The organism is Actinosynnema sp. NPDC049800, from assembly GCF_040656635.1.
GTDB lineage: Bacteria > Actinomycetota > Actinomycetes > Mycobacteriales > Pseudonocardiaceae > Actinosynnema.
Map to the genome: position 1 here is coordinate 1 of NZ_JBFAMT010000052.1, position 56,964 is coordinate 56,964.

General features: G+C 72.3%; 54 protein-coding genes (1 of these 54 only partly in view). 30 read left to right on the forward strand and 24 right to left on the reverse strand.

From position 1 onward, the window contains the following. Positions 1-151: 151 nt before the first annotated feature. The gene (locus tag AB0I91_RS36000) at positions 152-553 is read right to left on the reverse strand and encodes a hypothetical protein (RefSeq protein WP_499640907.1); all 402 of its coding nucleotides are present in this window, start codon (positions 551-553) and stop codon (positions 152-154) included. Between the two features lie 185 nt (positions 554-738). Here AB0I91_RS36000 and AB0I91_RS36005 point away from each other — a divergent pair, with 185 nt between their 5' ends. Beyond that, on the forward strand, positions 739-1,347 hold the full coding sequence (locus AB0I91_RS36005; protein WP_499640909.1) for a Maf family protein: 609 nt from the start codon (positions 739-741) through the stop codon (positions 1,345-1,347). A gap of 178 nt (positions 1,348-1,525) precedes the next feature. Then, a complete protein-coding gene (locus tag AB0I91_RS36010; RefSeq protein ID WP_499640911.1) occupies positions 1,526-2,851 on the forward strand; it encodes a dicarboxylate/amino acid:cation symporter in 1,326 nt (441 codons plus the stop codon). A gap of 108 nt (positions 2,852-2,959) precedes the next feature. Here the strand turns inward: AB0I91_RS36010 and AB0I91_RS36015 are convergent, their stop codons facing one another. Beyond that, positions 2,960-3,586: a hypothetical protein gene (locus AB0I91_RS36015; protein WP_499613221.1), complete on the reverse strand. Its 627-nt coding sequence runs from the start codon at positions 3,584-3,586 to the stop codon at positions 2,960-2,962. A gap of 163 nt (positions 3,587-3,749) precedes the next feature. Between AB0I91_RS36015 and AB0I91_RS36020 the strand changes: the two genes are divergently transcribed. The 8 genes from AB0I91_RS36020 (at position 3,750) to AB0I91_RS36055 (ending at position 10,586) form a co-directional block, all read left to right on the forward strand. After that, positions 3,750-5,528 carry an acetyl/propionyl/methylcrotonyl-CoA carboxylase subunit alpha gene (locus tag AB0I91_RS36020; protein WP_498780493.1) on the forward strand — a complete coding sequence of 593 codons (1,779 nt, stop codon included), beginning with the start codon at positions 3,750-3,752 and terminating at the stop codon, positions 5,526-5,528. Positions 5,529-5,538: 10 nt separating this feature from the next. Continuing rightward, complete coding sequence (locus AB0I91_RS36025; protein ID WP_498780495.1) at positions 5,539-5,928, forward strand: DUF1707 SHOCT-like domain-containing protein; 390 nt, start codon at positions 5,539-5,541, stop codon at positions 5,926-5,928. Continuing rightward, positions 5,925-6,797 (forward strand): HAD family hydrolase, encoded by an 873-nt coding sequence (locus AB0I91_RS36030; RefSeq protein WP_499640913.1) that lies wholly within the window; start codon positions 5,925-5,927, stop codon positions 6,795-6,797. Before AB0I91_RS36025 ends, AB0I91_RS36030 begins: the two co-directional genes overlap by 4 nt. A gap of 135 nt (positions 6,798-6,932) precedes the next feature. Further along, complete coding sequence (locus AB0I91_RS36035; protein WP_498780498.1) at positions 6,933-7,373, forward strand: GNAT family N-acetyltransferase; 441 nt, start codon at positions 6,933-6,935, stop codon at positions 7,371-7,373. Positions 7,374-7,379: 6 nt separating this feature from the next. Next, a complete protein-coding gene (locus AB0I91_RS36040; RefSeq protein ID WP_498780500.1) occupies positions 7,380-7,967 on the forward strand; it encodes a DUF3558 domain-containing protein in 588 nt (195 codons plus the stop codon). A gap of 114 nt (positions 7,968-8,081) precedes the next feature. Next, positions 8,082-8,459, forward strand: a complete 378-nt coding sequence (locus AB0I91_RS36045; RefSeq protein ID WP_230570428.1) for a transcriptional regulator — start codon at positions 8,082-8,084, stop codon at positions 8,457-8,459. Between the two features lie 28 nt (positions 8,460-8,487). Then, positions 8,488-9,792, forward strand: a complete 1,305-nt coding sequence (locus AB0I91_RS36050) for a PPE domain-containing protein (RefSeq protein ID WP_498780501.1) — start codon at positions 8,488-8,490, stop codon at positions 9,790-9,792. Beyond that, on the forward strand, positions 9,792-10,586 hold the full coding sequence (locus tag AB0I91_RS36055) for an ESX secretion-associated protein EspG (protein WP_498780503.1): 795 nt from the start codon (positions 9,792-9,794) through the stop codon (positions 10,584-10,586). The genes AB0I91_RS36050 and AB0I91_RS36055 overlap by 1 nt, the downstream gene beginning before the upstream one ends. A 197-nt stretch (positions 10,587-10,783) precedes the next feature. Here AB0I91_RS36055 and AB0I91_RS36060 read toward each other — a convergent pair whose 3' ends face one another. After that, a complete protein-coding gene (locus tag AB0I91_RS36060; protein ID WP_123745455.1) occupies positions 10,784-11,233 on the reverse strand; it encodes a gamma-glutamylcyclotransferase family protein in 450 nt (149 codons plus the stop codon). Between the two features lie 136 nt (positions 11,234-11,369). Here AB0I91_RS36060 and AB0I91_RS36065 point away from each other — a divergent pair, with 136 nt between their 5' ends. Next, positions 11,370-12,773, forward strand: coding sequence for an NAD(P)H-quinone dehydrogenase (locus tag AB0I91_RS36065; RefSeq protein WP_498780504.1), 1,404 nt, complete (start codon positions 11,370-11,372; stop codon positions 12,771-12,773). A gap of 49 nt (positions 12,774-12,822) precedes the next feature. On the opposite strand, the gene glpK is transcribed toward AB0I91_RS36065, so the two are convergent. Continuing rightward, a complete protein-coding gene (glpK, locus tag AB0I91_RS36070; protein ID WP_498780505.1) occupies positions 12,823-14,328 on the reverse strand; it encodes a glycerol kinase GlpK in 1,506 nt (501 codons plus the stop codon). Between the two features lie 14 nt (positions 14,329-14,342). Beyond that, entirely contained in the window at positions 14,343-15,083 is a 741-nt protein-coding gene (locus AB0I91_RS36075) for an MIP/aquaporin family protein (protein ID WP_498780506.1), read from the reverse strand. A 182-nt stretch (positions 15,084-15,265) separates the two neighbouring features. Here AB0I91_RS36075 and AB0I91_RS36080 point away from each other — a divergent pair, with 182 nt between their 5' ends. Continuing rightward, on the forward strand, positions 15,266-16,996 hold the full coding sequence (locus AB0I91_RS36080) for a glycerol-3-phosphate dehydrogenase/oxidase (protein ID WP_498780581.1): 1,731 nt from the start codon (positions 15,266-15,268) through the stop codon (positions 16,994-16,996). A 127-nt stretch (positions 16,997-17,123) separates the two neighbouring features. On the opposite strand, the gene AB0I91_RS36085 is transcribed toward AB0I91_RS36080, so the two are convergent. The 7 genes from AB0I91_RS36085 to AB0I91_RS36115 all read right to left on the reverse strand — a co-directional run bounded on the left by AB0I91_RS36085 (position 17,124) and on the right by AB0I91_RS36115 (position 26,679). After that, entirely contained in the window at positions 17,124-18,299 is a 1,176-nt protein-coding gene (locus AB0I91_RS36085; protein ID WP_499640915.1) for a hypothetical protein, read from the reverse strand. A 164-nt stretch (positions 18,300-18,463) separates the two neighbouring features. Beyond that, positions 18,464-19,726, reverse strand: coding sequence for an amidohydrolase (locus AB0I91_RS36090; RefSeq protein WP_499616662.1), 1,263 nt, complete (start codon positions 19,724-19,726; stop codon positions 18,464-18,466). Beyond that, positions 19,723-20,889: a M20 family metallopeptidase gene (locus AB0I91_RS36095; protein WP_498780511.1), complete on the reverse strand. Its 1,167-nt coding sequence runs from the start codon at positions 20,887-20,889 to the stop codon at positions 19,723-19,725. Before AB0I91_RS36095 ends, AB0I91_RS36090 begins: the two co-directional genes overlap by 4 nt. A gap of 193 nt (positions 20,890-21,082) precedes the next feature. Next, positions 21,083-21,409, reverse strand: a complete 327-nt coding sequence (locus AB0I91_RS36100) for a hypothetical protein (protein WP_498780513.1) — start codon at positions 21,407-21,409, stop codon at positions 21,083-21,085. A 104-nt stretch (positions 21,410-21,513) separates the two neighbouring features. After that, positions 21,514-22,515, reverse strand: coding sequence for a methylmalonyl Co-A mutase-associated GTPase MeaB (gene meaB, locus AB0I91_RS36105; RefSeq protein ID WP_499616666.1), 1,002 nt, complete (start codon positions 22,513-22,515; stop codon positions 21,514-21,516). Continuing rightward, entirely contained in the window at positions 22,508-24,718 is a 2,211-nt protein-coding gene (scpA, locus tag AB0I91_RS36110) for a methylmalonyl-CoA mutase (RefSeq protein WP_498780516.1), read from the reverse strand. Before scpA ends, meaB begins: the two co-directional genes overlap by 8 nt. Next, a complete protein-coding gene (locus AB0I91_RS36115; protein WP_499640946.1) occupies positions 24,715-26,679 on the reverse strand; it encodes a methylmalonyl-CoA mutase family protein in 1,965 nt (654 codons plus the stop codon). The genes scpA and AB0I91_RS36115 overlap by 4 nt, the downstream gene beginning before the upstream one ends. A 102-nt stretch (positions 26,680-26,781) precedes the next feature. On the opposite strand from AB0I91_RS36115, the gene AB0I91_RS36120 reads away from it, so the two are divergent. Then, positions 26,782-28,452: a serine/threonine-protein kinase gene (locus AB0I91_RS36120; RefSeq protein WP_499640917.1), complete on the forward strand. Its 1,671-nt coding sequence runs from the start codon at positions 26,782-26,784 to the stop codon at positions 28,450-28,452. Between the two features lie 41 nt (positions 28,453-28,493). On the opposite strand, the gene AB0I91_RS36125 is transcribed toward AB0I91_RS36120, so the two are convergent. Continuing rightward, positions 28,494-29,639: an MFS transporter gene (locus AB0I91_RS36125; RefSeq protein ID WP_499616673.1), complete on the reverse strand. Its 1,146-nt coding sequence runs from the start codon at positions 29,637-29,639 to the stop codon at positions 28,494-28,496. A gap of 333 nt (positions 29,640-29,972) precedes the next feature. On the opposite strand from AB0I91_RS36125, the gene AB0I91_RS36130 reads away from it, so the two are divergent. Both AB0I91_RS36130 and AB0I91_RS36135 read left to right on the forward strand, forming a co-directional pair. Next, a complete protein-coding gene (locus AB0I91_RS36130; protein WP_498780519.1) occupies positions 29,973-30,785 on the forward strand; it encodes a purine-nucleoside phosphorylase in 813 nt (270 codons plus the stop codon). After that, positions 30,782-32,398: a phospho-sugar mutase gene (locus tag AB0I91_RS36135; RefSeq protein WP_499640919.1), complete on the forward strand. Its 1,617-nt coding sequence runs from the start codon at positions 30,782-30,784 to the stop codon at positions 32,396-32,398. The genes AB0I91_RS36130 and AB0I91_RS36135 overlap by 4 nt, the downstream gene beginning before the upstream one ends. Before the next feature lie 4 nt (positions 32,399-32,402). On the opposite strand, the gene AB0I91_RS36140 is transcribed toward AB0I91_RS36135, so the two are convergent. Beyond that, positions 32,403-32,735 carry a hypothetical protein gene (locus AB0I91_RS36140; RefSeq protein ID WP_499640921.1) on the reverse strand — a complete coding sequence of 111 codons (333 nt, stop codon included), beginning with the start codon at positions 32,733-32,735 and terminating at the stop codon, positions 32,403-32,405. A 205-nt stretch (positions 32,736-32,940) separates the two neighbouring features. On the opposite strand from AB0I91_RS36140, the gene AB0I91_RS36145 reads away from it, so the two are divergent. Then, a complete protein-coding gene (locus AB0I91_RS36145) occupies positions 32,941-33,390 on the forward strand; it encodes a flavodoxin family protein (protein ID WP_498780585.1) in 450 nt (149 codons plus the stop codon). 90 nt (positions 33,391-33,480) lie between these two features. Next, positions 33,481-33,906, forward strand: coding sequence for a TM2 domain-containing protein (locus AB0I91_RS36150; protein ID WP_498780522.1), 426 nt, complete (start codon positions 33,481-33,483; stop codon positions 33,904-33,906). A 3-nt stretch (positions 33,907-33,909) separates the two neighbouring features. Here the strand turns inward: AB0I91_RS36150 and AB0I91_RS36155 are convergent, their stop codons facing one another. The 5 genes from AB0I91_RS36155 to AB0I91_RS36175 all read right to left on the reverse strand — a co-directional run bounded on the left by AB0I91_RS36155 (position 33,910) and on the right by AB0I91_RS36175 (position 37,329). Beyond that, a complete protein-coding gene (locus AB0I91_RS36155) occupies positions 33,910-34,839 on the reverse strand; it encodes an aldo/keto reductase (RefSeq protein WP_498780587.1) in 930 nt (309 codons plus the stop codon). Positions 34,840-34,908: 69 nt separating this feature from the next. Further along, positions 34,909-35,817, reverse strand: coding sequence for an aldo/keto reductase (locus tag AB0I91_RS36160; RefSeq protein WP_499640948.1), 909 nt, complete (start codon positions 35,815-35,817; stop codon positions 34,909-34,911). A gap of 44 nt (positions 35,818-35,861) precedes the next feature. Continuing rightward, positions 35,862-36,245: a MerR family transcriptional regulator gene (locus tag AB0I91_RS36165; protein WP_498780523.1), complete on the reverse strand. Its 384-nt coding sequence runs from the start codon at positions 36,243-36,245 to the stop codon at positions 35,862-35,864. 85 nt (positions 36,246-36,330) lie between these two features. Then, a complete protein-coding gene (locus AB0I91_RS36170; protein ID WP_053718933.1) occupies positions 36,331-36,714 on the reverse strand; it encodes a type II toxin-antitoxin system death-on-curing family toxin in 384 nt (127 codons plus the stop codon). Between the two features lie 408 nt (positions 36,715-37,122). Beyond that, complete coding sequence (locus AB0I91_RS36175) at positions 37,123-37,329, reverse strand: type II toxin-antitoxin system VapB family antitoxin (RefSeq protein WP_015105038.1); 207 nt, start codon at positions 37,327-37,329, stop codon at positions 37,123-37,125. A gap of 75 nt (positions 37,330-37,404) precedes the next feature. Here AB0I91_RS36175 and AB0I91_RS36180 point away from each other — a divergent pair, with 75 nt between their 5' ends. Continuing rightward, the gene (locus tag AB0I91_RS36180) at positions 37,405-38,001 is read left to right on the forward strand and encodes a TetR/AcrR family transcriptional regulator (protein WP_498780524.1); all 597 of its coding nucleotides are present in this window, start codon (positions 37,405-37,407) and stop codon (positions 37,999-38,001) included. A gap of 66 nt (positions 38,002-38,067) precedes the next feature. On the opposite strand, the gene AB0I91_RS36185 is transcribed toward AB0I91_RS36180, so the two are convergent. Next, positions 38,068-39,375 (reverse strand): glycoside hydrolase family 18 protein, encoded by a 1,308-nt coding sequence (locus tag AB0I91_RS36185; RefSeq protein WP_498780525.1) that lies wholly within the window; start codon positions 39,373-39,375, stop codon positions 38,068-38,070. Between the two features lie 163 nt (positions 39,376-39,538). Here AB0I91_RS36185 and AB0I91_RS36190 point away from each other — a divergent pair, with 163 nt between their 5' ends. After that, positions 39,539-40,414, forward strand: coding sequence for an NAD(P)H-binding protein (locus tag AB0I91_RS36190; RefSeq protein ID WP_499640923.1), 876 nt, complete (start codon positions 39,539-39,541; stop codon positions 40,412-40,414). Between the two features lie 64 nt (positions 40,415-40,478). On the opposite strand, the gene upp is transcribed toward AB0I91_RS36190, so the two are convergent. After that, positions 40,479-41,105 carry a uracil phosphoribosyltransferase gene (gene upp, locus AB0I91_RS36195; protein WP_498780528.1) on the reverse strand — a complete coding sequence of 209 codons (627 nt, stop codon included), beginning with the start codon at positions 41,103-41,105 and terminating at the stop codon, positions 40,479-40,481. A 29-nt stretch (positions 41,106-41,134) separates the two neighbouring features. Here upp and AB0I91_RS36200 point away from each other — a divergent pair, with 29 nt between their 5' ends. After that, positions 41,135-46,255, forward strand: coding sequence for a pentapeptide repeat-containing protein (locus AB0I91_RS36200; protein ID WP_499640925.1), 5,121 nt, complete (start codon positions 41,135-41,137; stop codon positions 46,253-46,255). 1 nt (position 46,256) lies between these two features. Further along, positions 46,257-47,240: a Gfo/Idh/MocA family protein gene (locus AB0I91_RS36205; protein WP_499640928.1), complete on the forward strand. Its 984-nt coding sequence runs from the start codon at positions 46,257-46,259 to the stop codon at positions 47,238-47,240. On the opposite strand, the gene AB0I91_RS36210 is transcribed toward AB0I91_RS36205, so the two are convergent. Further along, positions 47,228-47,416, reverse strand: coding sequence for a hypothetical protein (locus tag AB0I91_RS36210; protein WP_499640930.1), 189 nt, complete (start codon positions 47,414-47,416; stop codon positions 47,228-47,230). The genes AB0I91_RS36205 and AB0I91_RS36210 overlap by 13 nt on opposite strands. Positions 47,417-47,511: 95 nt before the next feature. On the opposite strand from AB0I91_RS36210, the gene AB0I91_RS36215 reads away from it, so the two are divergent. From AB0I91_RS36215 to AB0I91_RS36255, 9 genes are all read left to right on the forward strand, one after another. Beyond that, a complete protein-coding gene (locus AB0I91_RS36215) occupies positions 47,512-48,348 on the forward strand; it encodes a helix-turn-helix domain-containing protein (protein ID WP_498780535.1) in 837 nt (278 codons plus the stop codon). A 17-nt stretch (positions 48,349-48,365) separates the two neighbouring features. Next, positions 48,366-48,533 carry a DUF397 domain-containing protein gene (locus AB0I91_RS36220; RefSeq protein WP_498780537.1) on the forward strand — a complete coding sequence of 56 codons (168 nt, stop codon included), beginning with the start codon at positions 48,366-48,368 and terminating at the stop codon, positions 48,531-48,533. Positions 48,534-48,541: 8 nt separating this feature from the next. Continuing rightward, on the forward strand, positions 48,542-48,976 hold the full coding sequence (locus AB0I91_RS36225; RefSeq protein ID WP_499640932.1) for a hypothetical protein: 435 nt from the start codon (positions 48,542-48,544) through the stop codon (positions 48,974-48,976). Positions 48,977-49,010: 34 nt separating this feature from the next. Then, the gene (locus AB0I91_RS36230) at positions 49,011-49,667 is read left to right on the forward strand and encodes a DUF1707 SHOCT-like domain-containing protein (protein WP_499616699.1); all 657 of its coding nucleotides are present in this window, start codon (positions 49,011-49,013) and stop codon (positions 49,665-49,667) included. 66 nt (positions 49,668-49,733) lie between these two features. Then, entirely contained in the window at positions 49,734-50,105 is a 372-nt protein-coding gene (locus tag AB0I91_RS36235; RefSeq protein WP_498780541.1) for a hypothetical protein, read from the forward strand. Next, positions 50,105-52,303: a bifunctional polysaccharide deacetylase/glycosyltransferase family 2 protein gene (locus AB0I91_RS36240; RefSeq protein ID WP_499640934.1), complete on the forward strand. Its 2,199-nt coding sequence runs from the start codon at positions 50,105-50,107 to the stop codon at positions 52,301-52,303. The genes AB0I91_RS36235 and AB0I91_RS36240 overlap by 1 nt, the downstream gene beginning before the upstream one ends. 185 nt (positions 52,304-52,488) lie before the next feature. Further along, a complete protein-coding gene (gene deoC, locus AB0I91_RS36245) occupies positions 52,489-53,454 on the forward strand; it encodes a deoxyribose-phosphate aldolase (protein WP_498780543.1) in 966 nt (321 codons plus the stop codon). Between the two features lies 1 nt (position 53,455). Continuing rightward, the gene (locus AB0I91_RS36250; RefSeq protein WP_498780544.1) at positions 53,456-54,883 is read left to right on the forward strand and encodes an aldehyde dehydrogenase family protein; all 1,428 of its coding nucleotides are present in this window, start codon (positions 53,456-53,458) and stop codon (positions 54,881-54,883) included. Then, positions 54,876-55,769, forward strand: a complete 894-nt coding sequence (locus AB0I91_RS36255; RefSeq protein WP_498780545.1) for an aldehyde dehydrogenase family protein — start codon at positions 54,876-54,878, stop codon at positions 55,767-55,769. The genes AB0I91_RS36250 and AB0I91_RS36255 overlap by 8 nt, the downstream gene beginning before the upstream one ends. Before the next feature lie 5 nt (positions 55,770-55,774). Here the strand turns inward: AB0I91_RS36255 and AB0I91_RS36260 are convergent, their stop codons facing one another. Both AB0I91_RS36260 and AB0I91_RS36265 read right to left on the reverse strand, forming a co-directional pair. Then, positions 55,775-56,344 (reverse strand): hypothetical protein, encoded by a 570-nt coding sequence (locus AB0I91_RS36260; protein ID WP_498780547.1) that lies wholly within the window; start codon positions 56,342-56,344, stop codon positions 55,775-55,777. Continuing rightward, positions 56,341-56,964, reverse strand: the end of a protein-coding gene (locus tag AB0I91_RS36265; protein WP_499640936.1) for a hypothetical protein. Its footprint extends 720 nt past the window's final position; 624 of the gene's 1,344 nt are visible here — the last part of the coding sequence; its start codon lies beyond the right edge, outside the window; the stop codon is at positions 56,341-56,343. The genes AB0I91_RS36260 and AB0I91_RS36265 overlap by 4 nt, the downstream gene beginning before the upstream one ends.

A 56,964-nucleotide genomic window follows, 5' to 3' on the forward strand; every position in this document is an offset into this window, starting at 1 on the left:
CGCGCCCTGATTCCCCGACGATCGAAGAGCGTGATCGCCGGGGAATGAGGACGCGAACGACCGACGCGTCCTCGCGTGGTGGTCAACGGGGCCGGCGACGCCGGTGGGCTCGCCCGCGGTCTGCGGAGCAGCGGCAATCCGACACCGCGGTTCAACAACTCACGCGGCGGGAGTTGACCTGGGCGCCGTCGCCGAGCACCGAGACCTCGCGGCAGCGGGTGCCGTCCGGCACGTGCAGGCGCACCCGCATCCACATGGTGCCGACGCCGACCCGCGCCTCCAGCACCTCGACGCCCTTCGCGGCCACCGCCGAGGGCACCTCGTCGAGCCGCCGCAACGCCCGCGCGATGGACGTCACCTGGTCCATCACCTCGGACTCGACGCGGTCGCTGCCGTTCGCGAACGGCCAGAACGGCACGCCGTACCCGACCGGGTCCGTCGACACGACCCGGCCGGTCAGGACGAGGACCAGGACGGCCGGCGCCGCCCAGAGCCACCGGTACCGGCCTCGACCCCGGTCGTTCCGGCGGACCACCAGAGCCAAGCGCTGCACAACCCCGAGGCTGCCGAACCCCGTGACGGCGCGCATCGGTAGTTCTACGCACCGCGTGCACCACGGCCTCCCGAAGTCACCTGATCAGGGGTTTCCGGTTCGGGATCGCGCACGAGTCCCGCGGCGCCCACCACCCGGCCGCCTTCCGTTCGGGCGTCCGCGGGCCGCGCCCTAGGCTGGACGTCGTGCGCTTCGTCCTCGCCTCCCAGTCCCCCGCCCGCCTGGCCGTGCTGCGTGCCGCCGGCGTCGAGCCGGTCGTCCGCGTGTCCGGCGTCGACGAGGACGCGCTGGCCGCCTCCCTCGCCGACCCGACCCCGGAAGAGCTGGTCACGGCCCTGGCGACGGCGAAGGCCGAGGCGATCGCCCGGGACGAGGACGACGACGCGGTGATCGTCGGCTGCGACTCGATGCTGCGCACCGCCGACGGCGAGGTGCACGGCAAGCCCGGCACGGTCGAGGTCGCGCGCGAGCGCTGGAAGAAGATGGCGGGCACCACCGGCGCCCTGCTGACCGGGCACGCCGTGCTGCGGATGAGCGGCGGGCGGGTCGTGGCCCGCGCGGTCGGGCACGAGACGACGCTGGTCCGGTTCGGCCGCCCCACCGACGACGAGCTCGAGGCGTACCTCGCGACCGGGGAGCCGCTGGGGGTCGCGGGCGCGTTCACGCTCGACGGCCTGGGCGGCTGGTTCGTGGACGCCATCGACGGCGACCCGTCCAGCGTCATCGGCATCAGCCTGCCGCTCACACGCGGGCTGCTGCGTCAAGTGGACGTCTCGGTGTCCGACATCTGGTAGCCGTTGTCACATTTTCCCTGATCCGGGAAGCTCGACGAAGGGCTTTCGCGTTGGGGGAGCTGTGGGTGAACTGCTGACGCGCCGCCGTCACATCGACTTCGGGCGCAGGACGAACACGGGTTGTCGCGGCTGACGCCGCCCCCGTCGTCCACCCCTGCGCAGCCAACCCGGAGCAGTCGTGTCGTTCGTCCGCAGTTACAAGAAGCCGAAGGTGTTCGGCTTCACCGTCCTCGCCGCGCTCGTCCTCGGCGCCCTGGCGGGGTACGTCGCCAAGAGCACCGGCCAGGAGTGGCTCACCACCACCCTCGGTTCGATCGGCGACGTCTTCACCAGCCTCCTGCAGTTCACCGTCATCCCCCTGGTGTTCACCGCGATCGTGGTGGGCATCACGAGCCTGCGCAGGCTCGGCAGCTCGCGCGCCGCGCGGCTGGGCGGGAAGACGCTGCTGTGGTTCGCCATCACGTCCCTCATCTCCGTGCTCATCGGCCTGGCCATCGCGTTGATCTTCAAGCCGGGCGCGGGCGTGCAGGTCGAGCCGTCCGCGGCGGCGGTGGAGAAGCTCGCCGCCCGTGACCCGGGCTCGTGGGGCACGCTGCTGGAGACCTTGATCCCGTCCAACCTGTTCAGCGCCTTCACCGAGGGCGAGGTGCTCCAGGTCGTGTTCGTCTCGGTGCTGGTCGGCTTCGCCGCGTACGCGCTGGGCGAGAGGGCCACGCCGTTCGTCGCGCTGACCCGCTCGGCGTTCGACCTGATCCAGAAGATCGTCGGCTGGATCGTGCTGCTCGCGCCGATCGGCGTGTTCGGCCTGATCGGCACGGCCTTCGCGACGTACGGCAACTCGTTCGTCCAGCCGCTGTTCTCGCTGATCGCCTCGGTGTACGGCGGGGCGCTGCTGGTGCTGTTCGTGGTGTACCCGCTGCTGCTGCGGTTCGTCGGCCGGGTGTCGCCGGTCACGTTCTTCGCCAAGGCGTGGACCGCGATCCAGTTCGCGTTCGTGTCCCGCTCGTCGGGCGCGACGCTGCCGTTGAGCAGGCAGACCGCCGCCAACCTCGGCGTGGACGACGACTACGCGTCGTTCGCCGTGCCGCTGGGCACGACCACGAAGATGGACGGTTGCGCCGCCGTGTACCCGGCCATCGCCACGGTGTTCATCGCGAACCTGTTCGGCGTGCAGCTGGGCGTGTGGCAGTACGTGGCGATCGTCGCGGTCGCCGTGTTCGGCGCGCTGGCCACGGCGGGCACCACCGGCTGGTTCACCATGCTGACGCTGACCCTGGGCGCGGTGAACATGCCGCCGGAGGTCATCGCCACCGGTGTCGCGGTCGTCTACGCGATCGACCCGATCCTGGACATGGTCCGCACGGCCACCAACGTGACCGGCCAGATCACCGTCCCGGTCCTGGTCGCCCGCTCCGAGGGCCTGCTGGACGACGAGGTCCTCAACACCCCGAGCGACCCGCCCCTGCTGACCACCACCCCCACCCGCGAGCCCGTCCCCGCCTGACCGCTCGACCCACCCGACCTGGACGTAGGACACGCTCGTTCGCGAGTCCTACGTCCAGGTCGCGCGTGTCCTACGTCCGGAACACCCGGGTTCGACGTCCGGGACCCCTCACGCGCCGCAGTGGCGCAGGTCGGACGGGTCCGGCGTGACGGTGGGCCAGCCCGGCAACGACTCCGCCTCGCGCACGACCGGCGTGCACCCCAGCTCGCCGCCGTTGCCGGCGATCGAGAACACCTGCGCGAACCACCGCGAGCAGTCCACGCCCGCCTGGCACGCCCGCTGCACGGCCACGACGTCCGCGACCGCGTCGTGGTCCACGTCGTGCAGCGCCAAGTACGCCCCGCTGGCCACGTACGGCACCTGCGCCCGCGACCACGCGCCCGACCTGCGCACCAGCACCTCCCCGAGCACCTCGCCGCCGACCTCGCCCCGCACCAGGCACACCGCGACCTCGGCGTCGACGCACTGCAACGACGATTCGTCGATCCGGGCGCCCGAAGTGGCGATGGTCAACTCGAAGATGTTCGGCCCGGACGCCCCGCTGGTCCTGATCCGGCCCACGCCCTCGCCGACGACCAATTCCACTGAATCGACACCGACCTCCTGTTTCACCACCGAACGGCACGCCGTCGCGCCGCACCGCAATTCGTCCTGCGGCGTCACGGCGTCGGGGTCGGTGGCCGCGGTCGGGCGCAGTGACCAGGCCATGACCAGTCCCGCGACGGTGATGAGCACAGCTGCGCAAGCTGTCAGAAGCGCGGCGGCGGGCGGGCGTGTCACGATTTCCGATTGTTCCACCCAAGCGTGAGCTGTCTCTCGGTCTCCGGGTACTGACGGGTCACTAAACTCCGAACCCATTGCCGCTCAAAGTCCCAGCGTTGCCAGGAGGTAGGACGTCGTGTCGCTGCGCAAGGTCCTCGTCGCCAACCGCGGTGAGATCGCCGTCCGGGTCATCCGTGCCTGCCGGGACGCCGGCCTGACCAGCGTCGCCGTGTACGCCGACCCGGACCGGGACGCCCCGTTCGTCCGGCTGGCGGACGAGGCGTTCGCCCTGGGCGGCAGCACGCCCGGGGACAGCTACCTGTCCATCGACAAGCTCCTCGACGTGGCCAAGCGCGCGGGCGCGGACTCGGTGCACCCCGGCTACGGCTTCCTGTCCGAGAACGCGGACTTCGCGCAGGCGGTGCTGGACGCGGACCTGATCTGGATCGGGCCGACCCCGCAGGCCATCCGCGACCTCGGCGACAAGGTCACCGCGCGGCACATCGCGATGCGCGCGGGCGCGCCGCTGGTCCCCGGCACCAAGGACCCGGTCTCCGGCCCGGACGAGATCATCGCGTTCGCGCGGGAGCACGGTCTGCCGGTCGCGATCAAGGCGGCGTTCGGCGGCGGCGGTCGCGGCCTCAAGGTGGCGCGCACGCTGGAGGAGATCCCCGAGCTGTTCGACAGCGCGGTGCGCGAGGCCGTCACGGCGTTCGGCCGCGGCGAGTGCTTCGTCGAGCGGTACCTGGACAAGCCGCGGCACGTCGAGGCGCAGGTCCTGGCCGACCAGCACGGCAACGTCGTCGTCGTCGGCACGCGCGACTGCTCGTTGCAGCGCCGCCACCAGAAGCTGGTCGAGGAGGCGCCCGCGCCGTTCCTGACCGACGAGCAGCGGGCCGAGATCCACCGGTCGGCGCGCGCGATCTGCAAGGAGGCCGGCTACCACGGCGCCGGCACGGTCGAGTACCTGGTCGCGGTGGACGGCACGATCTCGTTCCTCGAGGTCAACACCCGCCTCCAGGTCGAGCACCCGGTCAGCGAGGAGACCGCGGGCGTCGACCTGGTGCGCGAGCAGTTCCGCATCGCCGCCGGCGAGGTGCTGCGGTTCACCGAGGACCCCACCCCGCGCGGCCACTCGATCGAGTTCCGCATCAACGGCGAGGACGCGGGCCGCAACTTCCTGCCCGCGCCCGGCACGGTCACCACGTTCACCTCGCCGTCCGGTCCCGGTGTCCGGGTGGACGCGGGCGTGGAGAGCGGCACGGTCATCGGCGGCCAGTTCGACTCCCTGCTCGCCAAGCTGATCGTCACCGGCGAGGACCGGACGCAGGCCTTGGAGCGGGCACGGCGCGCGCTGGACGAGATGGTGGTCGAGGGCATGGCGACCGTGCTGCCGTTCCACCGCGCGATCGTGCGGGACCCGGCGTTCGTCGGCTCCGAGGACGGCTTCACCGTGCACACGCGGTGGATCGAGACCGAGTTCGACAACACCATCGCGCCGTTCGCCGACGGCGCGGAGGCCGAGGAGGACGAGCCGCGGCAGACCCTGGTGGTCGAGGTCGGCGGACGTCGGCTGGAGGTCTCGCTGCCCGGTGACCTGGCGTTCGCCGGCGGTGGTGGCGCCGGTGGCGCGGCCAGGGCGGGTGTGAAGGCCAAGCCGCGCAAGCGGGGCGGCGGCAAGGGCGGCGCGGCGGTCTCCGGCGACGCGGTGGCCGCGCCCATGCAGGGCACGATCGTCAAGGTCGCGGTCGAGGACGGCCAGCAGGTCGAGGCGGGCGAGCTGATCGTCGTGCTGGAGGCCATGAAGATGGAGAACCCGGTCACCGCGCACAAGTCCGGCGTGGTCACGGGGCTGTCCGCCGAGCCGGGCGCGGCGGTCACCCAGGGCACGGTCCTCTGCGAGATCAAGGAATAGGCTCACCTGTGTGAGCGAGCGGGACATCCGGATCGGCGACGCGGAGCGTGAGCACGCGCTCGAACTGCTCGGCACGCACCTCGGCGAGGGGCGGCTGAGCGTGGACGAGTACGGCGACCGCTCCGCCCGCGTCGCCACCGCGAAGACCCGGGGCGACCTGTACGCGTTGTTCGGCGACCTGCCCGCGCCACGGCCGCGGTTCCCGCAGGTCGAGCCGCCGGAGACCCGGTCGCCGGTGTCCGCCCGGCGCACCGCCCCGCTCGAGTTCCGGGTCGGCAGCGCGGCGGTCACGGCGGTCGCGATCGTCAGCGTGGCGTTGTTCTTCCTGGCCAAGACACCGCTGGTGTTCCTGCTGATCCCCGCGGCGATGCTGCTGATCGGCCGGATGGGCAGGCGGTGAGCGCGCCGTCGCTGCTGCTGCTCGACCTGGACGGCGTGCTGCGGCGGTTCCCGCCGGACGGGCCGATCGAGGACGGTTTCGGCCTGCCGCGCGGCACGTTGGCGCGGGTGTCGTTCGCCCTGGCCGGTCCCGCGACCGCCGGCCGTGCCACGGACGAGGAGTGGCGCGCGGCCGTGCGGGAGCAGCTGGTCGTCGAAGGGCTCTCGCCGGCGCGCGCGGCGGGCGCGGTGGCGGCGTGGACCCGGACCGGCGAGGTGATCGGCGAGGCGCTGGACCTGGTGCGGCGGGTCCGCGAGCGGTGCCGGGTGGCGTTGCTCTCCAACGCGACCGACCGGCTGCCGCGCGACCTGGCGGAGCTGGGGCTGGACCGCGAGGTCGACGCGGTCGTGTCGTCCGCGCGGCTGGGGGTGGCCAAGCCCGCGCCCGAGGCGTTCCGGCGCGCGTTGCGGGTGCTGCAGCACTCGCCGTCGGGGACGTTGTTCTGCGATGACAACGCGGTGAACGCGGAGGCGGCGCGGACGATCGGCATCGACGCCGTGCACACGCCGGACTTCCCCGCGTTGCACGAGGCGCTGTCGTCGCGCGGCTTGTTGGACGACGGCGTCGGCACGGGTCCGCCCGGGACCGCGGGTCCGTTGTTGCTGGTCCTGCACGACCGCGACGACGCGGAGGAAGCCGCGCGGGAGCTGGCGGCGGCCGGGTGGTCGCCGTGCGCGGTGCACAAGGACGTGCTGGCCGGAGAGGACGACCTGGAAGACGCCGACTGGGTCGTGGAGTTGACCACCGGTCCCGACGACCGGCCCGCGTCCGCCCACCGCGGCCTGCTCGAAGAGCTGGCCGGGCGGTACGACGGGTTCATCACGGACTGATCCCCCGGCGCTTGCGACGTCGCGTCGGCAGGTCGAGCCTGATTTCGCGGCGATCACGCTTTACTATCGTCGCGAAACCAGCCTGCCGACTTCCGGGCGACCTCGCCCGTCCGAGCGGAGCGAGGACGATTCGGCATGGAGGCCGTCGAGATCAACGCGGGGGAGTTCTACCTGCGCCGACTCCGCGTGGACGACCGCATCGACGACCGGCCGGCGTTGGTGGGCGGTGGCCTCTGCCCCGACCTCGACGCGGCCGGCGCGCACATCGCCGAACGCGCGGACCAGTGGCACACCGACGAGTCCTGCTCCTGGGCCGTGTGCGACCAGCTCACCGGCACGGCCGTCGGCGAGATCTCCCTGTCCAGCACCGGTGAGCTGCACTGCTGGATCACGCCCGACCTGCGCGGCAAGGGCATCGCGACGCACGCGACCGGCGCCGTGCTGCGGTTCGGCTTCGGGTTCCTCGACCTACCGCTGATCACCGCCAGACCCCCGGACGACGCGGCCCGTCGCGTGGCCGAGAAGTGCGGCTTCACAGCCGAGGGTCCACTTGGCGTGTGGACCCGGCTACGGTAGGTGTCCATGAGGGCTGCTCGGGTGCTCACCGCCACGCTCTGCGCGTTGGCGATGGCCTCCTGCACGCCCGTTCCGGACAAGAAGGCCGATGGCCGGGTCGACGAACCGCTGCCCGTCGCGACGACCACCGTGCCGTCGTTGCCACCGCGGCCGCGGGAGGTGCGGTTGGACGACGTCGACCCGTGCGCCGTGCTCTCACCCGAACAGCGCATCGCGCTGAGCCTGGACAACCCGCCGAGCGCATATGTGGAAGCGAGCTTCGGCAACGCGAAGGCGTGCACCATGCGCAGCAACATCAGCGGGAACGTCGTCCGGCTGGCGCTCGTCACAGTCGAGGGCGTCGGCGTGTGGCTCAGCGAGAACGCGCAGGTGCACGCCGAGCAGACCACGGTGGCCGGTTTCCCCGGCCTGACCGTGCGGACGCCCGGCATGGACAACGTGTGCAACGTCGAGGTGGACGTCGCGGAGGGGCAGTTCCTCGACGTGATGTTCCGCGACGGCGGTAACGAAACGGCGGCCAAGCAGGACACTCTGTGCCAAGGGGCGCAACGGGCGGCAGAAGCGGCGGTAGCCGGTTTGCTGCAACGGCGCTGATCCACGCGGGGGATGTGCGCTCCACCCACTCCCCGCTGTCGGACCGGGTGGCTAGAGTGACCTTGCGCGAGAACGGAATGGCGCGACGGGAACGAGGAAGGCGGGAGGTTGTCCATGCCGTCGGAAGACCACGGCCACGGCGCTGACACGGGCTCACCACCGCCCCTGTCGCACACCTTGAACGTCGAGCCCAGCGCGATCCCGAGCCTGCGCAACGCGTTCGCGGGCGCGTTGTCGAAGCTGGACGAGCAGATCGAGCAGGCGATCACCGAGGTCAGGGTCCGCCCGTGGGCGGGCGACCCGGTGAGCCAGGACGCCGCGGAGCGGTTCAACGAGCGGTCGCTCGAATCGGGCGACTCGGCGCTGATCGCGTTGGAGAACTACCAGCGGCAGCTCAAGTCGGCCATGGACGCGCTCACCCTGGTCGAGCAGCAGTACCAGTCCATCGAAGAAGACAACACCGGGTTGATGGGACAGCAGGGCAGCCGCTGAGCGCCCGGCGCAGGCAAGGGGAGCGTTCATGCCCGATGGACACCGCTGGAGCGGGTACAGCCACGAAGAGCTGTACGAGCAGATCAACTCGGGGCCGGGGCCCAAGGCCTCGCACGCCTCGATGGAGCGGTGGCAGGGCGTCTCCGCCGCGTTGACCGAGATCAACGCCGAGCTGCACAGCGGCGTGCTGAAGTCCGGCGCGTCCTGGGAGGGTTCGGCCGCGGACAAGGCGCGGATGGGCATCAACCCGCTGGCCGCGTGGGCGGACGACGCCCGTGCCGGCGCGGAGGTCATGCGCATCTCGGCCGAGCTGCAGGCGGACTACATCGCCAAGGCGCGCGCGGACATGCCGCCGCCGGTGAAGGTGACCGCGGAGGAGCCGAACCTGCTCGTCAGCGCGTTGACCAACCTGGTCGGCGGGCAGACGGACTTCGAGCAGCAGGAGAAGGCGCGCAACGCCGCCGAGCAGCGGGCGCGCGAGGTGATGACGACCTACGCCTCCAGCACCGTGTCGAACACCAGCACGTTGGGGCAGTTCCACCAGCCGCCGCAGTTGGTGATCAACGCGCCCGAGGTGGTGCGCAACGACTCGGCGGGCGTGTCCGGTCCCGGTTGGGGTTACGGCGGTCCGCGCGGTGGGCGTGGCGGCGGTCGGGGCGGGTGGCGCGGCGGTCGCGGCGGGTGGCGCGGCGGCTACTCGCCTCAGCGTCCGGCGCCGCAGCCCTCGTTCGGCGGTTCGACGGGCACGGCGTCCGTCGGGACGTCCGGTTCCACCAGGACTTCGTCGGCGGCGTTACCGGCGTCCGGGTCGGGTTCGGGGGTGTTCGGGCCCGGTGGTGTGGTCGGCGGTGGCGGTGCGGGTGGTCAGCAGGACAAGGACCGGCGCAAGGCCTCGTCGTCTTCGTCTTCTTCGTCGTCGTCCTCCGACACGACGAACGGTCAGCACGCCGCCGGCGCCAACCAGCAGTTGCTCCCGGGTGCGCCCGGTGGGCCGTTGCTGCCCAGCGGCACGACGTCGGTGAGCTCGGTGGAGATCGGGGCGTTCGCGGCGAGCACGCAGCACGCGGCGACGGCGGGGCCGGGCGGGTCGACGGGCTCGATGCTCGGCGCCGGCGGCCAGGTCGGCGGCCAGGACACCGTGCACAAGCGCAGCGTCCCGGCGCCGGCGCAGCCCGCGTTCGACCCGTTCGGCGGCCTGGGTGCGGCTCGTGGCGCGGAAGAGGAAGAAGATGCCACGCACGACGCAGCCGACTACCTTCGGCAGACGGACGACATCTACGGCATTGGCGGGATCATCTCGCCTCCGGTGATCGGGGAGAGCACCACCCACTGATGACGACGTTCGGCTTGGACTTGGGCAGCAACGACCTGCGCGAACCGGTGACGATCTCGGCGCTGGAGTTCGACGTGCTCTGGGAGCACCTGCGGCTGGAGACCATGCCGCTGGTGCTCAAGGTGCCGTCACCGGGCAAGACGCACGCGGAGCGGGCCGAGCTGGAGCGGCAGGCGTGGGGCGGGCTCGACCGTCGCGGGTTGGGCCGGCCGGTGTCGCTGGACCCGATGCTGGAGGACCTGCTGCACCTGCTGAACCGGCCGCAGCAGGAGGTGGACGGGCGGTTGTGGCTCGGCCACAGCGTCCGCGTGCTGGCGGCGGCCAAGGGCCAGTCCGGCGTGCTGGCGGTCCTGTCCCACGACCAGCTGACCCTGCGCCCGGCGTCCGCCGAGGGCCTCCCGCGCGAGGCCCTCTCCGTGCTCCCGCCGCTGGCCGCGGGCCCGGGCCACTCCGTGACCCTGCCGAGCGCGGACCTGGACGCCGCCGCGGCCCAGGCCAACACCGCGGACGACCTTCAGCAGGCCCTCTTGGCGCGCGGCATCCGGCAGGAGGACGCCCGCACCCTCGCCGACATGTTCCGCGACGCGGGCAACCGCGGCCAGTTCGGCGCCGCGAGCCGTGACAAGTGGGGCAAGCGCGTCCGCCAGGAGCACGTCGTGTCGTTCTTCGACAACCCCCACGGCCGCTACATCCAACTCCGCCGGGCGACCCCGGGCCAACAACCGTGGAGCACCGTCTCCCCCGTCGACGCCCGCCGCCTGATCCAACACCTGGAATCCCTGACCAGCGCCTGAGCGGCGGGTCGAACCCCAGGACGGGCGAGTTCAACGCTCCCGGACCGCCACGGGGCACACCCGCGCACCCGCCTGAGCTCGGCGGTCCCGGACACGGGCTCGCGCGTTCCGAACGTGGCACGCCCGGGGCCCGCGCGCTCGACGCTCGGGCCCTGGGCGTTCGACACGCCGGGCCCGAGTGTTCGACGCGCGTGGGGTCAGGGGCCGATGCCTTGGCAGGGGCGCGTGCGGAGGTCGGAGACGTAGTCGTCCGGGGCACCCGCGGCTTCGGCGGCATCGGCGACGACGCCGATGTAGCGGGCCGAGGGCAGACCGCCCTCGTAGGCGTCCAGGACGTAGAGCCAGGCGGTCACCGAACCTTCCAGGGTCTGGACGCGCAGGCGGATCTTCTTGTAGAGCCCGAGGGCGCCTTCCCAGCGGTCGAGGCGGGACTCGTCACGCGGGCTCACGTCGTAGAGCACGCAGAACACCTGGGAGTCGGGGTCCTCGACGATGGTGGCGAGCGCGCCCTCCCAGCCCAGGTCCTCGCCACCGAACGTCAGACGCCATCCGGCGAGCCACCCGGTCCCCGCCATCGGGGAGTAGGGGGCTCGCTCCATCATCTGGTTCGGGTCCATGTTGGACCCGTACGCGGCATAGAGCGGCACGACGACAGCCTAGCGACCTCGCGATCACCGCGAGGTACCAGAAGACCGGACGACACACCCCGACACCCGACCGCGTACGGTTACCAGCGGCTGCAACCGGCGCAAACAGCGCCGAAGACCACGAGGAGGACGTGTCGTGACCCGCATCGTCATCATGGGCGGTGGCCCCGCAGGTTACGAGGCGGCACTGGTCGCGGCCCAGCACGGGGCCGACGTGACCATCGTGGAACGCGAGGGCCTCGGTGGCGCCTGCGTGCTCTACGACTGCGTGCCGTCGAAGACGTTCATCGCCTCCGCGGGCGGCCGCAGCGCCTTCCGCAACGCCGGTGAGCTGGGCATTCGCACCAACAACGCGGAAGCGGCGGTCGAACTGCCGGTCGTGCACGGACGGGTGAAGGGCCTGGCGCTCGCCCAGTCCGCCGACGTCCGGGCCCGCCTCCAGCGCGAGGGCGTGCGGATCGTCAACGGCATCGGCAAGTTCTGCGACAACGCCCGCGGGCTCGCCCAGCACGAGGTCGTGACCATCGCCGAGGACGGCACGAAGGAAGTCCTCCCGGCCGACGTGGTGCTCATCGCGACGGGTGCGACCCCGCGCGTGTTGCCCGGCGCCGAGCCCGACGGCAAGCGGATCCTGACCTGGCGGCAGATCTACGACCTCCCCGAGTTGCCGGAGCACCTGGCCGTCATCGGGTCGGGTGTCACCGGTGTGGAGTTCGCCTCCGCGTACACGGAACTCGGCGTGAAGGTGACCATGGTCTCCAGCCGCGATCGGGTGCTCCCCCACGAGGACGCCGACGCGGCCGTGGTGCTGGAGGACGTGTTCGCCGAACGCGGCACGGCGGTGGTCAAGCACGCCCGCGCGGACCGGGTCGAGAACGTCGGCGACGGCGTCCTGATTCACCTGGAAGACGGTCGCACGATCGAGGCGAGCCACGCCCTGATGACGGTCGGCTCCGTCCCGAACACCGCCGACCTCGGCCTGGACAAGATCGGCATCGAGCTCGGCCGCGGCGGGTACATCCCGGTCGACCGGGTGTCGCGGACGAACATCGCCGGCGTCTACGCGGCGGGCGACTGCACGGGCCTGCTGCTGCTCGCGTCCGTCGCCGCCATGCAGGGCCGCATCGCCATGTGGCACGCGCTGGGCCAGGGCGTGAGCCCGATCAGGCTCAAGACGGTCGCGGCGAACGTGTTCACCAACCCCGAGATCGCCTCCGTCGGCATCAGCCAGCAGGCGATCGACTCCGGCGAGGTGCCCGCCCGCACGATCATGCTGCCGCTGGCCACCAACCCGCGGGCCAAGATGGAAGGCCTGCGGCGCGGTTTCGTGAAGCTGTTCTGCCGCCCGGCGACGGGTGTGGTCATCGGCGGCGTCGTGGTCGCGCCGAACGCCAGCGAGCTGATCCTGCCTATCACGCTCGCCGTGCAGAACCAGCTCACGGTGGACGACCTGGCGACCACGTTCTCGGTCTACCCGTCGCTGACCGGCTCGATCACCGAGGCCGGCCGCCAGCTCATGCGCCACGACGACCTCGACTGACACGCACCGGGAGAACGGGGCGCCGCCCGGTGGCGACGCCCCGTCGGGGTCACTCCACCCAGTCGAAGGTCCTGGTCACGGCCTTCTTCCACTGCGCGTAGGTCTTGGCCCGGGTGTCGTCGTCCATCGCCGGGTCCCACTGCTTGTCCTGCGCCCAGTTCTGCCGGATGTCGTCCTCGGACTCCCAGAACCCGACCGCCAGGCCCGCCGCGTAGGCGGCGCCGAGCGCGGTCGTCTCGTTGACCACCGGCCTGATCACCGGCACGCCCAGGATGTCCGCCTGGAACTGCATCAGCAGCTCGTTCACGACCATGCCGCCGTCGACCTTCAACGACTTCAGCGGCACGCCCGAGTCGGCGTTCATCGCGTCGATCACCTCACGGGTCTGGAACGCCGTCGCCTCCAGCACCGCGCGGGCCAGGTGGCCCTTGTTCACGAACCGGGTCAGGCCGACGATCGCGCCGCGCGCGTCCGAGCGCCAGTACGGCGCGAACAGGCCGGAGAACGCGGGCACGAAGTACGCGCCGCCGTTGTCCTCCACCGTCCGGGCGTGCTCCTCGATCTCGGCGGCCGTCGTGATCATCCCGAGGTTGTCGCGCAGCCACTGCACCAACGAGCCCGTCACCGCGATCGAACCCTCCAGCGCGTACACCGGCGCCTGGGAACCGATCTTGTAGCAGACCGTGGTGAGCAGGCCGTTCTCGCTCATCACCTTGTCCGTGCCGGTGTTGAGCAGCACGAAGTTGCCGGTGCCGTAGGTGTTCTTGGCCTCGCCGGGCGACAGGCACGCCTGCCCGAACGTGGCCGCCTGCTGGTCGCCGAGGATGCCCGCGATCGGCACGCCGGCCAGCGCGCCGCGCTCCCGGACCTTGCCGTACTCCTCCGACGAGGACCGGATCTCCGGCAGCATCGACAGCGGCACGCCCATGTCGGCCGCGATGCCCTCGTCCCAGCTCAGCGTGTCGAGGTCCATCAGCAGCGTGCGGGAGGCGTTGGTGGGGTCGGTGACGTGCACGCCGCCGTCCACACCGCCGGTCATGTTCCACAGCACCCAGGTGTCCATGTTGCCGAACAGCAGGTCACCGGCCTCGGCGCGCTCCCGGGCGCCCTCCACGTTGTCCAGGATCCAGCGGATCTTGGGACCGGAGAAGTACGTCGCCAGCGGCAGGCCGGTCTTGTCCCGGTACCGCTCCTGCCCGCCGCCCAGAGCCGCCAGGTCCTGGCAGATCTTGTCGGTCCGGGTGTCCTGCCAGACGATCGCGTTGTACACCGGCTGCCCGGTGGTCCTGTCCCAGACGAGCGCGGTCTCGCGCTGGTTGGTGATTCCGACGGCGGCGATGTCGGCGGTGGTGAGGTCGGCCTTGGCCAACGCGCCCGCGGCCACCTGCCTGGTGTTGGTCCAGATCTCGTTCGCGTCGTGCTCGACCCACCCGGCCCGGGGGAAGATCTGCTCGTGCTCCTTCTGGTCGACGGAGACCACGCGACCCGAGTGGTCGAAGATCATGCACCGGGTGGACGTCGTGCCCTGGTCGATCGCGGCCACGTGCTTCGTCATGCGCTGGAGTCCTTTCAGACCGGGAGAACCAGGTACAGGAGACCGGCGAGCAGGCCGCCGAGCAGCGGACCGACCACCGGCACCCAGGCGTAGCCCCACTCGGCGCTGCCCTTGTCGCGGATGGGCAGGACCGCGTAGGCGATGCGCGGGCCGAGGTCGCGCGCCGGGTTGATGGCGTAGCCGGTCGGCCCACCGAGCGAGGCGCCGATGCCGATGACGACGAACGCGACGCCGGCGTAGCCGAGGGCGGCGTTGCCCAGCTGCGGCACGCCGTCCGCCGCACCCTTCGCGGCCGGGCTCAGCAGGACCCACGCGACCAGCACGAACGTGCCGATCACCTCGGTCACGACGTTCCAGCCGGCCTTGGGGATGGTCGGGCCGGTGCAGAAGATGCCACGGGTGCCCGCCGGGTCGTCGTGCGCGTCGAACTGCGCCTTGTAGGCCAGCCACGCGAGCACGGCGCCGATGAACGCGCCGACCAGCTGACCGGCGAAGTAGATGGGCACGTCGTCCCACGGTGTCTTGTCCGCGACGGCCAGGCCGAGGGTCACCGCGGGGTTGAGGTGCGCGCCGCTCGGCGCGGCGATGCTGGCGCCCGCGAAGACCGCGAAACCCCAGCCGATGTTGATCAGGAGCCATCCGCCGGTGTTGCCCAGCGTGTCCTTCAGGACCACGTTGGCGACGACACCCGCACCCAACAGGATCAGGATCGCGGTGCCCAGCATCTCCCACACGAAGATCGAGCCACTGCTCACTCGCCGACCTCCTCGCCTTGACAGGAGGCAGCACGGTCCGGGTCCGGCGGCGCTGCCCACCCCACAATGGGGCATGACGCTAGTTCCGACCTGATCAGTTGTCCACGGGTGGCGTACCGACGGGTAACGTGGTCGAGTCAGTCCTGGTCCGCCCGGTCGGTTCGAGCATCAGGGAGGCGTCAGTGGTCACGCGCGAGCAGTACCCCGCCACCGCGGGCCGGCTGGGGCCGCTCGAACGCTCCCAGTCCTGGGACCGGCTCGGCGCGGAGACGTTCGACCTGGTGATCATCGGTGGCGGCGTGGTCGGCGTCGGCTCCGCGCTGGACGCCGCGACGCGCGGCCTGCGGGTGGCGCTGGTCGAGGCGCGCGACCTGGCCTCGGGCACGTCGAGCCGGTCGTCGAAGCTGTTCCACGGCGGGCTGCGGTACCTGGAGCAGCTGGAGTTCGGGCTGGTGCGCGAGGCGCTGCGGGAACGCGAACTCATGCTGACCCGCCTGGCACCGCACCTGGTCAAGCCGGTGCCGTTCCTGTACCCGCTGACGCACCGCGGGTGGGAGCGGCCGTACACCGCGGCCGGGCTGCTCATGTACGACACGATGGGCGGCGCGCGGTCCGTGCCCGGGCAGAAGCACCTGACCAGGGCCGGTGCGCTGCGGCTCGTGCCCGCGTTGCGGCCGTCCGCCCTGATCGGCGGGATCCGGTACTACGACGCGCAGGCGGACGACGCGCGGCACACCATGATGGTCGGCCGCACGGCGGCGCACTACGGGGCGGTCGTGCGGACGTCCACGCAGGTCGTGGGCTTCCTGCGGGAGGCGGACCGGGTGTCCGGCGTGCGGGTGCGCGACGTGGAGGACGGGCGGGAGACGTCCGTGCGGGCGCACGCGGTGATCAACGCGACCGGGGTGTGGACCGACGAGCTGCAGCGGCTGTCCGGCAGTCGCGGCCGGTTCCGGGTGCGCGCGTCGAAGGGCGTGCACATCGTCGTGCCGCGGGACCGGATCGTGTCCGAGTCTGGGTTGATCCTGCGCACGGAGAAGTCGGTGCTGTTCGTGATCCCGTGGCGGAATCACTGGATCGTGGGAACGACCGACACCGATTGGAACCTGGACCTGGCGCACCCGGCGGCGACCCGGTCGGACATCGACTACATCCTGGAGCACGTCAACTCGGTGCTGGCGACGCCGTTGACGCACGACGACATCGAGGGCGTGTACGCCGGGCTGCGGCCGTTGCTGGCGGGTGAGAGCGAGTCGACGTCGAAGCTGTCGCGCGAGCACGCGGTGGCCCGGGTGGCGCCCGGGTTGGTCGCGATCGCCGGCGGGAAGTACACGACGTACCGGGTGATGGGCGCCGACGCGGTGGACGCGGCCTCGGTCGACCTGCCGGGGCGGATCCAGCCGTCGATCACGGACAAGGTGCCGCTGATCGGGGCGGACGGTTACCACGCGCTGGTGAACCAGGCGGACCAGTTGGCGACCCGGTACGGCCTGCACCCGTACCGGGTGAGGCACCTGCTGGACCGCTACGGGTCGTTGGTGCACGAGGTGCTGGGGTCGGCGGACGCGGAGCTGCTCAAGCCCGTGCCCGGCGCGCCGGACTACCTCCAGGTGGAGGTGGTCTACGCCGCGTCGCACGAGGGTGCGCTGCACCTGGAGGACGTGCTGACCCGGCGGACCAGGATCTCGATCGAGTACCCGCACCGGGGCGTGGAGTGCGCGTTGCCGGTGGCGCGCCTGATGGCCGGCGTGCACGGCTGGGACGACGCCATGGTGGCGCACGAGGTGTCGGTCTACACGGCCCGGGTCGACGCCGAGCGCGCGTCGCAGGCGGAACCCGACGACCAGGCCGCCGACGCCGTCCGCTCGGCCGCCCCCGAGGCCCGGCCGGAGATCGTGGAACCGGTGAGCTGACGGTGGTCGGGGTCCCGGTCGGGCGCGGAGCAGCCGCCCGCGCCGGGACCCCGCCACCGGCGGGGACCCCCGCAGAACGCGCAGGGGTCCGGCGCCACCGGCGACCGCCTCCCTCGGTGCCGGGCGATTATCCGTAGTAGTCCGCCTCGACGGCCGCGATCACGCGCTTGTCCTTGTACTCGGTGACGTTCAGCAGCACGCCGGTGCCGTTGCCGCGGTTCCAGTACGAGATGCTCTCCGCACCGGTGGTCCACGGCTTCGACGTGACCGCGTTGGGCCTCTTGTCCTTGACGTTCCAGGTGCGGAGCTGCCCCGGGTCCTTCTTCCCGGCACTGCTGGAGAACCACACCGTGTCGCCGCGACTCACCGCCCCCTGCATGGAGAAGAAGTGGGTCCGGTACGCGTCGTGGGTGCGCAACCCCGTTCCGGACAGCTGACCAGAGGCCGGGAACTCGAACCGGAACAAGCGGCACTCGTCCGGCGGGCACGCGCCGGGCGAATTCGGCTTCGACCACTGGGACACCACCAGCAGGTTCGGCTGAACGGAGCGGTCGAGGCCCAGCGAGGAGAACTGGCCAACCGCCTTGCCGGTGATCCGACCCGTCTGGATCATCACCAAGGACGCCGTGGCGAGCGGGTCCTTCTTGTCGGTCTTGTAGACCTTCTCCCAGTCGAACACCCGGATCTCCCTGGTGCACGCCACCAGCAGGTACCGCCCGTACCACACGGAGCCGCCCGCGTGGCAGGTCACGCGCGCCCAGTCGGAGCCCTTCGGCTCCACCAGTGAGATGTGCTTGTACCCCTCGTTCGCGAAGTTGGGCAGGAACGTCACCCGGGCGTGGTCGGTCCCTTTCCGATAAGAGGTCACGGCGAGGGCCTGGCGACCGTCGTAGTGGTTCGTCGGGTCGGCGTCCGAGGTGCTGGTGACGCCCTGGGGCATCCACGCGTTGTTGGAGTCGGACGACTTCTGCCCCTTGTCGGGGTGGTCCCAACACCGCAATGTCACGACCGATCGGAGTTTCTCGGCCGCCTTCTTCTCGCTGTCGTCGCAAGGCTCGGTGGCGCGCCCGCGGCCCGCGACCAGGTCCTTCACCGGGACCCGTCCGCCGGCGAGCCGCTTCTCCACCTTGGCGACCCGCCCGCTCATGCTCGTCAGGTCCACCTTGAGGTCGAACTGCGCGGTGCCGAGAATCGGCGTCGGCGTCGGCGATGCCGCCTGGGCCGCGGCCACACCCGGCGTCAATCCCGGGCCGAGCGCCCCGACCAGCCCGAAGATGAGCGTGAGCGCCACTGCTCTTCGCATGCGATCCCCCTGGATCGTCGCACGGGTCCGGCGGTGGTCGAGCACCGCGGGACCTCATCGTGGTCGGACGACCTGGGGAGAATCTGGGGCGGAAGTGCGGCCCTCACGCGCTCGCCGACCACGCGACTTCGACCGCCGCGTGGTCGGCGAGCGCCGGGACCGGGTCAGGCCAGGGCGGCCAGGGCCGCGTGCACCATCACGCGCACGCCGACCAGCAGGGCGCGTTCGTCCAGGTCGAAGCCCGGCTGGTGGAGGTCCTTCTGCTTGCCGACGCCGTCCCAGACGCCCAGGCGCGCGAACGAGCCCGGCACGTGCTCCAGGTACCAGCCGAAGTCCTCGCCGCCCGACGACTGCTCCGTGCCGGCCAGCGCGTCCTCGCCCAACGCCGCCTCGACGCCCGCGCGCAGCAGCACCGTGCTCTCCCGGTCGTTCACGACCGGGGGGACGCCGCGCCGGTGGTGCAGGTCGAAGCCGACGCCGGTCGGGGCCAGCAGCGCGCCCACCAGCTCCTTGATCAACGGCTCCAGCTCGGCCCAGATGTCGCGGTCGCCGGTGCGCAGCGTGCCGCGCAGCACGCCGTCCTGCGGCACGGCGTTCGGGGCCTCCCCCGCGTGCACCGCGCCCCACACGAGGACGGTGCCCGAACGGGGGTCGACGCGGCGGGACAGCAGGCCCGGCAGGCCCGTGATCACGGTGCCCAGCGCGTGCACCAGGTCCGCGGTCAGGTGCGGCCGGGACGTGTGGCCGCCGGGGGAGGTCAGGCGCAGCTCCAGCATGTCGCTGGCCGACGTGATCGCGCCGATCCGGGTGCCGATGCGGCCGACCTCCAGCCGCGGGTCGCAGTGCAGGCCGAAGATGCGCTCCACGCCGTCGAGACCGCCCGCCGCCAGCACGTCCAGCGCACCGCCCGGCATGACCTCCTCGGCGGGCTGGAACACCAGGCGGACCCGTCCGGGCAGCTCGGTGGCCGACGCCAGCGCCAGCGCCGCGCCCAGCAGCACGGTGGTGTGCGCGTCGTGCCCGCACGCGTGCGCCACGCCGTCCACAGTGGACGAGTACGGGGCGCCGGTGTTCTCCGGCAGCGGCAGGGCGTCGATGTCCGCGCGCAGCGCCACGCAGCGCGGCCCGGAGCCGACGTCGCAGACCAGGCCGGTGCCGCCGGGCAGGATGCGCGGCTTGAGGCCGGCCGAGCGCAGCACGTCGGCGATCAGCTCGGTGGTGGCGAACTCGTGCCGGGACAGCTCCGGGTGCGCGTGGAGGTGCCGGCGCCAGGCGACGACCTCGGAGGCGTTCGCCGCCAGCCAGTCGTCGAGCCACGAGGGTCCGCGCCCCTCACCGGGATCATCCACAGGGGCAATGCTGACCCCGCGATCGGTCAACAGCACCTCGGCACCCTCCTCCGGCCGACGCGAGTCCACGACCGTCATGCCACACCCGCCAGCAGTCGAGAGCGCTGCGCACCGTCGGTGGCAGCGGAAATTGTGGTCCAGGCGAGTGCGAGCGCCCCGTCGAGCACAGCTCGGTCGGCCGAGGCCGACGCACAGGCGGTCGCGAACTCGATTTGGTGGTTCACCGCGTCTCCGCAGTCGATGGCGATGGTCGGGTGGATGGCCGGCAGCGCACGGGTGATGTTGCCCATGTCGGTGCTGCCGATCTTCTCCTTGAGCTCCTCCTCGGGGCTCAACGGATGCCTGCCCAGCTCGATCGCGGCGTGCCGGTAGGCGTCCGCGAGCCAGGGGTCTGGGGTCAGCTCGGCGTACACCGGCGAGACCTTCACGACCTCGTGGGTGCAGCCGGTGGCGACCGCGCCCGCCTCGAAGCAGCGGTTCATCCGCTCCTCCAGCCGGCGCAGCGATTCGAGGTCGTCGGCGCGCAGGTCGAACATCGCCGACGTGCGCGCGGGCACGATGTTGGGCACGGCGCCGCCGCGCGTGACGATGCCGCTGACCATCTGTCCCGGCTCCAGGTGCTGGCGGGCGAGCCCGATGGCGACCTGGGCGACCGTGATCGCGTCGGCCGCGTTCACGCCCAGGTGGGGCGCGGCGGCGGCGTGGGACGGCTTGCCGGTGTAGTGGACCTCGACGTCGGTGATGGCGAGCGATCGCGCGGCCACGGCCTCGTACGGGGCCGGGTGCACCATCATCGAGAACGCCACGTCGTCGAATACCCCGCGTTCGAGCATCAGCACCTTGCCGCCGCCGACCTCCTCCGCCGGGGTGCCGATCACCCGGACGGTGAGGCCGAGCTCGTCGGCCAGGTCACGCAGGGCGAGGGCCGCTCCGGCCGAGGCGGCGGCGATGACGTTGTGCCCGCACGCGTGGCCGACCTCGGGCAGCGCGTCGTACTCCGCGCACAGCCCCAGCACCAGCTCGCCGGAGCCGAACGACGCGGTGAACGCCGTCTCCAGGTCCGCGACACCGCGCTCGACCTCGAAGCCCTCGGCGGCCAGCAGGTCGGCGACCTTGGCCGCGCTGCGGTGCTCGGCGAACGCCTGCTCGGGCTCCGCGTGGATGCTGCGGGAGAGGTCCACCAGCGCAGTCGAGTACCGCTCGACGGCCGAGCGTGTGCTCATCTTGAAGTCGGTACTCATTTGCGTCCATCCTGCATCACGGTCCGGCGAGCGCGTCGCACCCCTGGTTGATCAACCGGCAACCGGTCGCGGGGCTGCGCCGAGCGGTGCGCGATGTTCGGTCAGACCGATCACGTGCGCGCGACCGTGCGCGTTCGCGCAGGCCATGCTAGATGGCGACCACATGCCGCCACCGGGTTCCCACCAGGTGGAATCACCCGGACTTGCGCCCGGCCTTCCACTTCGACCAGCGCTTCTTGTTGCGCCAGTAGACGAGGGCGAACAGCAGCAGCGCGATACCGCCGATCCACAGCTTGCGGCGGGTCTCGCCGCTGGACGCGGGCTGCTGCTCCTCCTGGGGCGCGTTGATCTCCGGACCGGGCGGCACGGTGCCGTCGGGCTGGATGGTGCCGCCGGGCGCCAGGGTCTCCGTGGGCTGGACCGCGAGGTGCGGCGCGGGCGTCACGGCGGCGCCTGTGCCCGACGCGGTGAACACACCGGCCAGCACGAACAGGCACACCGCGAGCACAGATCGCCACATGGTCGCCAAGCCTAGCCACCGCGTTTCGTGGTTACCACTGTCGGTGGTCATCCAAACCGGCTTTTGTTCACGTGCTGTGAGCGAACGAGCCCGCCACGTGCCCGCTACCAGCCTCGACCCGGGTCGGCGCGGAACGCGGCCAGGATGCGTTCGGCGGCCAGCGTGGCGGTGAGCTCGCCGGCGCGCACCTGCCGTTCCACCTCGGGCACGACCGAGCGCACGCCCGGCGCCGCGCGCAGGCTCGTGAGCAGCTGGTCGTTCACCATGGCCCAGGTCCAGTCGACCTGCTGGCGACGCCGCCGCTCGGCCAGCCCGCCGCCCGCCTCCAGGGTCTCCCGGTGCTGGACGACCTGCCGCCACACGGTGTCGAGCCCGGAGCCGTCCAGCCCGCTGCACGTCAGCACGGGCGGGTGCCACGGGGCGTCCGGCGGGCGCAGCAGCCGCAGCGCGCCGGCCAGCTCGCGGGCGGCCTTGCGGGCGTCCTGCTCGTGCGGGCCGTCGGCCTTGTTGACCGCGATCACGTCGGCCAGCTCCAGCACGCCCTTCTTGATGCCCTGGAGCTGGTCGCCGGTGCGGGCGAGGGTGAGCAGCAGCGAGCAGTCGGTCATGTCGGCCACCGCGACCTCGGACTGGCCGACGCCGACCGTCTCGACCAGCACCACGTCGTAGCCCGCGGCCTCGACCAGCACGATCGTCTCGCGGGTCGCCCTGGCCACGCCGCCGAGCGTGCCGGAGGTCGGCGACGGCCGGATGAACGCCGCCTCGTCCACCGCGAGCCGGGCCATCCGGGTCTTGTCGCCCAGGATCGAGCCGCCGGTGCGGGTGGACGACGGGTCGACCGCCAGCACCGCCACCCGGTGGCCCCGCGCGGTCAGCATCGAGCCGAACGCGTCGATGAACGTCGACTTGCCCACGCCGGGCACACCGGTGATGCCGACGCGGTGCGCGTTGCCCGAGTGCGGCAGCAGCTCGACCAGCAGCTCCTGCGCCGACGCGCGGTGGTCCGGGCGCGTCGACTCGACCAGCGTGATAGCCCGGGCCAGCGTGCCCCGGTTGCCGGCGAGCACGCCCTTGGCGTACTCGCCGACGTCGACCGGCCTAGCCATCTCGTCCCGGCAGGTCGTCGTGGCCGAGCTGCCCGGCGAGCTCGCGCAGCAGGTCGCCCGCCGCGTCGGCGATGACCGTGCCGGGCGGGAAGATCGCCGCCGCGCCCGCCTCGCGCAGCGCGTCGAAGTCCTGGGGCGGGATCACGCCGCCGACCACGATCATGATGTCCTCGCGGCCCATCCCCGCCAGCGCCGAGCGCAGCGCGGGCACCAGCGTGAGGTGGCCCGCGGCCAGCGACGACACGCCGACGATGTGCACGTCGGCCTCGACGGCCTGGCGCGCGACCTCCTCCGGCGTCTGGAACAGCGGGCCGACGTCCACGTCGAAGCCGAGGTCGGCGAACGCGGTCGCGATCACCTTCTGGCCGCGGTCGTGCCCGTCCTGGCCCATCTTGGCGACCAGGATGCGCGGTCGACGCCCTTCGGCCTCGGCGAACGCCGCGGCCGCCTCGAGGGTAGCCACCACTGGCGTCCTCTCTCCCGGGGAAACGGACCCGGCCTCCTCCCGGTACACGCCGGTGATGGTGCGGATCTGCGCGGAGTGCCTGCCCCACACCTTGCCCAGCGCCTCGGAGATCTCCCCGACGGTGGCCTTGGCGCGGGCCGCGGAGATCGCCAGCTCCAGCAGGTTGCCGTCGGAGCCCGCGGCCTCGGTCAGCGCGGTCAGCGCGGAGTCGACGGCGGACTGGTCGCGCTCTTCGCGCAACCGGGCCAGCTTCGCCAGCTGCTGCGCGCGCACACCGGCGTTGTCGACCTTGAGCACGTCGATCTTCTCGTCGAACTCGACCTGGTACTTGTTCACGCCGATCACCGGCTGCCGGCCGGAGTCGATGCGCGCCTGGGTGCGCGCGGCGGCCTCCTCGATGCGCAGCTTCGGGATGCCCGCCTCGATGGCCTGCGCCATCCCGCCCGCGGCCTCGACTTCGGTGATGTGCGACCAGGCGCGGTGCGCCAGGTCGTGCGTGAGGCGCTCCACGAACGCGCTGCCGCCCCACGGGTCGATCACCCGCGTGGTGCCGGATTCCTGCTGGAGCAGCAGCTGGGTGTTGCGGGCGATGCGCGCGGAGAAGTCCGTCGGCAGCGCCAGGGCCTCGTCCAGCGCGTTGGTGTGCAGCGACTGCGTGTGCCCCTGCGTGGCGGCCATCGCCTCGACGCACGTGCGCGCGACGTTGTTGAACACGTCCTGCGCGGTCAGCGACCAGCCGGACGTCTGGCAGTGCGTGCGCAGGGACAGCGACTTCGGCGACTTCGGGTCGAAGCCCTTGACCAGCTTCGCCCACAGCAGCCGGGCGGCGCGCAGCTTGGCGACTTCCATGAAGAAGTTCATGCCGACCGCCCAGAAGAACGACAGCCGAGGCGCGAACGCGTCGATGTCCAGTCCCGCGCCGCGGCCCGCCCGCAGGTACTCCACGCCGTCCGCGAGCGTGTAGGCCAGCTCCAGGTCGGCCGTCGCGCCGGCTTCCTGCATGTGGTAGCCGGAGATGGAGATGGAGTTGAACTTCGGCATCCGCCGCGAGGTGAACGCGAAGATGTCGGAGATGATCCGCATCGACGGCTTCGGCGGGTAGATGTAGGTGTTGCGGACCATGAACTCCTTGAGGATGTCGTTCTGGATGGTCCCGGCCAGCTGCTCGGGCGCCACCCCCTGCTCCTCGGCCGCGACGACGTACAGCGCCAGGATCGGCAGGACGGCGCCGTTCATGGTCATCGACACGCTCATCTTGTCCAGCGGGATGCCGTCGAACAGCCGGCGCATGTCGTAGATCGAGTCGATGGCCACGCCCGCCATGCCGACGTCACCGGCCACGCGGGGGTGGTCGGAGTCGTAGCCGCGGTGGGTGGCCAGGTCGAACGCGACGGACAGGCCCTTCTGGCCGGCCGCGAGGTTGCGGCGGTAGAAGGCGTTGGACTCCTCGGCGGTGGAGAACCCGGCGTACTGCCGGATCGTCCACGGCTGGTTGACGTACATCGTCGGGTACGGGCCGCGCAGGAACGGCGCGATGCCCGGGTAGGTCGCGAGGAAGTCGAGGCCCTCGGTGTCGGCGGCCGTGTAGACGGGTTTGACGCCGATGCCCTCGGGCGTCTCCCACGTCAGCGCGTCCGCGCCCTTGCCGGTCGCCTCCTGGAGCGCGGCGTGCCACTGCGCGGCGTCGGCGGCGGCGGTGGGTTCGCCCAGGTCGATGTCGGCGAAGTTCGGGATCATCGCTGGACTCCAAGGGATTCGAACGTGTGCTCCAGCACGTCCAGGGCGGGACAGCCGGTGAACACGTACTCGTCGATCTCCGCGTCGGACTTCTTGCCCGCCAACAGGATCCGCTCCGCGCCCGCTTCGCGCAGCGCTCGCGCCACGGGCGCGGCCAGCTCGGCGTAGCTGCTCTCGCTGCCGCACAGGCAGGCGATCCGGGCGCCGCTCTCGCGGAACTTCGCGACCACGTCGTCCACGGTCCCGGTGGGCCCGGCGTCGGGCGTCTCGATGCCGCCCGCCTGGAACAGGTTCGCCGCGAACGCGGCCCGCGCGGTGTGCGCGGCGACCGGGCCGAGGGTGGCCAGGAAGACCTTCGGGCGCTCGGGGCTCGCGTCGGCCGCGTCGCGCAGCGCCTCGAAGTCCTGGGCGTACCGGATGCGGGGCAGGGGCCGGGTTCGGGGGCCCGAGATTGTCGGACCCTTCTGGGAGAATGAAGACCGGGGATCCCCCGAGGGGGACTCCTGCGCAGCGTGGCCGTTGGCCTGGCCCGGTTCTCGCGGTTCTCCGGGTGCGGACGGTCCTCCGGGTGCGGGCCGAACTTCGGGGGTGGGCCGGTCTTCGGGTGCAGAGGAGTCTTCGGGGGCGGGCCGGTCTTCGGGGGCGGGCGGGCGGACCACCGGCTGCTCGCCCAGGTTCGGGAACTCGCTGACGCCGGTCAGCGCGTCGGTCCGGTCGGCCAGGTTCGCCCGGCGCCGGTCCCAGGTGGCCGCGATCCGGTCGCCGACCAGGTTGAACGCCGCAGGCAGACCGCCGGCGGCCTCGATCTCGCGGAACCACGCCCAGGCGGCGCGCGCGAGGTCGTCGGTGAGCCGTTCCACGTACCAGGAGCCGCCCGCCGGGTCGATCACGGCGGCCAGCTTCGACTCCTCCAGCAGCAGCGACTGCGTGTTGCGGGCGATGCGCCGGGCGAAGTCGTCGGACAGGCCGATCGCGTGGTCGAACGGCAGCACGGTCACCGCGTCCGCGCCGCCGAGGCCCGCGCCGAAGCACGCCACGGTGGTGCGCAGCATGTTCACCCACGGGTCGCGGCGGGTCATCATCGCGGGCGACGTGACCGCGTGCTGCAGTTGCGGGCTCGGCGCGCCGGCCACCTCGGTGACCCGCGCCCAGAGCCGCCGGGCGGCCCGGAACTTGGCGATGGTGGAGAACTGGTCGGCGGTCGCCGCGTACCGGAACTCCAGCAGCCGCACGGCTTCCGCGACGTCCAACCCGGCCTCGGTCAGGTGCCGCAGGTACGCGACACCGGCCGCGAGGGACGCGCCCAGCTCCTGCGCGTCCGAGCCGCCGGCCTCGTGGAACGGCAGGCCGTCCACGACGACCAGGCGCAGCCCGGGGAACTCGCGGGTCTTGCCCAGCAGGTCGGTCAGGGCGGCGAGGTCGGCGGGCCGCCCCGTGCGCGCCTGCACGCCCAAGGGGTCCGCGCCGACGTTGCCCCGCACCTCACTGGCGAGCACCGGCCGCTGGTCCCAGACCCGCAGCATGGCCCGCCCGGCTTCGAGGAAGTCCGCGCCCGCGTCCACGACCACCGGCGCGAGGTCCAGGTAGACGTCGGCCAGCACCTCGTCGTAGGCGGCCGGGTCGAGCCCTTTGAGCCACAGCGACGTGACGCCGTTCTCCAGGTCCGCCATCACCGCCTCGCGGTCGGCGACCCGGTGCTGCTGGCGGACGTCCCAGCCCTCGACCGCGCCCTGCGGCCGACCGCCCCGGGTGAACGGGGCCGACCCCGGGAAACCGGCGTCCGGCGCCTGGTCGGCGGCGGTGTAGAGCGGCTGGACGGCGATGCCGTCGTAGGTGGTGGTGACCAGGGAGTCGAAGTCCGCGCCCGACTTGCGCAGCACGCCTCGGACCAGGTCCAGCCACTGCTCGCGGTCAGGGGTGGTGAATTCGGCGGCCAACGCCAACTCGCCTGACGGCTCCATCATGCTCCGCAGTGTTACTCACCGGTAGTTCGACGGCTATGTGAGGTTCACCGCCGTGAACGATGCAGATTGCAGTCTTCCACGCTGGTGGATGATGGCGCAGTGGAATCCGAGCGACTGATCGCCGGCCGCTACCGCCTGCGGCACGTCCTGGGGCGCGGCTCGATGGGCACCGTCTGGGCGGCGCACGACGAGGTGCTGCGGCGGGACGTCGCGGTGAAGGAGATCCTGCGCCCGGCGGGCGGCTCGGACGACGAGGACGAGGTGATCCGGGAGCGGACGCTGCGCGAGGCCCGGTCGGCGGCGGCGCTCGCGCACCCGAACCTGGTGACGCTGTACGACGTGGTGCAGGTCGACGGCGACCCGTACGTGGTGATGGAGCTGGTGCCGTCGTCGTCGTTGGCGGAGGTAGTGCGGCAGCGCGGTCCGCTGACCGACGTGCAGGGCGCGGTGGTGGCGGACGCGGTGGCCGCCGCGTTGGAGGCCGCGCACCGGGCCGGGATCACGCACCGGGACGTGAAGCCGGGCAACGTGCTGGTGGCCGACGACGGCCGGGTGAAGCTGACCGACTTCGGCATCGCCCGCAACGTCGCCGAGGCCACCCTGACCAGCCGCGGGATCACGTTGGGGACGCCCGCGTTCATCGCGCCCGAGGTGGCGGCGGGCGCGGCGGTGTCGTTCGCGGCGGACCAGTGGTCGCTGGGCGCGACGCTGTTCGCGGCGATGACCGGCCAGCAGCCGTACGAGGGCGCGAACGTGCTGCAGACGATCAACCAGGTGGTGCACGGCGACGTGCCGTCGGCGTCGGCCTGCGGCGCGTTGGAGGCCGTGGTCGCGGGGCTCATGGTGAAGGCGCCGGACGAGCGGATCACGTTGGCCGAGGTGCGGCGGCTGGTCCGGCCGCTGCTGCCGGAGCCGGGCACGGACGTGTTCCCGGCGTCGGCGGCCACCCGGCCGGTGGTGGAGGTCGTGCGGCCGGCGCCGGTCAAGCCGCCGGTACCGCCGGAGACGCCGCTGGCCGCCGATCCCGGGCCGCTGCCGTTCATGGTGGCGCAGGCGCCGACGCGCGAGCTGACCCGGCGGCCGGGGCCGGCGGTGCTGGTGGCGTTGTCGGCGGTGGTGCTGTTCGCGATCGGCAGCGTGTCGGGCTTCGCCCTGACCAGGACGGTCGCCGGTGCGTCCCTGCTGCCCCCGCCGACGCAGGAGACGCCGTCACCGCCCGCGATCGTCGAGACGCCGTCGCTGCTGCCGACCACGGCGTCGGCCGCGGCGGCGAACGGCGAGCAGGGCGCCGAGTTCACCATCGAGGTGGGGCCGGACTGGACCAGCTTCCTGGAGCAGCGGGCGAACAACGGGCTCGGCCCGAGCACGGTGGTGCACCTGGTCGCGCCGAACGGGTGGTACGAGGTGACGGTGCAGCGGTTCCCGGACTACTACGAGCGGAACACGATCAAGGACTACCTGCGGCTGGTGCGCTCGCGGTGGGCGGAGGACCAGTACTTCGGCGAGGCCCTGGAGGCGACCGACGCACTGCCGCCGGGGGGCAAGGAGCCGGGCGTCCAGTACAGCTACCGGACCGTCGAACGGGCCACCCCGCTGGGCCGCGACACCGTCTCCCCCGGCCCTGACCTGCGTCGCAGCCGGTACTCGCGGGTGCTGCCCCGCGGCAACGACCTGTGGGTGGTCGAGGTCGTCGTGCCGACCGAGCAGGAGGAGACGGGGCGGAGCCGGCTGTTCGACACGATCGCGCCGACGTTCCGGGTGAACGACTAGGCGAATGCGGCGACATCGGCCGCCGAACACCGGTCGCCGGATCACGGAACCGAACGTGTGGTCGCACCCTGAGGTGCGAGGACGGTGATCGTGGCCGCTATGGCGATGACGGCGGCCGTGATCGCGGCGGTGATCGGCCAGCCGAACCACTCGACGGCGGTCGCGCCGAAAGCGGTGCCGAGGCTGCCGCCCACGAAGTACACCAGCATGTACGCGCTGTTGAAACGCGCGGGGGCCGCCGGGTCGATGGACAGGACGGTGCTCTGGTTCGCGACCTGGGCGGCGAAGAGACCGGCGTCGAACAGGGCCAGGCACACGAGGGTCACGACGGTGTTCTCGAGCGTGAAGCCGAGGACGACCGCAGCGGTCCCGGCCACGGCCAAGCCCGCCAGGACGACGCGCCGCGCGCCCACCCGATCGGTCCAGGCGCCGGCGACCTGGGTCGCGAGGACACCGGTGAGGCCGGCCAGCGCGTACAGGCCGATCCGCTCGGCCGAGTGCGAGTGCGGCGGCGCGGAGAGGGCTACCGCGAGCCCGGACCACACGGCGCAGAACCCGAAGAACCACAGCGCGCCGCGCACTGCCGCGAGCCGGAGCGGCGCGTGCCGGGCGAACAACCCGGGCACCGAGCGCAGGGTGGCGAGGTAGCCGTGCCCGACGCCGCCCCGCGCGGCCGGGAGCACCCGCAGCGACCACAGCGCGACCAGCGCGCAGGCGGCGGCGAACCCGAGGAGCATCCCGCGCCAGCCGATCTCGTCGGCGAGGCGACCGCCCACGATCCTGCCGGCGAGGATCCCGCCCGAGATCCCGGCGGTGACGATGCCCAGGACGGTCGCGCGTCGACGTTCGCCGGCCAGCCGGCCCGCCAGCGAGCTGAGGCCCGCCCCCACCGCCGAACAGGCTCCGACCACGCCGATCACCAGTCCCAACACCACCGCGTTGCCCACCGCGGCACACGCCGCCAACGCGACCGCCAGGACCCCGAACTGGGCCGCGAGCACCCGTCTCGGGGAGAAGCGGTCGACCAGCGGAACGAGCAGGCCGAGTCCGACGAGGTAGCCGACCGGGCCGCACGCGAGCGCGATTCCGACCGCGGCGATCGACGAGCCCAGGGAATCCGCGACGTCCGCGATCGCGGGCTGCAGCGGGTAGGTCGTGGACGTCCCGAGCGCGGCCGCGAGCGACATGAACCACACCGCGGAGCCACGCGGTCGGGCGACTATCGGATTCTTGGCGACAGGGTGGACATTCACGGGAATCGACCGTAGGGAGGCGCCAATCCGGATGCCGGCGGATTCTCGACCATTCGCTCGGCGAACCGCGTGGCCTTTCGTTTCCTGGATTCCGCGGCGCGCGTGACCGCAGTTGAGCCGGACGGGTCGTGCCCGGCGTGGCGGATTCGTCAACCGGTCGGATGCCGCGTCCGCTGCTCCACCCGTCGACCGCTTCGCCCGGCGGCGGTACCACCGGGACCCACGGCACTGCGGGCAACGGGGACAGGCGGCGATTAGGCTCGCGGCGTGACCGGTATCAGTGAGAACACCACCCCTGAGGCCCTGGCCACCGACGCGGCCAAGGCGCTGGCCGAGCGGACCGGGGTGGGCAGGCACGACATCGCCGTCGTCCTCGGGTCGGGGTGGCGCCCCGCCGCCGACCTCATCGGCGAGCCCGACGCCGAGGTGCCCATGGGCGAGCTGCCCGGGTTCGAGGCGCCCACCGCCGTCGGCCACGGCGGCACGGTGCGCTCGGTGAGCGTCGGCGACAAGCACGTGCTGGTCATGCTCGGCCGGACGCACGGGTACGAGGGCAAGGGCGTGGCCAAGGTCGTGCACGGCGTGCGCACGGCCGCCGCGGCGGGTGTCGGCACGGTCGTGCTGACCAACGCGGCGGGCGGGCTGCGGCAGGGCATGGCGGTCGGCCAGCCGGTGCTGATCAGCGACCACCTGAACCTGACCGCGTCGTCACCGCTGGTCGGGGCGCGGTTCGTGGACCTCACCGACCTCTACTCGCCGCGCCTGCGCGACCTCGCCCGGGAGATCGACCCGTCGCTGGAGGACGGCGTCTACGCGGGCCTGCCCGGACCGCACTTCGAGACGCCCGCCGAGATCCGGATGCTGCGCACGATGGGCGCGGACCTGGTCGGCATGTCCACCGTGCTGGAGGCCATCGCGGCCCGCGCGGAGGGCGTCGAGGTGTTCGGCCTGTCCCTGGTGACGAACCTGGCCGCGGGCATCACCGGCGAGCCGCTCAACCACGAAGAGGTGCTGGAGGCGGGCCAGGCGGCGGCGAGCCGGATGGGCGCGCTGCTGCGGGAGCTGGTGACGCGGGCATGACCCTCGCCCCGGCCCTGCGCGACGCCGCGTTCCGCTGGATCGCCGACGACCCCGACCCGGCGACGCGCCTGGAGCTGCAGACCGTCGTGGCGCGGGCGATGGGCGGTGACGCCGCCGCGGCCGACGAGGTGGCCGACCGGATGGCGGGCCCGCTGGCGTTCGGCACGGCGGGGCTGCGCGGTCCCGTGCGGGCCGGGCCGAACGGGATGAACCGGGCCGTGGTCATCCGCACCACGGCCGGCCTCGCCGCGTGGCTCAAGGCGCACGGGCACGTCGGCACGGTGTTCGTGGGCCGGGACGCGCGGCACGGGTCGGAGGACTTCGCGGCGGCGGCGGCCGGTGTGCTGGCGGGCGCGGGGTTCACCGTGCGGGTGCTGCCGGGACCGCTGCCGACGCCGGTGCTGGCGTTCCTGGTCAAGCGGCACGCGGCGGTGGCGGGCGTGCAGATCACCGCCTCGCACAACCCGCCCGCGGACAACGGCTACAAGCTGTACCTGGCCGGTGGCGGGCAGATCGTGCCGCCGGAGGACCGCGAGATCGAGGCGGCGATCCGGGGCGTGCCCGCGGCCGTGTCGGTGCCGCTGTCGGACGACTACCTGCCGGTGTCGGACGCCGAGGTGGACGAGTACCTGGAGCGGGTCGCGTCGCTGCCGCGCGGCGTCCAGCGCGACCTGCGCGTGGTGTTGACGCCGATGCACGGCGTCGGCGGCGCGACGGCGGTGGAGGCGTTGCGGCGGGCCGGGTTCACCGACGTGCGGGTCGTGCGCGAGCAGGCCGTGCCGGACCCGGGTTTCCCGACCGTGGCGTTCCCGAACCCGGAGGAGCCGGGCGCGGCGGACCGGTTGCTGGCGCTGGCGGCGGCGGAGGACGCCGACCTGGCCATCGCCCTGGACCCCGACGCCGACCGGTGCGCGCTGGGCGTGCGCGAGCGGGACGGGTCGTGGCGGATGTTGCGCGGCGACGAGACCGGCGTGCTCCTCGGCTCCCTGGTGCTGTCCACTGTGGAGAGCCCGGATCCGTTGGTGGCCACCACGATCGTGTCGTCCTCGCTGCTGAAGTCGATCGCCCGGGCGCACGGCGCGCGTTACGCGGAGACGTTGACCGGGTTCAAGTGGCTGGTGCGCGCGGGCGACGGCCTGGTGTTCGCCTACGAGGAGGCGCTGGGCAACTGCGTCGACCCGGCCTGCGTCAACGACAAGGACGGCATTTCTGCGGCCGTGGTGGCGTGCGACCTGGCGGCCGGGCTGAAGGCGTCCGGCCGCACCCTGCTCGACGCGCTGGACCAGCTCGCCGTCGACCACGGCCTGCACCTGACCGACCAGGTCTCGCTGCGGTTCACCGACCTGAGCCGGATCGGCGCGTTGATGGCCCGGCTGCGCGGCGAGCCGCCGGCGGGATTCGCGTTCGAGGACCTGCTGCCCGAGGCCGACGTGGTCAGGCTGACCCGCGAAGGCGTGCGGGTGGTCGTGCGGCCGTCCGGCACCGAACCGAAGCTCAAGGCGTACCTGGAGGTCGTCGAACCGGTGTCCGACGGCCTGCCGGCCGCCCGGGTGCGTGCCCGGGAGCGGTTGGCCGAGCTGCGGGCCCGGGTGTCCGAGCTGCTCGCGGACTGAGCGGTCAGGACGCGAGGGCGAGCAGCAGGCACAGCACGGCGACGACGAGCGCACCGCCCGCCACCAGGTACGGACGCCTGGTCGGCGGGCTCACCGGGCGCGACCGGTGCTGCGTGACGGCGGCGACCGAGATGCGGCCGGAGATGTAGCTGACGGTGCACAGCGCGACGCCGGTCGCGAGGATCATCGTGTTGACGTCCCACGGGCTGTGGTCGACGCCCGGCCACAGGGCGATGAACACCAGCGGCAGGCCGATCAACCCGACCCCGATCCCCACCCCCGCGCCCCAGGCGATCCGCCGGTTCCGCTTCATCGTGGCGATGCTGCGAGTTTCCATGACTCCCTCCCGGTGACTACACACTTCCAGACGTGCGGCGGCCCCGCCGGTTCCCACCCGCCGCTTGTCGATCTTGCTACGCCGACCGCCCGGCCGCGGACCCGGCCACCCGCCCGAGCCGTTGACCAGGCACGACGGCTTCCCGGACGGGACCGGTGCCACCGAGCGGTTGCCACGTCACACCGATCGCGGCAACCTGGGCCGCGTGCCCCGCCTGCTGATCGTGCACCACACGCCGTCACCCGCCATGCAGGAGCTGTTCGAGGCGGTGCTGGAGGGGGCGAACGACCCGGAGGTCGAGGGCGTCGACGTGGTGCGGCGGCCCGCGCTGTCGGCCACCGCGTCCGACGTGCTGGAAGCGGACGGCTACCTGCTCGGCACGCCCGCCAACATCGGCTACATCAGCGGCGCGCTGAAGCACTTCTTCGACACGATCTACTACCCGTGCCTGGACGCCACGCGCGGCCGGCCGTTCGGGGCCTACGTGCACGGCAACCTGGGCACGGAGGGCGCGGTGAAGGCGCTGCGGGACATCACGACCGGGTTGGCGTGGCGGCCGGTGGCGCCGACGCTGAGCCTGACCGGCGCACCGGACGGCGACGCGCGGGAGCGGTGCCGGGAGTTGGGCGCCACGGTCGCCGCGACGTTGCTCTGACCCGGGCGATCCATCACGCTCCGATGTGATCGGTAACGCTCCGCCTCCCCCGGCCGACAGACTGCCGCGACGACACGTGGAGGCAGTCGAATGACCCAACCGGTAGGTCCACCGCCGATGTGCGGTTCCTGCGGCGCGTACCTGCAGCCGCCGAGCGTCAACTGCGCCGTCTGCGGTGCGACGCAGTGGCCGGTGACGCAGGCGCCGCCGCCGCACCCGCCCGCGCACCCCGCGCCCTACGGGGTGCAGGTGCGGGGCGTGGTGACCGCCAAGAACCCCGGCATCGCGGTGCTGCTGTCGCTGCTGTGGCTCGGGGCGGGCAACCTCTACGCGGGTCAGACGGTGCTCGGCGTGATCCTGCTGCTGGTGAACTTCCCGCTGGTCCTGCTGGCCATGACGGTGCTCGGGCTGATCGTCGCGTTCCCCGTGTGGGTGGTGCTGGTGATCGTGTCGATCGTGCTGGCCATGCAGGGCGCGAAGGACTTCAACCGGCGCAACGGCATCGTGGTCCGGTAGCGGCTACCGGCCGAGCGAGGGCAGCACCTCGCTCGGGTAGCGGGTGCCCGCGACCGCGTCGGGCGGCACGGCGGCGGCGATGCGGGCCAGCTGCGCGTCGGTCAGCGAGAGGTCCGCGGCGGCGGCGTTCTCCTCCACGTACTTCACCCGCTTGGTGCCGGGGATCGGCACCGCGCCCTGGTGGTGGACCCACGCCAGCGCGATCTGCGCCGCCGTCACGTCGTGCTCCCGCGCCACCTCGCGCAGCGACTCCACCAGCGCGAGGTTGCGGTCGAAGTTCCCGGCCGCGAACCGGGGCTGGCCGACCAGGCGGAAGTCGCCGGCCGCGAAGTCGTCCTTCGACGTGTACCGGCCGGTGAGGAAGCCGCGGCCGAGCGGCGAGTACGCGACGACGCCGATGCCCAGCTCGCGGCACGTGGGCACGACCTCGTCCTCGATGTCGCGCGACCACAGCGACCACTCCGTCTGCACGGCCGCGACCGGGTGCACGGCGTGCGCGCGCCGGATCGTCTCCGCGCCCGCCTCGGACAGGCCGAGGTGCCGGACCTTGCCCTGCTCGACCAGCTCGGCCATCGCGCCGACGGTGTCCTCGATGGGCACCTTCGGGTCGACCCGGTGCTGGTAGTACAGGTCGATGTGCTCCACGCCCAGGCGGCGCAACGACGCGTCCGCGGCCTGCCGGACGTACTCCGGGTCGCCGCGCAGGCCCCACTGGGACCGGGGCAGCCCCGGGTCGCGGACGATGGCGAACTTCGTCGCCAGCACGACCTCGTCGCGGCGGTCCTTGATCGCCCGGCCGACCAGCTCCTCGTTGGTGAACGGCCCGTACATGTCGGCCGTGTCGAGGAGCGTGACGCCCAGGTCGAGGGCGCGGTGGATGGTGGCGGTCGACTCGGCCTCGTCACCGGGGCCGTAGAAGTCGCTCATGCCCATGCAGCCCAGGCCCTGCGCGCTCACCTCGAGCGCGCCCAACCGGCGTTTCTCCACGGTGGTCCTCCCAGCTCACTTGTTCGACAGCCGCAGGAACTCCGGCGGGTACCGGTCGCCGGCGACGGCGGGTGCGGCGGCCTCGATCGCGCGGAGCTCGTCCGCGTCCAGTTGCAGCTCGGCGGCGGCGACGTTCTCCTCCAGGTACTCCACCCGCTTGGTGCCCGGGATGGGTACGACGTGCTCGCCCTGGTGGTGCACCCAGGCCAGCGCCAGCTGACCGGCCGTGACGCCGCGTTCGGCGGCCAGCGCGCGCAGCGCGTCCACGATGGCCGTGTTGCGGGCGAAGTTCTCCTCGGCGAACCGGGGCAGGCCGCGGCGCATGTCGTCCTCGGCCAGGTCGGCGACGGACGTGACGCGGCCGGTGAGGAAGCCCCGGCCCAGCGGCGAGAACGGCACGATGCCGATGCCCAGCTCGCGGCACGTCGGCGCGACCTCGGCCTCGACGTCGCGCGTCCACAGCGACCACTCGCTCTGCAGGGCGCTGATCGGGTGCACGGCGTGCGCGCGGCGGATCGTCGCGGCGCTCGCCTCGGACAGGCCGAGGTGGCGGACCTTGCCCTCGGCGACCAGCTCGGCCATCGCGCCGACGGTCTCCTCGATCGGCACGTCCGGGTCGACCCGGTGCTGGTAGTACAGGTCGACGTGGTCCACCCCCAGGCGGCGCAACGACGCGTCGAGGGCCTGCTTGACGTAGGCGGCGTCACCGCGCGGCCTGCGGTCCGGGTCGCCCAGCCCGAACTTCGTCGCGAGCACGACCTCGTCGCGGCGGCCCCTGATCGCCCGCCCCACCAGCTCCTCGTTCGCGCCGGCGCCGTAGACGTCGGCGGTGTCGAGGAGCGTGACGCCGAGGTCGAGCGCGCGGTGGATGGTGGCGATCGACCCGGCCTCGTCCCCCGCGCCGTAGGACTGGCTCATGCCCATGCAGCCCAGGCCCTGGTCGCCGACCCGGAGTCCGCCCAACGCCCTCACGCCGTGATCCCCTCGACGAAGGTGTGCTCGATCTGCTCGTAGTGCGTGATCTTGTAGTCGAGCACGTCCAGGCACGACTGCAGCTCGGCGATGCGCGCGCGGACCGCGGCGCGGTGCTCGAACAGCATCTGCTTGCGGCGACCGGCGGTGGCCGCGCCGCGGTGCCTGAGCTGCGCGTACTCGCGCATCATGCGAATGGGCATGCCGGTGGTGCGCAGCCGGGTCAGGAAGACCAGCCAGCCGAGGTCGTCGTCGCTGTAGCTGCGCCGCCCGCCGGAGTCCCGGGCAGGCGGGTCGACCAGGCCGATCCGTTCGTAGTAGCGCAGCGTGTCGATCGACAACCCGCTGCGCTCGGCCGCTTGAGCGATCGAGTAAGTCACGGTGTCGACGGTAGGAGCTGGAGTGCACTCCAGGTCAACCCGATTCGCGGTATCCGGCGCCGTCGCCCGTCGCGGGGGCCGTCGGTCAGTCGTCCTTGGGCATGCCCCAGGCCTCCAGGTGGGCGGCCATGCCGCCCACGTCGATCTGCTCCCGGCCGAGCGCCCGCACCAGGTCGAGGGCTTCGTCCTCCTCGGCGTCGATCCACCAGCCGTTGATGTCGCACAACGTCACGGCGGCGACCCAGCCCAGCCGCCAGTTGCCCTCGGCCAACGGGCGCGTGCGGACGATGGAGTCGAGCAACGCGGAAGCTTTGAGCCAGAGCGTGTCGTACGCCTCGACCCCCAGCACTGTGGCCCTGGGGCGGTGGGCTGCGGAGTCGAGGAGACCTAAGTCGCGCACGACCAGATCCCCGCCGGTGACGGCGGTCGCCAGCACGAGCAAGTCGCCGGCGTCGAGGTAGTTGACCACTGCTTGACGCGCTCCCTGTCCTGAGGGGCGGGGACTCCGGCGCGGCCACGCCGCATCCGGGACGTCTCTGGCGCCACTACCCACCCCCTCAGGTCCGTATCGCCTCCCCGCCCCGGAGGCGGCGAGGATGTTGTCGGCCGCGTTGTGCACCGAAGCGCAACCTGGACGCAGCCCGATCTTCAACGGCGCACCATACCGGTGCGCTTCGGACCCCCGTGGACGTTCACAGAGGTATATGGGTGAACGCCCTATGCCGCACCGGTTGAGCTGCATGGATTGATCGTATCGAACATATGTTCGAACGGCGAGGGCGCGCGGGTGCGATCACCCGAAGGTGTGGCGTCGTGGGCAGCGAGTAATCGGTCGGGCGCCCTCGGTACGGGAACCCGCAATCGGGGCGGGCCGGGATCAGGCGGAGCCGAGCCTGTCGAGCAGGCCCCGGTACTTGGGGAGCACGCGTCCGAGGACCTCGGAGAGCTGCTCCTCCTTCTGCAATCTGGCCCACCGCTCGGCCAACGCCAAGCGCACGACCTCCTGCTTCGAACGGCCTTCGGCTGCGGCGAGTTCGTCGAGCCGCCGGTTCTCCTCGTCGCTCAGACGCAGAGTCATCGCCATGGAGAATGACGGTACCAACTTGATACCACGATGACCAGGCCGCGAATTATAACAGTGTTGCGATACGATGCCCCGGTGCCACGACCGAAGACACACGACGACGCGCTCCGCGGGCGACTGCTCGAGCGGGCGGGCGAACTGCTGTCCACCGAAGGCCCGGGCGCTTTGAGCTTGCGCAGGCTCGCGGCGGATGTCAACACCTCGACCACGGCCGTGTACTCGTTGTTCGGCGGCAAGCCGGCGCTGCTGAACGCCGTGTACGAGGAGGCGTTCCGCCGATTCGGTGAACGCATCGCGACCGTGCCGCAGACCGGCGACCCGGTGGAGGACCTGGTCCAGATCGGCCTGGCGTACCGGGAGAGCGCGCTGGCCGACCCGCAGTTCTACCTGGTGATGTTCAGCAAGGTGGTGCCGAACTTCGAGCCGTCCGACGAGACGAAGGAGGCGGCCGTGCAGACGTTCCTGCCGGTCGTCCGGGACGTCGGGCGCGCGGTGGAGTCCGGCGCGTTCGTGCAGGACCCGCCGCCCGAGCAGATCGCGTTGGCCATGTGGGGCACGGTGCACGGCCTGGTGAGCCTGGAGCTCAACGGCAACCTGCCGCCGGGGGTCGAGATCGCTCCCGTCTACGAGCGCGCCCTGCGCGCGAACGCGGACGGGTGGCGCAGCGCGTGAGGACGGGGGTGGGGCCCGGGGAGGTGGCCGCCGCGAAACCTCCCCGGACCCCGTGGACCGTCCAGCTCAGGACAGTCCGCTCGTGAGCGCCTTGATCAGCTCGCCGTCGGCGGTGTCGCCGTCGAGCGACCAGATCATCGCGCCGCCAAGGCGCCGTTCGGCCACGTAGCGACCCTTGCGCTTCATCTCGACCGGGTCGTCCCAGGTCCAGAACGTGGTGCCGTCGAACAACCACGCGTGACCGGCCTTGGCATCCCGGTGCACGGTGAACTGGGCCAACTGCGCCTTGAGGATCCGGTAGTCCTCGTACCCGGCCTCGTAGGTCGCGGGCGCGGGGCCGGTGGCGGGCTGGAACAGGCCGTTGTTCTCGTCCCGCACGCCCGTCCAGCCCCGGCTGTAGAACGGCACGCCCATCACGACCTTGCTCTTCGGCGCGCCGTTGCGCAGGTAGTGGTCGATCGCGACCTGCGAGCTGAACGGCGGCGCGGTCGGGTCGGCCGCCGGCGTGCGCAGCGAGGACTGCTGGTTGGTCAGCGGCTCCCAGGCGCCGTGGTAGTCGTAGCCCTGGATGGTGCCGAAGGTCAGCAGGTCGAAGACCTTCTTCACCTCGAAGCCGCGGTCGACCTGGGCCGGGTTGGCGGGCAGGAACGCGGTGAGGTCGTAGCGCTTGCCGGTGCGCCAGGTCAGCTTGCCCAGCTGCTTGCGGTACTCCACGAGCAGCGCGGTGAAGTTCTGCTTGTCCTCGGGCCGCACGACGTTGCCGGGCGCGGCCTCGGACGAGGGCCACTCCCAGTCCAGGTCGACGCCGTCGAACACGCCGGCCGCCGCACCGGGTGCGGCGTCGGGCAGGTTGCCCTTGAGCCACAGGTCCAGGCAGGACGCCACGTGCGCGGCGCGCGACTCGGGCGTGAGGGCGGCGTTGGAGAAGTACTTCGAGCCGGTCCAGCCGCCGAGCGAGATGTTGATCCGCAGCCCGGGGTGCTTCGCCTTGAGCTGCTTGAGCTGGTTCAGGTTGCCCGACAGCGGCTGACCCGCGACGTCCGCGACGCCGTTGACGCTCTGCTCGGCGCTGAACGGCCGCTGGTAGTCCGCCCACGGGTCGGCGCTGACGCACTTGCCGGACTCGTCGAGGAAGCCGAAGGCGTAGTTGAGGTGGGTGAGCCGCGGTGCGGTGCCGTTGGCCACGAGGTCGCGCACCAGGAAGTTGCGGTCGTAGCCGCTCCACTGGGTGTAGTACCCGACGACCCGCTCGCGCTTGTCGTGGCCACCGTGACCGCCGTGGTCCCCGTGGCCGCCGTGCGCGAGGGCCTGCGCCGGCGACACGGCCATCGCGGTGGCCAGGAGGGCGGGGAGCACCCATCTCCTGCTCGACATGCTTCTCCTCGCGGGCGTTCCGGTGTGGTCTGGACCACGGTAGTGATGAGGTCTAGACCACCTCTACGACCGTTCGGCCGAATCCAATAATGCGAATTGTTCTCGCATGCGCTGCAAACTTTTGCATGTGCGGAGCGGGTGGTGATCGCGCTAGCTTCGGGCCTTGTTCAAGTTTGAATACCTGGTCTGGGGAGGACTTGTGGCGATCCTGGTCACCGGCGCGACCGGAACGATCGGCGGCGCGGTCGTGCGGCAGTTGGCGGAGGCGGGCGTGCCGGTGCGGGCGTTGACGCGGAACCCGGCTCGGGCCGCGCTGCCCGCGGGCGTGGAGGTGGTGGGAGGTGATCTGACGCGGCCGGGCGAGCTGCCGTTGGCGGGCGTGACGGCGGTGTTCCTGCTGGCGGCGATCGAGTCGGAGGACGCGGCGGGGCACGCGCGGGCGTTCCTGGAGCGCGCGGCGGACCTGCGGCGGGTGGTGTTCCTGTCGAGCAGCGCGGTGACCGTGCGGCGGCCGGGGAGCTACGAGCTGCACCACGACGTGGAGCGGGTGATCGAGGCGTCCGGCGTGGAGTGGACGCACGTGCGGCCGGGCGAGTTCATGGCGAACAAGCTGATCTGGGCGCGGACGATCCGGGAGGAGGACGTGGTGCGGGCGCCGTTCCCGGAGTCGGTCGGGGCGCCGGTGCACGAGGACGACGTGGCCGAGGTGGCGGTGCACGCGTTGCTGCGCGACGGGCACGCGGGCAAGGCGTACACGTTGAGCGGGCCGGAGGCCCTGACGCACGTGGAGCAGGCCGCGGCGATCGGTCGCGGCCTGGGCCGTCCGATCCGCTTCGAGCGGCTGACCTACGGCCAGGCCCGCGCCGCCCTGATCCGCGACGAGGGCCTGCCCTACGACGTCGCCGAGTACCTGCTCGGCTACATGGCCCAGCACAACGAGGAACCGGCCACCGTGACCCCCGACTTCACCACCGTCACGGGCCGCCGGGGCCGCACCCTCGCCACCTGGGCCGCCGACCACGCCACCGACCTGACCTGACCGCGAGTCGAACGCTCAGGTCCCGCGTTCAGGACGCACGGGACCTGAGCGCTCGACGCGCGGGTCAGTGGACGGCGCCGTACTGGCGGTCGCCGGCGTCGCCCAGGCCGGGGACGATGAAGCCCGAGTCGTTCAGGCGTTCGTCGATGCTGGCGGTGACCAGGCGGATCGGGTGGGCGGCGTCTTCGAGGTGCTTGATGCCCTCGGGGGCGGCCAGGGCGCAGATCGCGGTCACGTCGGTGGCACCGCGGTCGGTCAGCAGGCGGATCGTGTACGCCATGGAGCCGCCCGTGGCGAGCATCGGGTCCAGCACGAAGACCGGACGGCCGGCCAGCGAGTCCGGCAGCGACTCCATGTACGGCGTCGGCTGGAGGGTCTCCTCGTCACGCGCCAGGCCCACGAAGCCCATCTGCGCGTCCGGGATCAGCTTGTGCGCCTGGTCCGCCATGCCCAGACCGGCCCGCAGCACGGGCACCAGCAGCGGCGGGTTCGCCAGGCGGTAGCCGGTGGTCCGGGCGACGGGCGTGTGCACCCGCTCCTCGGCCACGGGCAGGTCGCGCGTGGCCTCGTACACGAGCATCACGGTCAGCTCGTGCAGCGCGGCGCGGAACGCCGCGTTGTCCGTGCGGGCGTCGCGCATGGTGGTCAGCCGCGCCCTGGCAAGTGGGTGATCGACAACGAGGACGTCCATGGTCGAACAGTATGTGGTACCTCTAACCGATGCCCGACGGCTCGTTACCCAGCTCCGTCGTCCGCTTCACCGGCGCGGCCGGTCGGACCGTCGGGGCGGGGGTCGTGCTCGGCCGTCACGTCGTCACGTGCGCCCACGTGGTCAACCTCGCCCTGGGCCTCGACCCGCGCTCGGCGACCCGGCCGACGGAGGCGGTCGAGGTCGACTTCCCCGCGTTGAACGGCGAACCGGTGACGGCACGCGTGCGCACGTGGGCGCCGCCACCACCGCGCGAAGGCCGCCTGGGCGACGACATCGCCACGCTCGACCTCGACCTCCCCGCCGGCGTCACGCCCGCCCGCCTGGCCGCCGCACCCCCGCCCCCCGGCACCGCGGTCGACGTGTTCGGCTACCCGGCGAACCGGCCGGACGGCTCCTGGACGCGTGCCGTGGTCCGCGGCCAGGTCGGCGGACGGCTGGTGCAGCTGGACAGCGAGTCCGCCCTGGCCGTGCAACGCGGGTACAGCGGCAGCCCGGTGTGGGACAACCGCACCGGCCGCGTGGTCGGCATCATCGCGACGGCCGCCTCCCAGGACAGCTACGCCGTCGCCGCCGACCGGCTGCGCGAGGAGCTGCCCGGCGGGCCGGACGAGCTGAGCGTGCTGCACCTGGCCGGCACGCGGTTCGGCTCCGGGCACGACGTCTGGCCGCCGGGCGACTTCGCCGAGCTGCGCCCCGACCTGGTGGTGTTCACCGGCGACCTGACCGAGCACGGCAGGCCGGACGAGTTCGAGCGCGGCTTCCGGTTCCTGGCCGAACTGGCCGACGCGGTGAAGCTGCCCCGCGAACGGGTGGTCGTCGTGCCCGGGGCGCGGGACGTGAACCTGTTGGCGTGCGAGGCGTACTTCCGGCAGGAGGAGGCGTGGGGCCGGACCCCGAAGCCGCCCTACTGGCCGAAGTGGGGACCGTTCGCCGCCGCGTTCGAGGAGTTCCACGGCGCGCGGTTCAGCTTCACGCCCGACGAGCCGTGGACCCTGTTCGACTACCCCGAGCTGGAGCTCGTGGTCGCCGGCCTCAACTCGACCATCCCGGTCACCCACGAGGACGACGGCCTCGGCCTGGGCCAACGGCAGGTCGAGCGGTTCGGCGAGCTCCTGCGGGATCACCGCAACGCGACCGCCAGGCGGCTGAGCGCGGTCCAGGGACCGGCGCAGGTCCCGGTGGACGTCGACCTCCCGCTCACGAGCCTCCGCGACGAGCCCGCCACCTGGTCGCTCGTCGCGGCGCCCGTCCGCGGCGCTGAGTGGACCGCGGCACCTGTGCGGTCGGCCAGGGGCGTGGACACCTTCTTCGACCGCGTGCTGGAAGCGACCCGCGTGGCACACCCCGCGGCGACCGTGACGCCGCGTGCCGAGGAGAACTACATCCGGGTGTCGAAGCCCCGTCCCGGCGGCGGTTTCGAGCAGTGGCCGGTCGGCGTGGTCGCCGAGCTGACCGCCGCCGTGGTGGACGCGTTCGTCGAGCAAGTGCACGCCTCCTTCGCCGCGGCCGACCCGGCGGTGCCGTCCGAGCTGGTCTACAGCGGAGCGCCCGCCGAGGCCGGGCTGGTGGTCATGGCACGACGGCGCGGCGTGCGGCTGCGCAGCTTCGTGGAGTACCAGGGACTGCTGGACCTGCGGCCGTTGGCGCAGCGGCAGACCCGGCGGCTGGCCGGTGACCGCGTCTACCCCGCCGACCTGTACGTGCCGCAGCGGTTCGTCCTGGCCGGGTCCGAGGAAGGTGGCGACGACCTGCTGCGACGGGTGCTCGCTTGGCTCGGCGAGGACGTGGCCCGGTTCGTGGTGGTGCTCGGCGACTTCGGGCGCGGCAAGTCGTTCCTGCTGCGGCAGCTGACCCGCGCCCTGCCCGCCGAGCACCCCGGCCTGCTGCCCGTGCTGGTGGAGCTGCGCAGCCTGGAGAAGGGTCCGACGCTGGACGAGCTGCTGGCGCAGCACCTCGTGCGCGAGGGCGTGGACGCGGTCGAGGTGGCCAAGCTGCGGTACATGATCAGCAGCGGTCGGCTGGCGCTGCTGTTCGACGGGTTCGACGAGCTCGAGCTGCGCGTCGGGTACGACAACGCGGCCGACTACCTGTCCACGCTGCTGCAGGCCGTGACCGACCGGGCGAAGGTCGTGCTGACGAGCCGCAGCCAGCACTTCCAGTCCACCGACCAGGTGCTGAACGCGCTCGGCCGGCGGGTGTCGGCGTTGACCGCGAGCCGGGTCGCGGTGCTGGAGGACTTCACCGACGACCAGATCCGCGACTTCCTGACCAGGCACTACGACGGTGACGCGGCCCGTGCGGCGGCGCGGTTCGAGCTGTTGGGCGCGATCAACGACCTGCTGGGCCTGTCCCGGAACCCGAGGATGCTGTCGTTCATCGCCGACCTGGACGACGAGCGGCTGCACCAGGTGCGCCGGCAGCACGGCCGGATCAGCGCGGCCGAGCTGTACCGGGAGCTGGTGGACTTCTGGCTGGTGCAGGAGGTGGACCGGCAGCGGCACCGGCACGGGACGCCGTCGTTCGACGGGGCGGAGCGGCTGTCGGCGTGCACGGCGCTGGCGTTGCGGCTGTGGCAGACCACGGCGACGACCATCGACACGGCGGACCTGGAAGACACCGTGGTGCGCACGTTGACCCGGCTGACCGAGCGCGGGTACTCGATCGACCAGGCCGCGCACGCCGTCGGTTCTGGGTCGCTGCTGGTGCGGACGGAGGCGGGCGGGTTCGCGTTCGTACACCAGTCGGTGATGGAGTGGCTGGTGGCGAAGGTGGCGGCGGACGAGCTGCCCGGCACGGAGATCGTCAACCGGAAGATGTCCCGGCTCATGGTCGACTTCCTGTGCGACCTGGCCGGTCACGAGGCCGCGTTGAGCTGGGCGCGCGGGGTGTTGGCCGACGTCGACGCGCCGGAGGCGGCCAAGCACAACGCGACCGAGGTGGCGAGGCGGCTGGAGGCGCGGGTCCACCTGTCGTTGGCCGGCACGGACCTGCGCGCGTTCGACTTCGGCGACCTGGACCTGCGTGGCGCCGACCTGAGCGGCGCCGACCTGTCGGGGCAGCGGTTGCACGGCAAGGACTTCGCGGGGACGAACCTGACCGGCGCGAACCTGACCGGCGTGCGGCTGATCGGCGGTGACCTGACGGGCGCCGTGCTCACAGGCAGCCGGTGGCGCCGGGCCGCCCTGCTGGGTGTGGCCGGACCGGCGCCGGCGGAGGCGGCGGTGAGCGGGCGCGACCCGGCGACGCCGATGCTCGCGCCGCTCGGGGCGGACGTGGCGGCGGTGGCGTTCTCACCGGACGGCGAGCTGGCCGCCGTGGCGCACCGGCACGTGGTGGAGCTGCGGCACCTGGGCGCCAACCGGCCGGTGCGGGTCTGGCGCCGACGCGCGCACCCGGTCGTCGACGTCGCCTACGCCCAGGACGGCCGCCTGATCGCCACGCTCGAAGCGGACGGCGGGGCGTACATGTGGGACGCGGAGACCGGCGAACCGGTCGTCCGACTGCGGCAGGACCAGGTCGGGCACGGCTACTTCGTGGCCGGAGGTGATCGCTTCGTCACCAGGGGCCGCCACGGCGCGATCCGGTTGTGGGACGCGAGGTCCGGGGAGGTCGTGCGCGAACTGCCGCGGTTGCACCACGACCTCGTCGCGTCGGCCGACGGGAGCGTGATCGTCACGAGGTCGGACCACGAGGTGGAGGTGCGGCGCACGGACGACCTGGAGGTGGTCATGGCGTTCGCACCGGGGGCCGGCGTCAGGTTGGCCGTCTCGCCCGGCGGCACGACGGTCGCCCACGGCGCGCTGCAGGAGGTGACGATCGTGGACGCGCGTTCCGGCGGCAGGCTGGCCATCATCCCCAGTTACCTGAGCCGCGTCGACGGGATGGTGTTCCTGGACGAGCGTCGGCTCGTTCTCACGCAGGGCTCCCAGTACTCCGTCCTCACCACCGACGGAGCCCACGTGACGACCTCGTCGCTGCCGGGTCGGATAACGCGCGTCACGCCGATCGGCGATGGCACGCGCTTCGCGTTGACCACCGACGACGGCTTGGCCTCCGCCCACACCGCGGACGACAAGCAGTCGCAGTGGTTGTGCGACGACCAGAACCCGGTCGGTTCCCCGTCGTACTCGCCGGACGGCCGGTCGCTGCTCACCACGTCCGTGGACGGGAGAGTCCGCGTGTGGGACCTGCGGACGGGCGCGGTTCGGAGCGATTTCCGGGGCGAGCCCGGGCTCAGACGGGTCGCGGCGTACTCGCCGACGGGCACGACGATGGCGGTCGCGATCCCCTCGGGCATCCAGATCACCGGTGCCGGCGAGGGCGTGATCCGCGTCGACGGGGTGGTCACCGCGCTGGCCCTGTCCAACGGTGGCCGCCGGCTGGTCGCCGCGTCCGCGGCCAACGTCGTGACGTGCTGGAACCTGCCCGACCAGGTTCGCGTCACCCGGATCGAGCACAAGGGCGCGCCGATCAACGCCGTGGCGGTGCACCCGGCCGGTGGCCACTTCGCCACCGCGCACCAGGACGGCCTCGCGTACCTCTGGGATCTGCACAGGTTGGGCAGGGTGGAGCTGGCGGGGCACACCGGCGGCGTGTTGGGCGCGGCGTTCTCGCCCGACGGCCACCGGATCGCCACCGCGTCCGCCGACGGCACCGCGCGCGTCTGGGGTCTCGGCGGGAAGCAGGTGGCCGAGCTGGGGCACGACGGCGGGGTTTGGGACGTGGCGTTCTCCCGCGACAGCCAACGGGTCGCCACGGCGTCCACGGACGGGACGGCACGGGTCTGGCGCGCGACCGGTGAGCACCTGGTGACGTTGACCGGCCACACCGGCGACGTGCGCGGCGTGGCGTTCTCGCCGGACGGGCAGCGGGTCGCCACCACGGCCGACGACGGCACGGCGCGGATCTGGGACGCCGCGACCGGTGCGGAGCGGGCGGTGCTGGTGCACGGTGTCGGCGGGTCGGCGGTCGTGCTGCCCGACGGGTCCTACCAGGCCTTCGGCGACGTCGGCGACCGGTTGTGGTGGGCGGTGAAGCAGGTGCGGTTCGAGGTCGGTGAGCTGGACGCGTACTACCCGGGGATCAACCGGCTCGGGGTTGACGAGCCGCTGCCGGGGGTAACGTCCTGACATGGCCGACCACGTGCGGATCGGGGTTCTGGGTGCGGCGCGGATCGTGCCGGCGGCGTTGGTGAGACCGGGGCGGTCGGTGGCGTCGGTCGAGGTGTCGGCGGTGGCGGCGCGCGACGTCGGGCGGGCGCAGCACTTCGCCGACCGGCACGGGGTTCCTCGCGTCCACGGGAGCTACGAGGAGTTGTTGGACGACCCGAACGTGGACGCCGTCTACGTCCCGCTGCCCAACGGGTTGCACGGGAAGTGGACGACGGCGGCGTTGGCGGCCGGGAAGCACGTGCTGTGCGAGAAGCCGTTCGCGGCCAACGCGGACGAGGCGGCGGCCGTCGCGGAGGCGGCGAGGGCGAGCGGGCTCGTGGTGATGGAGGCGTTCCACTACCGGTACCACCCGTTGGCGCTGCGGTTGCCGGACGTGGTCGCGGAGTTGGGCGAACTGCGGCACGTGGAGGCGCGGATGTGCTTCCCGCTGCCGAGGTTCGGCGACATCCGGTACTCGTTGGAGCTGGCCGGTGGGGCGTTGATGGACGCCGGGTGCTACCCGGTGAACCTGGTGCGGCACCTGGGCGGCGCCGAGCCGGAGGTGAAGTCGGCGCGGGCCCTGCTCAAGGGTGACGGCGTCGACCGGGCGATGCGGGCGGAGTTGAAGTTCCCGGCCGGGCACACCGGGACCGTGGTGACGTCGATGTGGTCGCGGTCGTTGCTGAGGCTGTCGGCGAAGGTCTTGGGCGCCAACGGCGAGCTGCGCGTGTTCAACCCGTTCGCGCCGCAGTTCGGCCACCGGCTCGTCGTCAAGCTGAACGGGCACCGACGAGTCGAGCGCTTCGACCGGCGGCCGTCCTACGAGTACCAGTTGGAGGCGTTCGCGGACGCTGTGCTGCACGGCAAGCCGTTCCCCACGACGGCGGACGACGCGGTGGCCACGCTGCGCGTCGTGGACGAGATCTACCGCGCCGCCGGGCTGCCGGTGCGTCAGCCGAGCTGATCCAGTCGCCGGTGCGCGTCGCTCAGGTCGACGAGCGTGCGGAAGTGCTCGACCAGCCCTTCGAAATCCGGTTCGGCACTCTCGGGCGCCGGCGGTAGGTCGGTGTCCTCGGGGTCGAGGGCCACGGTCATCTTCCAGGTGCCGGTCACGCCCGTGATCTCCCAGGTCTTCTCCACACCGGAACGGTCGCCCCTTGCCACGCGGTCCCGCAACGCTCCCCTTCGGGTGACACGACTTCCTTGCCCACGTGGCAAGGCGGAACAGTCGCGCCATGACACGCAAGGGGGCATCCGTCCGACAACGGCGGGTATCGACGGAACTGCGCGCGCTGCGCTTGGCCAGGGGCCTGAGCTGCGCCGACGTGGCAAGCGCGATCGGCTGCTCGGAGAGCAAGATCAGCCGGATGGAGACGGGGACGCGAGGGCTCCGCGCCGACGAGGTGGCCGCGATCCTCGGCTACCTGCGCGCGCCGGCCGCCTTGCGGCAAGAACTGGTCGACCTGGTCCGCGCCGGAGAACACCGGAACTGGCACGCCATCCACGGCAAGCTCCCCAGCAATTGGAAGGACCTCATCGGCTTCGAGGCGGAAGCGACGGCCCTCTACAACTACGAGCCGCTCCTCGTGCCAGGTCTCGCCCAGACCCCCGACTACGCCCGCGCCATCATCCGAGGCACCCACGACGGGTTGTCGGAAGCGGAGGTCAACACCCTCGTGGCCACGCGCATGGGCAGGCAGGTCGTGCTGGGGCGCGCGCAGGTGCACCTGCTGATCGACGAGGGCGCACTCCGCCGCCACCTCGGCGATCCCGCCATGATGCGAGCCCAGCTGAGCCATCTCACCGCGCTGACCGGGCGGGCGAACATCTTGATCCAGGTAGTGCCGTTCGAGGCGGCGGCGCACCCCGGCTTGGAAGGCCCGTTCGTTCGCCTGGAGTTCGCCGACCAGCCCGGACTCGTCTACGTGGAGAGCCGGAGCACCAGCACTTTCCTGGAGGAGGAGCGCTACCTGAACGACGCTACGCTTGCCTGGCAGAAGCTGCGTGACTTGGCGCTGTCCCCCGAGAAGTCGGTCGGGCTGATGGCCGAGCTCGCCGGCAAGTCGACGTGATGCGAGGAGCGCACCCGATGGACCTCACCAACGCGCACTGGCGCAAGAGCAGCCGCAGCAGTGGCCAGGCCAACTGCGTCGAGGTCGCCCGCGTCGCCGACCGCACCGCCGTCCGCGACTCCAAGAACCCCGACGGCCCGGTCCTGTTCTTCGGCAAGGTCGACTGGTCGGCGTTCGCGAGGTGAAGTGGGTCGTGGCGCTCGTCGCGGCCGTGGTGCTGGTCGGGTGCGAAGGGCAGGCGCAACCGGCGGCGAAGTCGGGAACCGGTGAGTTGAGGACCGACCTCCAGCCACTCGTCACGCGCTTCCCGGTGCTCCAGGCGGCGGGCGGGGCGCGGTGGATGTCCGGCACGTTCGGGCGCGCCGACGTGCCCGGACCGTCCACCTACTGGATCGACGCGGTGGTCGCGCTCGACCCGGCCGCGGCCGAACGGCTGATGACCGCGTACGCGCCGACCGCCGAGGGCAGGACGCCCGACGTGGTCGACGGCATGCGCGCGGAACTGCCGGACGGGCCGTACCTGACCGGGGACGCGCTGGACGCGGCGTTCGACCACGAGCGGTGGCACGCGTCGGCCTTCCTCGAACCGGAATCCGGTGAGCTGGTCCTCGTCGCGACGGGAAACTGACCAAACCGACGACCACCCTCCTAGACTCACCCGGGTGAGCGACGAGTTGGTGCCGGATCCCCGTCAGATGCGTGCCTCGGACGCCGACCGCGAGAAGGTCGCCCAAGTGCTCCAGCAGGCGCACGGCGAGGGCCGGCTGGACCTGCACGAGCTGGACGAACGCCTGGCGGCCCTGTACTCGGCCAAGACCTACGGCGACCTGGTGCCGCTGACCGCCGACCTCGGCGTGCCCGCGCCGTCCGTCATGCCCGTGCCGATGCCGCACAACGCCCCCGCGTCGCGCATCGGCGGCACGCCCGGCACCACGGTCTCGGTCGCGTTCTGGTCCGGCGTGGAACGCCGCGGCGAGTGGGTCGTGCCCCCGACGCACACGGCGGTGGCCGTCATGGGCGGAGTCGAGCTGGACCTGACCCGGGCCCGCTTCGCGCAGGGCGAGACGACGATCAACGCCTACGCGCTCATGGGCGCCGTGGAGATCATCGTGCCGGAGGACGTCACCGTCCACGTGACCGGCATCGGCTTCATGGGCGCGTTCGAGGACGCCACGCACAAGGGCGCGCCGACGATCCCCGGCGGACCGGTCGTGAAGATCACCGGGTTCGCGATGATGGGCGCGGTCGAGGTGCGGCGCCCGAAGAACCCGAAGAAGAAGAAACTCAAGGGCCGCAACCACGGCGAGCTGGAGGGCTAGTCGCGGGCAACGGGGGGCGTTACCCTTCGTCGTCCCCGCCCGCCGCCCCCTCCTGCGAAGCCGCGAATGTCCAGCCCTGTGTTCGTCGACCCGTCCGGCCGCCGCCGGTGGGTCCTGCGCATCGTCATCGGCGCCGCCGTGGCGTGCGTGCTCGCCTACCTGACGCTGCTCGCCGTGGCGCTGGCGGGCGGCCCGGTGAACCCGTCGTCGCTGCTCCCCGTGCCGGAGGAGGAGGCGCCGGCCGTCGTCGCCACGACCACGGCCGTGCCGACCACCACCGAGCCACCGGTGCGCGTCACGACCGGGACGACGGTCGCGGACGTGCCGAGGACGACGGCGGCCGAACCGACGACGACCACGACGACGAAGACGCAGGGTCGTCGCACCGAACCTCCGCCCGGCGCCTCGAACCGGCCGACGTCCGTCGGCAGGGGCTGATGCGCGCGCACCTGCCGTCACCGCGCGCGCACTGGCTGTTGTTGGCGCTGACGCTGGTGGTGGTGCTCGGTTTCCTGCTGCTGGACCTCCTGGTGGTGCAGCGGGTGGGTCAGGGCGAGGCGCCGACGGCCGGTCCGGCGGATCGCGTGCCCGAGTCCGTGCGCACGGGCGGCCCGCTGATCGGCACGGACGGCAACGGGCTGACGTCGCGCGCGGTGCCGGACGGCGCGGTGGTGCTGACGTTCGACGACGGGCCGGACCCGCGCTGGACGCCGCAGGTGCTGGACGTGTTGCGGCGCAACGACGTCAAGGCGACGTTCTTCGTCACGGGCGTCGCCGCGGCCCGGTACCCGGACCTGGTCGAGCGGATGGCCGACGAGGGTCACGAGGTGGGGCTGCACACGTTCACGCACGTCGACCTCGGCACGGTCGGCGAGGCGCGCACGGCGGTGGAGCTGGGTCAGACGCAGCTCGTGGTGGCCGCGGCGACGGGTCGGGCGAGCACGCTCGTGCGGCCGCCGTACTCCGCGAGCGCCGACGCGCTGGACGACGAGGACCTGGCCGCCGTCGAGCGGATGGTGGGTTCGGGGCACCTGGTGCTGCTGTCCACCCACGACACGGAGGACTGGCGCAACCCGGGCGTGGACGCGATCGTCGCCGCCGCCACGCCGACCGACGGGCGCGGCGCGGTGGTGCTGGCGCACGACGGCGGCGGTGACCGGTCGCAGACGGTGGCGGCGCTGGAGCAGGTCATCCCGAAGCTGCGCGCGGAGGGGCGCCAGTTCCGCACGGCGAGCGACGCGTTGGGCGTGCCGATCGCCCGGTCGGCGAGCTTCGTCGAGCAGGCGGAGGGGACGGCCGTGTCGCTGGCCGTGCGCGCCGCCGCGGCGACGACCTCGGTGATGACGTGGCTGGTCGTGGTGTCGAGCGTGCTGGCGTTGCTGCGGGCGCTGTTGTTGTTGGGCACGACCGGCGTCCACGCGCGCCGTGCGCGCAACATCGGGCGTCACGCACGGCGGCTGCCCCGGCAACCGGTGACGGTGCTGGTGCCCGCGTACAACGAGGAAGCGGGCATCGAGGCGACCCTGCGCTCGATCCTCGCCGCCACGACCGACGTGCGGGTCATCGTGGTGGACGACGGCTCCACGGACCGCACCAGCGAGGTCGTGCGCGCGTTGGACCTGCCCGGGGTGACGTTGATCCGGCAGGCGAACGCGGGCAAGGCGGCGGCGTTGAACACCGGTCTGCGGCACTGCCGGACCGAGCTGGTGGTGATGGTGGACGGCGACACGGTGCTGGAGCCGGACACCGTGGCCGAGCTGGTGCAGCCGTTCGCCGATCCGGGCGTCGGCGCGGTGTCGGGCAACGCGAAGGTCGGCAACCGGGGCGGGCTGCTCGGGCGGTGGCAGCACATCGAGTACGTGATCGGCTTCAACCTCGACCGGCGGATGTACGACGTGATGGAGTGCATGCCGACCGTGCCGGGCGCGGTCGGCGGGTTCCGGCTCAGCGCGTTGCGGCAGGTCGGCGGGGTGCCGGAGGACACGCTGGCCGAGGACACCGACCTGACGATGGCGTTGGAGCGCGCCGGGTGGGCCGTGACGTACCGCGAGACCGCCCGGGCGTGGACCGAGGCGCCCGCGGCGCTGGGCCAGCTGTGGCGCCAGCGCTACCGGTGGTGCTACGGGACGTTGCAGGCGATGTGGAAGCACCGGGGCGCGGTGCGCGAGCGCGGGCTCGGCGGTCGGCTGGGCCGGCGCGGGCTGCCGTACCTGGCGCTGTACCAGGTCGTGCTGCCGGTGCTGGCGCCCGTGATCGACGTGTTCGCGGTGCTCAGCCTGTTCACCGACCCGGTGCGCGGCGCGGCGGCGTGGCTGGGGTTCCTGGTGCTGCAGCTCGTGCCCGCGGTGATCGCGTTCCGCCTGGACCGCGAGAGCCTGCGCCCGCTGTGGGCGGTGGCCCTGCAACCGGTCGTCTACCGGCAGCTGATGTACCTCGTGGTGATCCAGTCGTTGATCACCGCGCTGGCCGGCGCGCGGCTGCCGTGGCAGAAGCTCAAGCGCGCCGGCACGGCGGCCCAGCACGCGCCCGACCTGGCGCCGCCCGACCTGGCGCCCGCGGACGAGGTGACCAAGCCGCTGGACCGGCGCGGGTGGGCCGTCGAGGACGAGGTCACGAAGCCGCTTCACGTCGGCTGAGCAAGCGGGACGGCCCCTGGTCCGGGAGCGGCCCCGAGGGCGGACCGAGCCGGTGAGCCCGAAGTCGGCCCGACGGCCGTCCGCAACCCGCGCCAGGCACCCGCCGCACGTCCCGCACAACCCCTCTGACCTGCCCGAAGCCGCTCACTTAGGACGCCCGTCCCATTCCGCCTAGACTCGGCGACATGGCTGCTCCATCGACATCGCCGTCGCTGCCCCCGGCGCTCGCGGACGCCGTCCGCGACGACGCGTCGCTGCGCCGGTTCCTGCACGGACTGCCCGGTGTGGACCAGGTCGGCGTCGAACAGCGCGCGGCCGGTCTGGGCACCCGCAGCATCAAGAAGGCCGCCAAGATGTGGGCCATCGACACCGCCATCGGCATGGTCGACCTGACCACGCTCGAAGGCGCGGACACCCCCGGCAAGGTGCGGTCGCTCGCGGCGAAGGCCCGGCGGCCCGACCCGGACAACCCGGACGTGCCGAAGGTCGCCGCCGTCTGCGTGTACCCGGACATGGTGGAGACGGCCGTCGAGGAGCTCCGGGGCACGGGGATCGACGTCGCCAGCGTCGCGACCGCGTTCCCGTCCGGCCGGTCGAGCCTGAAGGTGAAGCTGGAGGACACCGCCTACGCCGTCGACGCGGGCGCCACCGAGATCGACATGGTGATCGACCGGGGCGCGTTCCTGTCCGGCCGGTACGGGCAGGTGTTCGACGAGATCGTGCAGGTCAAGCACGCCTGCGGGGACGCGCACCTCAAGGTGATCCTGGAGACCGGCGAACTCGCGACCTACGACAACGTGCGCCGGGCGTCGTGGCTCGGCCTGCTCGCGGGCGGCGACTTCATCAAGACGTCCACCGGCAAGGTGTCCCCCGCCGCGACGCTGCCCGTCACGCACGTGATGCTGCAAGCCGTCCGCGACTGGCACGCCCAGACGGGCGAGCTCAGGGGCGTGAAGCCGGCCGGCGGCATCCGCACGACCAAGGACGCGATCAAGTACCTGGTCGCGGTGCACGAGGTCGCGGGACCGGAGTGGCTGACCCCGACCCTGTTCCGCTTCGGTGCCTCCACGCTGCTCAACGACCTGCTGATGCAGCGGCGCACCCAGTTGGCCGGCCACTACAGCGGCCCCGATTACGTGACGGTGGACTGACATGTGGGAATACGCGCCCGCGCCCGAATCACGGGACATCGCGAACCTCAAGCCGAACTACCGGATGTTCGTCGACGGCCAGTTCGTCGAGGGCTCCGGTGAGCCGCTGAAGACCGTCAACCCCGGCACGGAGGAGGTGCTGGCCGAGGTCTCCACGGCCGGGCCCGCCGACGTCGACAAGGCCGTGAAGGCCGCGCGCCGCGCCTACGAGCGGGTCTGGGGCAGGATGCCCGGCTCCGAGCGCGCCAAGTACATCTTCCGCATCGCCCGCCTGATCCAGGAGCGGTCGCGGGAGCTGGCGGTGCTGGAGTCGTTGGACAACGGCAAGCCCATCAAGGAATCACGTGACGTGGACGTGCCGACGGCCGCCGCGCACTTCTTCTACCACGCGGGCTGGGCGGACAAGCTCGGCTACGCGGGCCTCGGCCCCGACCCGCGCCCGCTCGGCGTGGCGGGCCAGGTCATCCCGTGGAACTTCCCGCTGCTGATGGCGGCGTGGAAGATCGCGCCCGCGCTGGCGACCGGCAACACGGTGGTGATCAAGCCCGCCGAGACGACGCCGCTGAGCGCGCTGGTGCTGGCGGAGATCATCCAGCAGGCCGACCTGCCACCCGGCGTGGTGAACATCCTCGCCGGCGCGGGCGACGTCGGCGCGGCCCTCGTGTCGCACCCGGACGTGGACAAGGTCGCGTTCACCGGGTCGACCGAGGTCGGCAAGATCATCCAGCGGCAGCTGGCCGGCACCGGCCGCAAGCTCACCCTGGAGCTGGGCGGCAAGGCGGCGAACATCGTGTTCGACGACGCGCCGCTGGACCAGGCGGTCGAGGGCATCGTCAACGGCATCTTCTTCAACCAGGGTCACGTGTGCTGCGCGGGTTCGCGGCTGCTGGTGCAGGAGTCCGTGGCCGACGAGCTGCTGGAGAAGCTGCACGCCCGGGTGTCCACGCTGCGCGTCGGCGACCCGTTGGACAAGAACACCGACGTCGGCGCGATCAACTCGCGCGAGCAGCTGACGAAGATCCAGGAGCTGGTCGAGACGGGCGACGCCGAGGGCGCGCAGCGGTGGACGTCCGCGTGCCCGTTGCCGGACAAGGGTTTCTACTTCGCGCCGACGGTGTTCTCCAACGTGTCGCAGGCGATGCGGATCGCGCGCGAGGAGATCTTCGGCCCGGTGCTGTCGGTGCTGACGTTCCGCACGCCGGACGAGGCCGTGGCCAAGGCGAACAACACGCCGTACGGGCTGTCGGCCGGCATCTGGACCGAGAAGGGGTCGCGCATCCTGTGGGCGGCGCAGAAGATGCGCGCCGGCGTGGTGTGGGCCAACACGTTCAACCGCTTCGACCCGACCGCCCCGTTCGGCGGCTACCAGGAGTCGGGCTTCGGCCGCGAAGGCGGCCGCACCGGGCTGGAGGCCTACCTCGATGTCTGAGAACCGGATTTCCCTCGGCAAGGCCGAAAACCGGCTCGCCGTCGCGAAGACGTACAAGCTCTACATCGGCGGCGCGTTCCCCCGCTCGGAGTCCGGCCGGTCCTACCCGGTCGTCGACGCGAAGGGCGCGTTCCTGGCCAACGCGGCGCAGGGCTCTCGCAAGGACGCCCGGGACGCGGTCGCGGCGGCGCGCAAGGCGTTCCCCGGCTGGTCGGGCGCGACGGCGTACAACCGCGGGCAGGTGCTGTTCCGGGTGGCCGAGGTGCTGGAGGGCAGGCGGGAGCAGTTCGCCGCCGAGGTCGCCGCCGGCGAGGGCGTCGCGGTGAAGAAGGCGCAGTCGCTGGTGGACGCGGCCATCGACCGGTGGGTCTGGTACGCGGGGTGGACCGACAAGGTCGCCACGGTGCTCGGCGCGTCGAACCCGGTGGCCGGGCCGTACTTCTCGTTCTCCGTGCCGGAGCCGACGGGCGTGGTGGCGGTGCTCGCGCCGCAGCAGTCGTCGCTGCTGGGGTTGATCAGCGTGGTGGCGCCGGTGATCGCGACCGGCAACGCGGCGGTGGTCGTGACCTCGCAGGACCGGCCGCTGCCCGCGGTGACGTTGGCGGAGGTGCTGGCGACGTCCGACCTGCCCGGCGGTGTGGTGAACGTGCTGACCGGGCGGACGGCGGAGATCGCGCCCTGGCTGGCGTCGCACGCGGACGTGAACGCCCTGGACCTGACCGGCGCCCCGGAGTCGACGCGGGCGGACCTGGAGCGCGCGGCGGCGGGGACGGTGAAGCGCGTGCTGCGCGCGCGCCCGTCGGAGGACTTCACCCGCGAGCCGGACCTGGCCCGGCTGCGGGCGTTCCTGGAGCTGAAGACGGTCTGGCACCCGATCGGCGTCTGAGCCGGTCAGCGGCGGCAGCCGAACCAGCTGTAGGCGAGCAGGCCGGTGCAGCCGAGCACGACCGCGGTGACGGTGGCCGAGGTGGTGCCGGGCGGTTGCACCGGCCAGGTCAGCAGGCGGCTGAGCCAGTGCTCGTCGCCGCGCGGGACGACGAGCGTGACGCCGGTCCAGCCGACCGGCAGCGCCCAGGCGGCACGGGGGCCGAACAGTAGCGCGCCCAGTGCCACCAGGCCGCCGAGGCCGACCACGTCGCGTAGCAGGAACGCGTCGGTGGCGATGGGGTCGGCGACGCGGCCGGCCACGAGCAGCAGCGCGAGGACGAACGTGCCGCCGAGCAGCAGGTGCGCGGCCCGGCGGGGCGGCCAGCCGAACGCGGCCGTGCGGTCGAGCTCCAGGTCGTGCGAGCCCAAGCCGGTCGCGACCGCGGCGACCCCGATGGCCGCGCCGAACGCGGCCAACTGCGGGCTGCCGTGCGGCGGGGCGAGCGCGACGAGCCCGACCACCCCGCCCACCACGGCCGCCGCCGACGCCGGCACCAACCGGGACCGGGCGTGCAGGACCAGCCACCGCGTCACAGGGCACCGCCCGTGAGGGTGGTCAGCGGGTCGCCGGAGCAGGCCGCCTGCACCTCGCGCGCCGCCTGGACGCGGGCCGCCTGCTCGGGCTCCGGCAGGGCGCGCAGGTGCTCCCAGGCGTCGGCGACCAGCCCGTCGGTCTCCTCGCCCAACCACAGCCGGTACACGGGCAGCGGTTCCAGGCGGCCCGTCAGCCACCCCGTCATCACCGTGCGGGCCGCGACCTCGCGCGTCACCGTCCTCGGGATGTGATCGCCGTAGCAGGTGCGCGTCCCGGCGCCGGCCAACCAGTAAGTCGTCACCTGGTCCGCCGTGAGCGGTGTGCGGCGGAAGTAGGTGAACTCGTCCAGGTCGACCCACACCGCGTCGGTCGACTCCGGCAGGCGCAGGTCCCGCTCCCCGCGCTCCTCCAGCCCGACCTCCCGCACTGACGTGGGCGGCGACGGCAGCTTCGCCATCAACCGCAGCACCTCCCGCGCCGGCCCCGTCAACGCCGCCCGTTCGTGCTCGTGCGCCCGCGTCAGGCACAGCTGCTCGACGCAGATCAGCTCCGCGGCCACCGGATCGGCCTTGACGGCCTCCTCCGCCGTCGCGGGCAGCAACGGCACCGCGACCGCCGC

Coding starts and splice junctions, on each gene's coding strand:
- glpK (WP_498780505.1), bottom strand. CDS start 14,328: ATGACGAAGCACGTGGCCGCGATCGACCAGGGCACGACGTCCACCCGG.
- AB0I91_RS36045 (WP_230570428.1), top strand. CDS start 8,082: ATGCCGTCGGAAGACCACGGCCACGGCGCTGACACGGGCTCACCACCG.
- AB0I91_RS36035 (WP_498780498.1), top strand. CDS start 6,933: ATGGAGGCCGTCGAGATCAACGCGGGGGAGTTCTACCTGCGCCGACTC.
- AB0I91_RS36150 (WP_498780522.1), top strand. CDS start 33,481: ATGACCCAACCGGTAGGTCCACCGCCGATGTGCGGTTCCTGCGGCGCG.
- AB0I91_RS36240 (WP_499640934.1), top strand. CDS start 50,105: ATGCGCGCGCACCTGCCGTCACCGCGCGCGCACTGGCTGTTGTTGGCG.
- AB0I91_RS36115 (WP_499640946.1), bottom strand. CDS start 26,679: ATGGAGCCGTCAGGCGAGTTGGCGTTGGCCGCCGAATTCACCACCCCT.
- AB0I91_RS36205 (WP_499640928.1), top strand. CDS start 46,257: ATGGCCGACCACGTGCGGATCGGGGTTCTGGGTGCGGCGCGGATCGTG.
- upp (WP_498780528.1), bottom strand. CDS start 41,105: ATGGACGTCCTCGTTGTCGATCACCCACTTGCCAGGGCGCGGCTGACC.
- AB0I91_RS36185 (WP_498780525.1), bottom strand. CDS start 39,375: ATGTCGAGCAGGAGATGGGTGCTCCCCGCCCTCCTGGCCACCGCGATG.
- AB0I91_RS36050 (WP_498780501.1), top strand. CDS start 8,488: ATGCCCGATGGACACCGCTGGAGCGGGTACAGCCACGAAGAGCTGTAC.
- scpA (WP_498780516.1), bottom strand. CDS start 24,718: ATGATCCCGAACTTCGCCGACATCGACCTGGGCGAACCCACCGCCGCC.
- AB0I91_RS36155 (WP_498780587.1), bottom strand. CDS start 34,839: ATGGGCATGAGCGACTTCTACGGCCCCGGTGACGAGGCCGAGTCGACC.
- AB0I91_RS36220 (WP_498780537.1), top strand. CDS start 48,366: ATGGACCTCACCAACGCGCACTGGCGCAAGAGCAGCCGCAGCAGTGGC.
- AB0I91_RS36140 (WP_499640921.1), bottom strand. CDS start 32,735: ATGGAAACTCGCAGCATCGCCACGATGAAGCGGAACCGGCGGATCGCC.
- AB0I91_RS36125 (WP_499616673.1), bottom strand. CDS start 29,639: ATGTCGCTCGCGGCCGCGCTCGGGACGTCCACGACCTACCCGCTGCAG.
- AB0I91_RS36250 (WP_498780544.1), top strand. CDS start 53,456: ATGTGGGAATACGCGCCCGCGCCCGAATCACGGGACATCGCGAACCTC.
- AB0I91_RS36090 (WP_499616662.1), bottom strand. CDS start 19,726: ATGACGGTCGTGGACTCGCGTCGGCCGGAGGAGGGTGCCGAGGTGCTG.
- AB0I91_RS36215 (WP_498780535.1), top strand. CDS start 47,512: ATGACACGCAAGGGGGCATCCGTCCGACAACGGCGGGTATCGACGGAA.
- deoC (WP_498780543.1), top strand. CDS start 52,489: ATGGCTGCTCCATCGACATCGCCGTCGCTGCCCCCGGCGCTCGCGGAC.
- AB0I91_RS36055 (WP_498780503.1), top strand. CDS start 9,792: ATGACGACGTTCGGCTTGGACTTGGGCAGCAACGACCTGCGCGAACCG.
- AB0I91_RS36200 (WP_499640925.1), top strand. CDS start 41,135: ATGCCCGACGGCTCGTTACCCAGCTCCGTCGTCCGCTTCACCGGCGCG.
- AB0I91_RS36085 (WP_499640915.1), bottom strand. CDS start 18,299: ATGCGAAGAGCAGTGGCGCTCACGCTCATCTTCGGGCTGGTCGGGGCG.
- AB0I91_RS36175 (WP_015105038.1), bottom strand. CDS start 37,329: ATGGCGATGACTCTGCGTCTGAGCGACGAGGAGAACCGGCGGCTCGAC.
- AB0I91_RS36135 (WP_499640919.1), top strand. CDS start 30,782: ATGACCCTCGCCCCGGCCCTGCGCGACGCCGCGTTCCGCTGGATCGCC.
- meaB (WP_499616666.1), bottom strand. CDS start 22,515: ATGGCTAGGCCGGTCGACGTCGGCGAGTACGCCAAGGGCGTGCTCGCC.
- AB0I91_RS36255 (WP_498780545.1), top strand. CDS start 54,876: ATGTCTGAGAACCGGATTTCCCTCGGCAAGGCCGAAAACCGGCTCGCC.
- AB0I91_RS36040 (WP_498780500.1), top strand. CDS start 7,380: ATGAGGGCTGCTCGGGTGCTCACCGCCACGCTCTGCGCGTTGGCGATG.
- AB0I91_RS36235 (WP_498780541.1), top strand. CDS start 49,734: ATGTCCAGCCCTGTGTTCGTCGACCCGTCCGGCCGCCGCCGGTGGGTC.
- AB0I91_RS36100 (WP_498780513.1), bottom strand. CDS start 21,409: ATGTGGCGATCTGTGCTCGCGGTGTGCCTGTTCGTGCTGGCCGGTGTG.
- AB0I91_RS36095 (WP_498780511.1), bottom strand. CDS start 20,889: ATGAGTACCGACTTCAAGATGAGCACACGCTCGGCCGTCGAGCGGTAC.
- AB0I91_RS36160 (WP_499640948.1), bottom strand. CDS start 35,817: ATGGGCATGAGCCAGTCCTACGGCGCGGGGGACGAGGCCGGGTCGATC.